Source organism: Pseudomonas mosselii, assembly GCF_003205295.1.
Taxonomy (GTDB): Bacteria; Pseudomonadota; Gammaproteobacteria; order Pseudomonadales; family Pseudomonadaceae; genus Aquipseudomonas; species Aquipseudomonas mosselii_B.
Genome location: NZ_QJRP01000006.1, coordinates 226,372 through 281,731, shown reverse-complemented (window position 1 = coordinate 281,731; position 55,360 = coordinate 226,372). Strand labels below are relative to the sequence as shown.

Annotated in this window: 52 protein-coding genes and 1 pseudogene (1 of these 53 cut by a window edge); 31 read left to right on the top strand and 22 right to left on the bottom strand. The window is 64.3% G+C overall.

What is annotated here, in order from left to right:
• Positions 1-17: 17 nt before the first annotated feature.
• Positions 18-1,238 carry a CaiB/BaiF CoA transferase family protein gene (locus DMX06_RS08990; RefSeq protein WP_110736304.1) on the bottom strand — a complete coding sequence of 407 codons (1,221 nt, stop codon included), beginning with the start codon at positions 1,236-1,238 and terminating at the stop codon, positions 18-20.
• A 15-nt stretch (positions 1,239-1,253) separates the two neighbouring features.
• Positions 1,254-2,435: an acyl-CoA dehydrogenase gene (locus tag DMX06_RS08985; RefSeq protein ID WP_110736302.1), complete on the bottom strand. Its 1,182-nt coding sequence runs from the start codon at positions 2,433-2,435 to the stop codon at positions 1,254-1,256.
• Positions 2,436-2,598: 163 nt separating this feature from the next.
• Between DMX06_RS08985 and DMX06_RS08980 the strand changes: the two genes are divergently transcribed.
• From DMX06_RS08980 to DMX06_RS08960, 5 genes are all read left to right on the top strand, one after another.
• On the top strand, positions 2,599-3,498 hold the full coding sequence (locus DMX06_RS08980) for a LysR family transcriptional regulator (protein ID WP_181427801.1): 900 nt from the start codon (positions 2,599-2,601) through the stop codon (positions 3,496-3,498).
• 441 nt (positions 3,499-3,939) lie between these two features.
• The gene (locus DMX06_RS08975) at positions 3,940-5,061 is read left to right on the top strand and encodes a Re/Si-specific NAD(P)(+) transhydrogenase subunit alpha (protein WP_110736298.1); all 1,122 of its coding nucleotides are present in this window, start codon (positions 3,940-3,942) and stop codon (positions 5,059-5,061) included.
• 11 nt (positions 5,062-5,072) lie between these two features.
• Positions 5,073-5,387 carry an NAD(P) transhydrogenase subunit alpha gene (locus tag DMX06_RS08970; RefSeq protein ID WP_023631272.1) on the top strand — a complete coding sequence of 105 codons (315 nt, stop codon included), beginning with the start codon at positions 5,073-5,075 and terminating at the stop codon, positions 5,385-5,387.
• Positions 5,388-5,389: 2 nt separating this feature from the next.
• Entirely contained in the window at positions 5,390-6,826 is a 1,437-nt protein-coding gene (locus DMX06_RS08965) for an NAD(P)(+) transhydrogenase (Re/Si-specific) subunit beta (protein ID WP_110736296.1), read from the top strand.
• Between the two features lie 187 nt (positions 6,827-7,013).
• Entirely contained in the window at positions 7,014-8,507 is a 1,494-nt protein-coding gene (locus DMX06_RS08960) for an acetyl-CoA hydrolase/transferase family protein (protein WP_050707507.1), read from the top strand.
• Positions 8,508-8,632: 125 nt separating this feature from the next.
• Here DMX06_RS08960 and DMX06_RS08955 read toward each other — a convergent pair whose 3' ends face one another.
• Positions 8,633-10,300, bottom strand: coding sequence for a putative bifunctional diguanylate cyclase/phosphodiesterase (locus tag DMX06_RS08955; protein ID WP_110736293.1), 1,668 nt, complete (start codon positions 10,298-10,300; stop codon positions 8,633-8,635).
• A 256-nt stretch (positions 10,301-10,556) separates the two neighbouring features.
• Between DMX06_RS08955 and rep the strand changes: the two genes are divergently transcribed.
• Together rep and xpt are read left to right on the top strand one after the other, a co-directional pair.
• Entirely contained in the window at positions 10,557-12,566 is a 2,010-nt protein-coding gene (gene rep, locus DMX06_RS08950; protein ID WP_050707509.1) for a DNA helicase Rep, read from the top strand.
• Between the two features lie 222 nt (positions 12,567-12,788).
• Positions 12,789-13,361: a xanthine phosphoribosyltransferase gene (gene xpt, locus DMX06_RS08945; protein WP_028689919.1), complete on the top strand. Its 573-nt coding sequence runs from the start codon at positions 12,789-12,791 to the stop codon at positions 13,359-13,361.
• 168 nt (positions 13,362-13,529) lie between these two features.
• Here the strand turns inward: xpt and DMX06_RS08940 are convergent, their stop codons facing one another.
• From DMX06_RS08940 to dadA, 6 genes are all read right to left on the bottom strand, one after another.
• Positions 13,530-15,389, bottom strand: coding sequence for an acetyl-CoA hydrolase/transferase C-terminal domain-containing protein (locus tag DMX06_RS08940; protein WP_110736291.1), 1,860 nt, complete (start codon positions 15,387-15,389; stop codon positions 13,530-13,532).
• Between the two features lie 114 nt (positions 15,390-15,503).
• Positions 15,504-16,550 (bottom strand): RHS repeat-associated core domain-containing protein, encoded by a 1,047-nt coding sequence (locus tag DMX06_RS08935; protein ID WP_110736289.1) that lies wholly within the window; start codon positions 16,548-16,550, stop codon positions 15,504-15,506.
• Positions 16,551-16,882: 332 nt separating this feature from the next.
• Complete coding sequence (locus tag DMX06_RS08930; RefSeq protein WP_036985953.1) at positions 16,883-17,287, bottom strand: c-type cytochrome; 405 nt, start codon at positions 17,285-17,287, stop codon at positions 16,883-16,885.
• 154 nt (positions 17,288-17,441) lie between these two features.
• Entirely contained in the window at positions 17,442-17,990 is a 549-nt protein-coding gene (locus tag DMX06_RS08925; protein ID WP_023629132.1) for a cupin domain-containing protein, read from the bottom strand.
• 108 nt (positions 17,991-18,098) lie between these two features.
• Positions 18,099-19,172: an alanine racemase gene (alr, locus tag DMX06_RS08920; protein ID WP_110736287.1), complete on the bottom strand. Its 1,074-nt coding sequence runs from the start codon at positions 19,170-19,172 to the stop codon at positions 18,099-18,101.
• A 194-nt stretch (positions 19,173-19,366) separates the two neighbouring features.
• Entirely contained in the window at positions 19,367-20,668 is a 1,302-nt protein-coding gene (dadA, locus tag DMX06_RS08915) for a D-amino acid dehydrogenase (protein ID WP_050707513.1), read from the bottom strand.
• Between the two features lie 156 nt (positions 20,669-20,824).
• Between dadA and dadR the strand changes: the two genes are divergently transcribed.
• Positions 20,825-21,313 (top strand): transcriptional regulator DadR, encoded by a 489-nt coding sequence (gene dadR, locus DMX06_RS08910; protein WP_003258963.1) that lies wholly within the window; start codon positions 20,825-20,827, stop codon positions 21,311-21,313.
• Positions 21,314-21,317: 4 nt separating this feature from the next.
• On the opposite strand, the gene DMX06_RS08905 is transcribed toward dadR, so the two are convergent.
• Entirely contained in the window at positions 21,318-21,671 is a 354-nt protein-coding gene (locus DMX06_RS08905) for a YkgJ family cysteine cluster protein (RefSeq protein WP_110736285.1), read from the bottom strand.
• Between the two features lie 154 nt (positions 21,672-21,825).
• Between DMX06_RS08905 and DMX06_RS08900 the strand changes: the two genes are divergently transcribed.
• Entirely contained in the window at positions 21,826-23,118 is a 1,293-nt protein-coding gene (locus DMX06_RS08900; RefSeq protein ID WP_110736283.1) for an NAD(P)/FAD-dependent oxidoreductase, read from the top strand.
• A gap of 111 nt (positions 23,119-23,229) precedes the next feature.
• Here the strand turns inward: DMX06_RS08900 and DMX06_RS08895 are convergent, their stop codons facing one another.
• Positions 23,230-23,460: a DUF1127 domain-containing protein gene (locus DMX06_RS08895; protein ID WP_110736281.1), complete on the bottom strand. Its 231-nt coding sequence runs from the start codon at positions 23,458-23,460 to the stop codon at positions 23,230-23,232.
• A gap of 178 nt (positions 23,461-23,638) precedes the next feature.
• Here DMX06_RS08895 and DMX06_RS08890 point away from each other — a divergent pair, with 178 nt between their 5' ends.
• Positions 23,639-25,069, top strand: coding sequence for an aminotransferase-like domain-containing protein (locus DMX06_RS08890; RefSeq protein ID WP_110736280.1), 1,431 nt, complete (start codon positions 23,639-23,641; stop codon positions 25,067-25,069).
• A gap of 61 nt (positions 25,070-25,130) precedes the next feature.
• Positions 25,131-26,681 (top strand): phospholipase D family protein, encoded by a 1,551-nt coding sequence (locus tag DMX06_RS08885; RefSeq protein ID WP_110736277.1) that lies wholly within the window; start codon positions 25,131-25,133, stop codon positions 26,679-26,681.
• A 122-nt stretch (positions 26,682-26,803) separates the two neighbouring features.
• On the opposite strand, the gene DMX06_RS08880 is transcribed toward DMX06_RS08885, so the two are convergent.
• Complete coding sequence (locus tag DMX06_RS08880) at positions 26,804-27,943, bottom strand: MFS transporter (protein WP_110736275.1); 1,140 nt, start codon at positions 27,941-27,943, stop codon at positions 26,804-26,806.
• A gap of 133 nt (positions 27,944-28,076) precedes the next feature.
• Complete coding sequence (locus DMX06_RS08875; protein ID WP_110736272.1) at positions 28,077-29,570, bottom strand: aldehyde dehydrogenase; 1,494 nt, start codon at positions 29,568-29,570, stop codon at positions 28,077-28,079.
• Between the two features lie 196 nt (positions 29,571-29,766).
• On the opposite strand from DMX06_RS08875, the gene DMX06_RS08870 reads away from it, so the two are divergent.
• Positions 29,767-30,126 (top strand): cupin domain-containing protein, encoded by a 360-nt coding sequence (locus DMX06_RS08870; protein ID WP_110736270.1) that lies wholly within the window; start codon positions 29,767-29,769, stop codon positions 30,124-30,126.
• An 85-nt stretch (positions 30,127-30,211) separates the two neighbouring features.
• Here DMX06_RS08870 and rpmG read toward each other — a convergent pair whose 3' ends face one another.
• Together rpmG and rpmB are read right to left on the bottom strand one after the other, a co-directional pair.
• Positions 30,212-30,367, bottom strand: coding sequence for a 50S ribosomal protein L33 (rpmG, locus tag DMX06_RS08865; RefSeq protein ID WP_003253507.1), 156 nt, complete (start codon positions 30,365-30,367; stop codon positions 30,212-30,214).
• Between the two features lie 10 nt (positions 30,368-30,377).
• Complete coding sequence (gene rpmB / locus DMX06_RS08860; RefSeq protein ID WP_003258972.1) at positions 30,378-30,614, bottom strand: 50S ribosomal protein L28; 237 nt, start codon at positions 30,612-30,614, stop codon at positions 30,378-30,380.
• Between the two features lie 371 nt (positions 30,615-30,985).
• Between rpmB and DMX06_RS08855 the strand changes: the two genes are divergently transcribed.
• Positions 30,986-32,575, top strand: a complete 1,590-nt coding sequence (locus DMX06_RS08855; RefSeq protein WP_110736267.1) for an ABC transporter substrate-binding protein — start codon at positions 30,986-30,988, stop codon at positions 32,573-32,575.
• Positions 32,576-32,669: 94 nt separating this feature from the next.
• On the opposite strand, the gene radC is transcribed toward DMX06_RS08855, so the two are convergent.
• Positions 32,670-33,350 (bottom strand): RadC family protein, encoded by a 681-nt coding sequence (radC, locus tag DMX06_RS08850; protein WP_110736266.1) that lies wholly within the window; start codon positions 33,348-33,350, stop codon positions 32,670-32,672.
• Positions 33,351-33,477: 127 nt separating this feature from the next.
• Between radC and coaBC the strand changes: the two genes are divergently transcribed.
• The 8 genes and pseudogenes from coaBC (at position 33,478) to DMX06_RS08810 (ending at position 39,880) form a co-directional block, all read left to right on the top strand.
• A complete protein-coding gene (gene coaBC / locus DMX06_RS08845) occupies positions 33,478-34,689 on the top strand; it encodes a bifunctional phosphopantothenoylcysteine decarboxylase/phosphopantothenate--cysteine ligase CoaBC (protein ID WP_110736264.1) in 1,212 nt (403 codons plus the stop codon).
• A gap of 5 nt (positions 34,690-34,694) precedes the next feature.
• The gene (dut, locus tag DMX06_RS08840) at positions 34,695-35,150 is read left to right on the top strand and encodes a dUTP diphosphatase (RefSeq protein ID WP_050707525.1); all 456 of its coding nucleotides are present in this window, start codon (positions 34,695-34,697) and stop codon (positions 35,148-35,150) included.
• A 134-nt stretch (positions 35,151-35,284) separates the two neighbouring features.
• Positions 35,285-36,658: pseudogene (locus DMX06_RS08835) on the top strand (phosphomannomutase/phosphoglucomutase); the annotation flags it as partial.
• A gap of 30 nt (positions 36,659-36,688) precedes the next feature.
• Positions 36,689-37,594 (top strand): acetylglutamate kinase, encoded by a 906-nt coding sequence (gene argB, locus DMX06_RS08830; RefSeq protein WP_028689938.1) that lies wholly within the window; start codon positions 36,689-36,691, stop codon positions 37,592-37,594.
• A 206-nt stretch (positions 37,595-37,800) separates the two neighbouring features.
• Positions 37,801-38,481 carry a CsgG/HfaB family protein gene (locus DMX06_RS08825; RefSeq protein WP_102684804.1) on the top strand — a complete coding sequence of 227 codons (681 nt, stop codon included), beginning with the start codon at positions 37,801-37,803 and terminating at the stop codon, positions 38,479-38,481.
• A gap of 30 nt (positions 38,482-38,511) precedes the next feature.
• A complete protein-coding gene (locus DMX06_RS08820) occupies positions 38,512-38,880 on the top strand; it encodes a DUF4810 domain-containing protein (protein WP_110736260.1) in 369 nt (122 codons plus the stop codon).
• Entirely contained in the window at positions 38,877-39,536 is a 660-nt protein-coding gene (locus DMX06_RS08815) for a DUF799 domain-containing protein (protein ID WP_028689941.1), read from the top strand. The genes DMX06_RS08820 and DMX06_RS08815 overlap by 4 nt, the downstream gene beginning before the upstream one ends.
• A 137-nt stretch (positions 39,537-39,673) precedes the next feature.
• Positions 39,674-39,880 carry a hypothetical protein gene (locus DMX06_RS08810; RefSeq protein ID WP_110696773.1) on the top strand — a complete coding sequence of 69 codons (207 nt, stop codon included), beginning with the start codon at positions 39,674-39,676 and terminating at the stop codon, positions 39,878-39,880.
• 52 nt (positions 39,881-39,932) lie between these two features.
• On the opposite strand, the gene pyrE is transcribed toward DMX06_RS08810, so the two are convergent.
• Positions 39,933-40,574: an orotate phosphoribosyltransferase gene (gene pyrE, locus DMX06_RS08805; RefSeq protein ID WP_110736257.1), complete on the bottom strand. Its 642-nt coding sequence runs from the start codon at positions 40,572-40,574 to the stop codon at positions 39,933-39,935.
• An 80-nt stretch (positions 40,575-40,654) separates the two neighbouring features.
• Here pyrE and DMX06_RS08800 point away from each other — a divergent pair, with 80 nt between their 5' ends.
• Complete coding sequence (locus tag DMX06_RS08800; protein WP_110736255.1) at positions 40,655-41,434, top strand: exodeoxyribonuclease III; 780 nt, start codon at positions 40,655-40,657, stop codon at positions 41,432-41,434.
• Between the two features lie 61 nt (positions 41,435-41,495).
• On the opposite strand, the gene rph is transcribed toward DMX06_RS08800, so the two are convergent.
• Positions 41,496-42,218, bottom strand: a complete 723-nt coding sequence (gene rph, locus DMX06_RS08795; RefSeq protein WP_009681991.1) for a ribonuclease PH — start codon at positions 42,216-42,218, stop codon at positions 41,496-41,498.
• A 223-nt stretch (positions 42,219-42,441) separates the two neighbouring features.
• On the opposite strand from rph, the gene DMX06_RS08790 reads away from it, so the two are divergent.
• Positions 42,442-43,305, top strand: coding sequence for a YicC/YloC family endoribonuclease (locus tag DMX06_RS08790; RefSeq protein WP_110736253.1), 864 nt, complete (start codon positions 42,442-42,444; stop codon positions 43,303-43,305).
• Between the two features lie 13 nt (positions 43,306-43,318).
• Positions 43,319-43,939 (top strand): guanylate kinase, encoded by a 621-nt coding sequence (gene gmk / locus DMX06_RS08785; RefSeq protein ID WP_110736251.1) that lies wholly within the window; start codon positions 43,319-43,321, stop codon positions 43,937-43,939.
• 136 nt (positions 43,940-44,075) lie between these two features.
• On the opposite strand, the gene DMX06_RS08780 is transcribed toward gmk, so the two are convergent.
• The 3 genes from DMX06_RS08780 to DMX06_RS08770 form a co-directional block, all read right to left on the bottom strand.
• Positions 44,076-45,617 (bottom strand): APC family permease, encoded by a 1,542-nt coding sequence (locus DMX06_RS08780; RefSeq protein WP_110736249.1) that lies wholly within the window; start codon positions 45,615-45,617, stop codon positions 44,076-44,078.
• A gap of 112 nt (positions 45,618-45,729) precedes the next feature.
• The gene (locus tag DMX06_RS08775) at positions 45,730-46,503 is read right to left on the bottom strand and encodes a gamma-glutamyl-gamma-aminobutyrate hydrolase family protein (protein WP_110736248.1); all 774 of its coding nucleotides are present in this window, start codon (positions 46,501-46,503) and stop codon (positions 45,730-45,732) included.
• A gap of 4 nt (positions 46,504-46,507) precedes the next feature.
• The gene (locus DMX06_RS08770) at positions 46,508-47,890 is read right to left on the bottom strand and encodes a glutamine synthetase family protein (protein WP_110736245.1); all 1,383 of its coding nucleotides are present in this window, start codon (positions 47,888-47,890) and stop codon (positions 46,508-46,510) included.
• Positions 47,891-48,098: 208 nt separating this feature from the next.
• Here DMX06_RS08770 and DMX06_RS08765 point away from each other — a divergent pair, with 208 nt between their 5' ends.
• The 5 genes from DMX06_RS08765 (at position 48,099) to DMX06_RS08745 (ending at position 52,874) form a co-directional block, all read left to right on the top strand.
• Positions 48,099-48,974, top strand: coding sequence for a LysR family transcriptional regulator (locus DMX06_RS08765; RefSeq protein ID WP_110736243.1), 876 nt, complete (start codon positions 48,099-48,101; stop codon positions 48,972-48,974).
• A gap of 279 nt (positions 48,975-49,253) precedes the next feature.
• Positions 49,254-49,517: a DNA-directed RNA polymerase subunit omega gene (rpoZ, locus tag DMX06_RS08760; protein WP_008091595.1), complete on the top strand. Its 264-nt coding sequence runs from the start codon at positions 49,254-49,256 to the stop codon at positions 49,515-49,517.
• Between the two features lie 59 nt (positions 49,518-49,576).
• Positions 49,577-51,685, top strand: a complete 2,109-nt coding sequence (gene spoT, locus DMX06_RS08755; RefSeq protein ID WP_028689950.1) for a bifunctional GTP diphosphokinase/guanosine-3',5'-bis pyrophosphate 3'-pyrophosphohydrolase — start codon at positions 49,577-49,579, stop codon at positions 51,683-51,685.
• Positions 51,686-51,708: 23 nt separating this feature from the next.
• Positions 51,709-52,089 (top strand): RidA family protein, encoded by a 381-nt coding sequence (locus tag DMX06_RS08750; protein ID WP_028689951.1) that lies wholly within the window; start codon positions 51,709-51,711, stop codon positions 52,087-52,089.
• Between the two features lie 59 nt (positions 52,090-52,148).
• The gene (locus DMX06_RS08745) at positions 52,149-52,874 is read left to right on the top strand and encodes a hypothetical protein (protein ID WP_110736241.1); all 726 of its coding nucleotides are present in this window, start codon (positions 52,149-52,151) and stop codon (positions 52,872-52,874) included.
• Between the two features lie 135 nt (positions 52,875-53,009).
• Here the strand turns inward: DMX06_RS08745 and DMX06_RS08740 are convergent, their stop codons facing one another.
• Entirely contained in the window at positions 53,010-53,867 is an 858-nt protein-coding gene (locus DMX06_RS08740; RefSeq protein WP_110736239.1) for an SDR family oxidoreductase, read from the bottom strand.
• Positions 53,868-54,059: 192 nt separating this feature from the next.
• Here DMX06_RS08740 and exbB point away from each other — a divergent pair, with 192 nt between their 5' ends.
• Both exbB and exbD read left to right on the top strand, forming a co-directional pair.
• Positions 54,060-55,046, top strand: coding sequence for a tonB-system energizer ExbB (exbB, locus tag DMX06_RS08735; RefSeq protein WP_110736237.1), 987 nt, complete (start codon positions 54,060-54,062; stop codon positions 55,044-55,046).
• A 3-nt stretch (positions 55,047-55,049) separates the two neighbouring features.
• Positions 55,050-55,360, top strand: partial view of a TonB system transport protein ExbD gene (gene exbD / locus DMX06_RS08730; RefSeq protein WP_023632733.1) — the 5' portion only. Its footprint extends 118 nt past the window's final position; the window shows 311 of its 429 coding nt (coding positions 1-311); it begins with the start codon at positions 55,050-55,052; its stop codon lies off the right edge, out of view.

Below are 55,360 nucleotides of genomic sequence, written 5' to 3'. Positions count from 1 at the left end.
TCTCTATATAGGTAACCTCAGAGCACCCCCGCCCCTCGCAACCGCTGAACCGCCTCGTCATCCAACCCCAACACATCCCCCAGCACCGCCTCGGTATGCTCCCCCAACAACGGCGGCGCGCTGCGATACTCCACCGGCGTCTCCGACAGGCGGATCGGACTTGCCACCTGCGGCACACTGCCCGCCAGCGGATGAGGGACATTCACCGCCAGCCCGCGGGCAAGCACCTGCGGATCCTGGAACATCTGCGCCAGGTCGTTGATAGGCCCGCACGGCACTCCCGCCTTCTCCAGCTCGCTCACCCACTGCGCCGTGGTCTTGAATACCGTCGCCTGACGAATCAGCGGGATCAGCTCCGCGCGGTTGGCCACTCGCTGCTTATTAGTAGAGAACCGCGGATCATCCGCCCACTGCGCCTGACCGGCCACTTCCGCGAACTTGCGGAACTGCCCGTCATTGCCCACGGTAAGAATGAAGTCGCCATCCGCCGTCGGGAAGTCCTGGTAAGGCACGATATTCGGGTGCGCATTGCCCAGCCTGCGCGGTGGCGTGCCGGTGGTGAGATAGTTCATTGCCTGGTTGGCCAGGCAGGCCACCTGTACATCCAGCAGGGCCATGTCGATGTGCTGGCCGACCCCAGCCTGGTCACGGTGCGCGAGGGCCGCCAGGATCGCCACGGTGGAATACAGCCCGGTAAGGATATCGGTCAGCGCCACCCCCACCTTCATCGGCCCGGCGCCCTCTTCCCCCTCCGGACGGCCGGTCAGGCTCATCAGCCCGCCCAGCCCCTGGATCATGAAGTCGTAGCCGGCACGCTTGGCATACGGCCCGGTCTGGCCGAAGCCGGTGATCGAGCAGTAGATGAGTTTGGGATTGACCGCCTTCAGGCTTTGATAGTCCAGCCCATAGGCCGCCAGCCCGCCTACCTTGAAGTTCTCGATGACGATATCCGACTTCGCCGCCAGCTCACGCACCAGGCGCTGACCCTCCGGCTGGGTGAAGTCGATGGTCACCGAGCGCTTGTTGCGGTTGGCCGACAGGTAGTAGGCCGCCTCACTGGTGTTCTCGCCTTGGGCGTCACGCAGGAAAGGCGGCCCCCAGGACCGCGTGTCGTCACCCGCCCCCGGACGTTCGACCTTGATCACATCGGCGCCAAGGTCGGCGAGGATCTGGCCGGACCAGGGGCCGGCCAATACCCGGGAAAGATCCAGCACCCGCAGATGGGAAAGCGCGCCCATGGCCTGGCTCCTCTATTAATAGAATGCCTGGATGCCGGTCTGCGCGCGCCCCAGGATCAGCGCATGCACGTCATGGGTCCCTTCGTAGGTGTTGACCACCTCGAGGTTGACCAGGTGGCGGGCCACGCCGAACTCGTCGGAGATGCCATTGCCGCCCAGCATGTCGCGGGCCAGACGGGCGATATCAAGGGCCTTGCCGCAGGAGTTGCGCTTCATGATCGAGGTGATCTCGACCGCTGCGGTGCCTTCGTCCTTCATCCGGCCCAGGCGCAGGCAGCCTTGCAGGGCCAGGGTGATCTCGGTCTGCATGTCGGCCAGCTTCTTCTGGATCAGCTGGTTGGCAGCCAGCGGGCGGCCGAACTGCTGGCGGTCCAGGGTGTACTGACGCGCGGTGTGCCAGCAGGCCTCGGCGGCGCCCAGGGCGCCCCAGGAGATGCCATAACGGGCCGAGTTCAGGCAGGTGAACGGGCCTTTGAGGCCACGCACGTCCGGGAAGATGTTCTCTTCCGGCACGAACACGTTGTCCATGACGATCTCACCGGTGATCGAGGCGCGCAGGCCGACCTTGCCATGGATGGTCGGCGCACTGAGGCCATCCCAGCCTTTCTCCAGCACGAAGCCGCGGATATCGCCGGCATCGTCCTTGGCCCAGACCACGAACACATCGGCGATCGGGCTGTTGGTGATCCACATCTTGCTGCCGGTCAGGCGATAACCGCCGTCGACCTTGCGGGCACGGGTGATCATCGAGCCCGGGTCGGAACCATGGTTGGGCTCGGTCAGGCCGAAACAGCCGATCCACTCGCCACTGGCCAGCTTCGGCAGGTACTTCTGTTTCTGCGCCTCGGTACCGAACTCGTTGATCGGCACCATCACCAGCGACGACTGCACGCTCATCATCGAGCGGTAGCCGGAGTCGATGCGTTCCACCTCGCGGGCGATCAGGCCGTAGCACACGTAGTTCAGGCCGCTGCCGCCGTACTGTTCGGGGATGGTCGCGCCGAGCAGGCCGACCTCTCCCATCTCGCGGAAGATCGCCGGGTCCGTCTGCTCGTGGCGGAACGCCTCCAGCACACGCGGTGCCAGCTTGTCCTGGGCGAACTGATAGGCGCTGTCGCGAACCATGCGCTCTTCTTCAGTGAGCTGCTGATCCAGCAGCAGCGGGTCGATCCAGTTGAAGCTTGCCTTGCCAGCCATGTGCGGATTCCTCGAAAGATGGGAACGAATTGTTGTGCTGGATTGATCCTAGGCCTGATCGGCCCGCGGGACAAACGAGGATTGCGCACGGTTTAGTGATATTTTCTCACTTCAAGATCATAGAAATACCCTGTTCAGCGCCATACAAGTGAGGATGACGTACATGCGCCGCAAGATCCCCAGCACCACCGCCCTGGTCTGCTTCGAGGCGGCCGCGCGTCACGAGAGCTTCACCAAGGCCGCCCAGGAGCTGGCCCTGACCCAGGGTGCCGTCTGTCGGCAGATCGGTGGCCTAGAGAGCTTTCTCAATGTCGAACTGTTCCGCCGCTCGCGCCGGGGCGTGAAACTCACTGAAGCGGGGCTGTCCTATAGCCGCCAGGTGGCCGCGCAGCTGGATGCGGTGGAACGCGACACGCTTTCGGTGATGCGCCAGCAAGGCGCCAACGTGATCGAACTGGCGGTGGTGCCGACCTTCGGCACCCAATGGCTACTGCCGCGCCTGAAGGACTTCCAGCAGCGCCATCCGGAAGTCACGGTCAACCTGACCAACCGCACCCGCCCCTTCCTGTTCGCCGACACCCCCTTCGACGCCGCCATCTACTTCGGCGATGCCGACTGGTCCGGTACCCAGTCCCACCGGTTGATGGGCGAGAACCCCATGCCGGTGTGCAGTCCTGCGCTACTGGAAGGGCAAGCCAGCCTCGACGCCCGGCGCATCGCCGAGCTGCCCCTGCTGCAGCAGACCACGCGCCCCTATGCCTGGCGGCAGTGGTTCGACGGCCTGGGCATGAGCGTCGAGCGCGACATGACCGGCCCGCGCTACGAACTGTTCTCGATGCTGGCCCAGGCCACCATGCACGACATGGGCATCGCGCTGATCCCGCCGTTCCTGATCCAGCGCGAGTTGCAGGAAGGTCGATTGGTAGTCGCTAACAGGCATGCCCTATCCAGCGACAAGGCCTACCATCTGATGATTCCCGAGCGAAAGGTGGAATCCGCTTCACTGCGGGCGTTTCGTGACTGGCTGGTGGCGCAGGCGCAGCAGTACACCGCCGCCGGCTGAAACTGAAAACGAAGAAGCTGACTTCGTAGTCAATTATTTTTAACGCCTACAGATATATTGATTTGTCGCAAATCCGTAATCTGTTCCGCTCCCACGAAAAAACGCAGCAACCCTAGTAGCTGCGCGGGTTTGCAGCTTATTTGGCGACATTCACAGAGCCGCGAACGAAATCAGCCAAAATTTTTTCATTTTTTCCCCTAAGCTGCGAATAGCGCGTGTTTGACGGTCTGGCTCGGAATCGTTGCGACATACGGTCACAGGGTGACTTGTAGTTTTAAGTTCGTTTCGCTTCAGAACCTGTTGAAGGCCCCTGGGTTCGTCTGCAAAATGCCTCTCCCGCCTCGAACCAGGCGGTGTCGTGCTCTACGGCCGCCCAGCCGCACCACCCGAAGTGCGCTGGTTCCCATAAAGACAATAAAGGTCACCGCAGGAGACATAGTCGTGCACATTGGTGTTCCTCTCGAGACGCAGACGGGTGAGACAAGGGTCGCCGCGACCCCGGAAACCATCAAGAAACTGGTTGGCCAGGGCCATCAGGTCACCGTGCAACGGGGGGCAGGGCTCAAAGCCAGCATTCCGGACAGTGCCTATGAGGCAGTGGGCGCAGCCCTGGGCGAGGCCGCCGATGCCTTCGGCGCGCAGCTGGTACTCAAGGTGGTCGCGCCCGATGACCAGGAACTGACGCTGATCAACAGCGGCAGCCTGTTGGCGGGCATGCTCAACCCCTTCAATAACGAACTGATCGGCAAGATGGCCGAACGCGGCATCACCGCCTTCGCCCTGGAAGCCGCGCCACGCACCTCGCGGGCCCAGAGCCTCGACGTGCTGTCTTCCCAGGCCAACATCGCCGGATACAAGGCCGTGCTGCTGGCGGCTCACCACTATCCGCGCTTCATGCCCATGCTGATGACCGCCGCAGGCACGGTGAAAGCCGCCCGCGTGCTGATCCTCGGCGCCGGCGTCGCCGGCCTGCAGGCCATCGCCACGGCCAAGCGCCTGGGCGCGGTGATCGAAGCGTCGGACGTGCGCCCGGCGGTGAAGGAGCAGATCGAGTCCCTCGGCGCCAAGTTCATCGACGTGCCCTACGAGACCGACGAGGAGCGCGAGTGCGCCGAAGGCGTCGGCGGCTATGCCCGGCCGATGCCGGCCAGCTGGATGCAGCGTCAGGCCCAGGCCGTGCACGAGCGCGCCAGGCAGGCCGACATCGTCATCACCACCGCGCTGATTCCCGGGCGCAAGGCGCCGACCCTGCTCAGCGCCGAAACCGTGGCGCAGATGAAACCCGGCTCGGTGGTCATCGACCTCGCTGCGGCCCAGGGCGGCAACTGCCCGCTGACCGTGGCCGATCAGGTCGTGATGCACAACGGCGTGACCATCGTCGGCCCGACCAACCTGCCGGCCCAGGTCGGCGCCGATGCCTCGGCGCTGTACGCGCGCAACCTGCTGGACTTCATGAAGCTGCTGTTCGACAAGGACGGCAACCTGGTCATCAACCTCGAAGACGACATCGTCGCCGCGTGCCTGATGTGCCGCGACGGCCAGGTCGTGCGCAAGAACGGCTGAGGAGCACGACAATGGAAGACATGCTGATTTCCCACGGCATCTACAACCTGATCATCTTCGTGCTGGCCATCTACGTGGGCTACCACGTGGTGTGGAACGTCACCCCGGCCCTGCACACGCCGCTGATGGCGGTCACCAACGCCATTTCCGCGATCGTCATCGTCGGTGCCATGCTGGCCGCGGCGCTGACCGTCACCCCGGCCGGCAAGGTCATGGGCACCCTGGCCGTGGCGCTGGCCGCGGTCAACGTGTTCGGTGGCTTCCTGGTCACCCGCCGCATGCTGGAAATGTTCAAGAAGAAAACCAAGAACGAGGGGCAGAAGTAAGCATGAGCATGAATCTGGTAACGCTTCTGTACCTGGTCGCCTCGGTCTGCTTCATCCAGGCACTCAAGGGTCTCTCGCACCCGACCACCTCGCGTCGCGGCAACCTGTTCGGCATGATCGGCATGGGCATCGCGATCCTCACCACGGTCGGCCTGATCTACAAGCTTGGCGCGGAGCTGGCGACTGCGGGCATCGGCTACGTGATCGTCGGCCTGCTGGTCGGCGGCAGCGCCGGCTCGATCATGGCCAAACGCGTCGAGATGACCAAGATGCCTGAGCTGGTCGCCTTCATGCACAGCATGATCGGCCTGGCGGCGGTATTCATCGCCATCGCCGCCGTGCTCGAGCCGCAATCGCTGGGCATCGTCGCCAGCATCAGCGACCCGATCCCCACCGGCAACCGCCTGGAGCTGTTCCTTGGCGCGGCCATCGGTGCCGTCACCTTCTCGGGCTCGGTGATCGCCTTCGGCAAGCTGTCGGGCAAGTACAAGTTCCGCCTGTTCCAGGGCGCACCGGTACAGTTCGCCGGCCAGCACAAGCTGAACCTGATCCTGGGCCTGGCGACCATCGCCCTGGGGCTGCTGTTCACCTTCACCGGCCACTACAGCGCCTTCACCCTGATGCTGGCCCTGGCCTTCGTCATGGGCGTGTTGATCATCATCCCGATCGGCGGCGCCGACATGCCGGTGGTGGTGTCGATGCTCAACAGCTACTCGGGCTGGGCGGCGGCGGGTATCGGCTTCTCGCTGAACAACTCGATGCTGATCATCGCCGGCTCCTTGGTCGGCTCAAGTGGTGCGATCCTTTCGTACATCATGTGCAAGGCGATGAACCGTTCGTTCTTCAACGTCATCCTCGGCGGCTTCGGCGGCGACACCGATGTCGGCGCGGCGCAGGGCTCGAAGGAGCAGCGCCCGGTGAAGTCCGGCTCGGCCGACGACGCCACCTTCCTGCTGAGCAACGCCGACAGCGTGATCATCGTCCCAGGCTACGGCCTGGCGGTAGCCCGCGCCCAGCACGCGCTCAAGGAGCTGACCGAGAAGCTGACCCACAATGGGGTGACCGTGAAGTACGCGATCCACCCGGTGGCGGGGCGCATGCCCGGGCACATGAACGTGCTGCTGGCCGAGGCCGAGGTGCCCTACGACCAGGTGTTCGAGATGGAGGACATCAACGCCGAGTTCGGCCAGGCCGACGTGGTGCTGGTGCTGGGCGCCAACGACGTGGTCAACCCGGCGGCGAAGAACGATCCGAAGTCGCCGATTGCCGGCATGCCGATCCTCGAAGCCTTCAAGGCCAAGACCATCATCGTCAACAAGCGCTCCATGGCGAGCGGCTACGCAGGCCTGGACAATGAACTGTTCTACCTGGACAAGACCATGATGGTGTTCGGTGACGCCAAGAAAGTCATCGAGGACATGGTCAAGGCCGTGGACTGACCCGGTATTGCCCCTATAGAAGCGCATAAGGCCCCTGGGGAGATATTCCCAGGGGCCTTTTCATTTGCTTGATCCAGATCAACGGCTCTACTTCCGGCCTTCGCCTACGACCATGGTCGCGGGACGGTTCCGGGTGAAATCTCTAGACTGCGCTTCCAGTAGCTTCAGTAGCCTGAGATAACAATCCATGTACCGTGATCGTATCCGCTTGTCCTCCCTGCACAGCAAGGTTATGAGTGCGGCTGACGCCGCTGGCCTGATCCAGGACGGCATGACCGTCGGCATGAGCGGTTTCACCCGCGCCGGCGAAGCCAAGGCCGTGCCTCACGCACTGGCCGAGCGTGCAAAACAGTCGCCGCTGAAGATCAGCCTGATGACCGGCGCCAGCCTGGGCAACGACCTGGACAAGCAACTGACCGAGGCCGGCGTGCTGGCCCGCCGCATGCCGTTCCAGGTCGACAGCACCCTGCGCAAGGCCATCAACGACGGCAAGGTGATGTTCATCGACCAGCACCTGTCGGAAACCGTCGAACAGCTGCGCAACAAACAGCTCACCCTGCCGGACATCGCGGTCATCGAGGCGGTGGCGATCACCGAGCAAGGCCATATCGTGCCGACCACCTCCGTCGGCAACTCGGCCAGCTTCGCGATCTTCGCCAAGCAGGTCATCGTCGAGATCAACCTGTCGCACCACGCCAACCTCGAAGGCCTGCACGACATCTACATCCCGACCTACCGCCCGACCCGCACGCCGATCCCGCTGGTGAAGGTCGACGACCGCATCGGCAGCACCGCGATCCCGATCGACCCGGCCAAGATCGTCGGCATCGTCATCAGCGACCAGCCAGACTCGCCGTCCACCGTGCTGCCGCCCGACCACGAGACCCAGGGCATCGCCGACCATTTGATCGCCTTCCTCAAGGGTGAAGTGGACGCCGGGCGCATGAGCAACAACCTCGGCCCACTGCAGGCCGGCATCGGCAGCATCGCCAACGCGGTGATGTGCGGCCTGATCGAGTCGCCGTTCGAAAACCTGACCATGTACTCCGAAGTGCTGCAGGACTCGACCTTCGACCTGATCGACGCCGGCAAGCTGAGCTTCGCCTCGGGCAGCTCGATCACCCTGTCGAGCCGCCGCAACGCCGACGTGTTCGGCAACCTGGAGCGCTACAAGGACAAGCTGGTGCTGCGTCCGCAGGAGATCTCCAACCACCCTGAAGTGGTGCGTCGCCTGGGAATCATCGGCATCAACACGGCGCTGGAGTTCGACATCTATGGCAACGTCAACTCCACCCACGTCTGCGGCACGAAGATGATGAACGGCATCGGTGGCTCGGGCGACTTCGCCCGCAACGCGCACCTGGCGATCTTCGTCACCAAGTCGATCGCCAAGGGCGGCGCGATTTCCAGCGTGGTGCCGATGGTCAGCCACGTCGACCACACCGAGCACGACGTGGACATCCTGGTGACCGAGGTGGGCCTGGCCGACCTGCGTGGCCTGGCTCCGCGCGAGCGCGCCCGGGTGATCATCGACAACTGCGTGCACCCGGACTACCGCGCCGCGCTGAACGATTACTTCGAGCGCGCCTGCCAGCGTGGCGGGCATACCCCGCATATCCTGCGCGAAGCCTTGAGCTGGCATGAGAACCTGGAAGAAACCGGGCGGATGTTGGTCGGTTGATCATCTTCACGGTTTGAAATTGCCGGGGGCGCTTTGCGCCCCTTTTCGCGGCACAAGGCCGCTCCTACAGAAGACCGCGATCACCTGTAGGAGCGGCCTTGTGCCGCGAAAATGCTGCATGGGATCTACAAGGTCTGCACCAGACCCGGACTCGGCACCTGCAACAGGTACTCGATCAACGCCTTCACCGGCAACGGCCGGCTCACCAGGAACCCCTGCACCTGGTCGCAACCGAACGCCCGCAGCAGCGCCAGTTGCTCCTCGCTCTCCACCCCTTCGGCCACCACCTCCAGGTTGAGGTTGTGCGCCAGGTTGATCATCGCGTGCACCAGCTTGGCGTTCTCCTCGCGCTGCTCCATGCCGCCGACGAAGCTGCGGTCGACCTTGAGCAGGGTGATCGGCAGGCTGTTCAGGTGCACGAACGACGAGAAACCGGTCCCGAAATCGTCCAGCGAAAAACGCACCCCCAGGCGCCCCAAGGCGTCCATGGTCTGGCGCACCAGCTCGTTGCGCCGCATCACGGCGGTCTCGGTCAGCTCGAACTCCAGCCAGCGGGCATCGACGCCGTGCTCGACGATCAGCCGGCTCAGGGTGGCGAGCAACTGGCTGTCCTGGAACTGGCGGAAGCTCAGGTTCACCGCCATGTGCAGCGGCGCCAGGCCGCGCTCGCGCAGGGCCTGCATGTCGCTCAGGGCCCGGGAGATCACCCAGTAGCCCAACGGCACGATCAACCCGCTCTGTTCGGCCAGCGGCACGAATTCGCTCGGCGCCAGCAGACCGCGCTCTGGATGGTTCCAGCGCACCAGCGCTTCCAGACCGACGATACGGCCGTCGGCGAGATTGAGCCGCGGTTGATAGTGCAACTCCAGCTCGTCGCGGCGCAGGGCGCGACGCAGCTCGCTTTCTAGGTCGGCCAGGCTGCGGGCGTTGCGGTTGATGCGCTCGTTGAACACATGGAAGGTGCAGCCCTGGCTGCTCTTGGCCTGGCGCATGGCGATGTGCGCGTGCCACATCAGCGGGTCGGCGCCGGCCTGGGCGCGGGCATGGGCGATTCCCAGGCTGCAGCCGAGCAGCAAGCTCTCGCCGTCGATCCAGTAGGGCTCGGTCAGCGCCTCGGTGATGCGTTCGGCCATCCACTCGGCGCGATTGGGGTCGCGCCGGGTGTCGATCAGCAGGGCGAACTCATCGCTGCCCAGGCGCGCCAGCTGGTCGCTCGCCTCCAGCTGGTGCTTGAGCCGGGCGACCACCTGCAAGATCAGGCGGTCGCCGCCCTGGTGGCCGAGGGCGTCGTTGACGTGGCGGAAGTTGTCCAGGTCGAGGTGGCCGAGCGCCAGGCCGCGGCCTTCGTTCTCGGCCAGGCGCGCGGTCAGCAGGGCCTGGAAGCCCTGGCGGTTGGCGATACCGGTCAGCGGATCCTGTTCGGCCAGGCGCTGCAGGGTGGCCACCAGCACGCCACGCTCGCGCACATGACGCAGCGAGCGACGCAGGGTGTCAGTGGTCAGCTGCGCCAGCACCAGCCAGTCGCTGACGCCCAACGGCGCGCTGGCCGGCTCCTGCTCCAGCAACAGGATGGTCGGCAGCTCGCAACGCCCCGGCGCCGGCTGCAGCTCGGGCGTGGCCAGCACCACGGCCTGGCGATCATTGGCGAACAGGCTGTCCACCGCCGCCCAGTTGGGCGCGGTCAGCAGCACGACGCTACCGTCCATCGGCTGCAGGCACTCGCGCAGGTGCACGGCCCACTCCGGCTCATCAGCCAACAGCAGCAAACGCAGGGGTTCGACAGGCGTGGACAAGCGGGCTCCTTAGACGTGGGCGGTGGAACGGCGAGCGCGGGCAATCCTACCCGATTAATTGGAAATGATTTTCACTTTTAGTCGTTGCCCTTCCCTGGCCGCCATCCCGACGCAATCTGACGTGCATCCTGCGCGAAAGTAGCAGATGCGGCAAATCCGATTCGCGCCCTGCATCACAACGTCAGACGGTCGCGCATTAACGGCCCCATGCCTGCTAGAATGCGCGGCTATTTTCTGGTTACCCCCGGTTTCTAGCATGTCCCGACTCAATCCCCGGCAACAGGAAGCCCGAGACTACGTCGGCGGCCCTCTTTTGGTGCTCGCCGGTGCAGGCTCCGGCAAGACCAGCGTGATCACGCGCAAGATTGCCCACCTGATCCAGAACTGCGGCATCCGCGCCCAGTACATCGTGGCGATGACCTTCACCAACAAGGCCGCGCGCGAGATGAAGGAGCGGGTCGGCACCCTGCTGCGCCCGGGGGAAGGCCGGGGCCTGACGGTATGCACCTTCCACAACCTGGGCTTGAACATCATCCGCAAGGAGCACGAGCGCCTGGGCTACAAGCCGGGCTTCTCGATCTTTGACGAATCCGACATCAAGGCGTTGCTGTCGGACATCATGCAAAAGGAATACTCCGGCGACGACGGCATCGACGAGATCAAGAACATGATCGGTGCCTGGAAGAACGACCTGATCCTGCCGCCCGAAGCCCTGGAAAAGGCGCGCAACCCGCGCGAGCAGACGGCGGCCATCGTCTACACCCACTACCAGCGCACGCTCAAGGCGTTCAACGCGGTGGACTTCGACGACCTGATCCTGCAACCGGTCAAGCTGTTCCAGGAGCACCCCGACGTGCTCGAACGCTGGCAGAACCGCGTGCGCTACCTGCTGGTGGACGAATACCAGGACACCAACGCCAGCCAGTACCTGCTGGTGAAGATGCTGATCGGCATGCGCAACCAGTTCACCGTGGTCGGCGACGACGACCAGTCGATCTACGCCTGGCGCGGCGCCCGCCCCGAGAACCTGATGCTGCTCAAGGAGGACTACCCCTCCCTGAAGATCGTCATGCTCGAGCAGAACTACCGCTCCACCAGCCGCATCCTGCGCTGCGCCAACGTGCTGATCGCCAACAACCCCCACGCCTTCGAGAAGGAACTGTGGAGCGAGATGGGCGTGGGCGACGAGATCCGCGTGATCCGCTGCAAGAACGAGGAAGCCGAGGCCGAGCGCGTGGCCATGGAAATTCTCACCCTGCACCTGCGCACCAACCGCCCGTACAGCGACTTCGCCATCCTCTACCGGGGCAACTACCAGGCCAAGCTGATCGAACTGAAGCTGCAGCACCACCAGGTGCCGTACCGCCTCTCCGGCGGCAACAGCTTCTTCGGCCGCCAGGAGGTCAAGGACCTGATGGCCTACCTGCGCCTGCTGGTGAACCCGGACGACGACAACGCCTACCTGCGGGTGATCAACGTGCCGCGCCGCGAAATCGGCTCGACCACCCTGGAAAAGCTCGGTAACTATTCCACCGAGCGCGGCATCTCGATGTACGCCGCCAGCGAGGAACTGGGCCTGGGCGAGCACCTGGATGCCCGCTACACCGAGCGCCTGCAGCGCTTCAAGCACTGGCTCGACGGGGTGCGCCACAAGGTCGCCCTGGAAGATCCGATCGCCGCGTTGCACGAGATGATCCGCGACATCGACTACGAGAACTGGATCCGCCAGCAGACCGCCAGCGACAAGGCCGCGGAGTTCCGCATCAGCAACGTCTGGTTCCTGGTCGAAGCGCTGAAGAACACCCTCGAGAAGGATGAAGAGGGTGACATGACCATCGAGGACGCCATCGGCAAGCTGGTGCTGCGCGACATGCTCGAGCGCCAGCAGGAAGAGGAAGAGAACGCCGAAGGCGTGCAGATGATGACCCTGCACGCCTCCAAGGGCCTGGAGTTCCCCTACGTGTTCATCATGGGCATGGAGGAGGAGATCCTCCCCCACCGCTCGAGCATCGAGGCCGACACCATCGAAGAAGAACGCCGCCTGGCCTACGTGGGCATCACCCGCGCGCGCCAGACCCTGGCCTTCACCTTCGCCGCCAAGCGCAAGCAGTACGGCGAAATCATCGACTGCACCCCGAGCCGGTTCCTCGACGAACTGCCGCCGGATGACCTGGCCTGGGAAGGCCTGGACGATGCGCCCGTGGAAGTGAAAGCCGCGCGCGGCAACAACGCCCTGGCCGATATCCGGGCGATGCTCAAACGCTGATCAACCATTACTCTTAAACTTTGCCGCTTCTTGCGGCCACGGTGGCTTGTATGGCCGATTTGTGAGCTCAAATTCGAGTGCCAGGGTTCGGCACACAAGGCGCCGCGACGAGTCGTAGCCCAGCTACGGCGAGGAGCGGCAACGCAGTGTGACGAAGGCTGGCGCCGAAGTTGGGCTTACAAATCGGCCATACAGGCCACTATCTACATCGAGGAAAAAAAAGTGGAAGCACTGCATCAGAAGATTCGCGAAGAAGGCATCGTGCTTTCCGACCAGGTTCTCAAAGTCGACGCGTTTCTCAACCACCAGATCGACCCGGCGCTGATGCAGCTGATCGGTGACGAGTTCGCCCGCCTGTTCGCCGATTCGGGCGTGACCAAGATCGTCACCATCGAAGCCTCCGGCATTGCCCCGGCGGTGATGACCGGCCTGAAGCTCGGCGTGCCGGTGATCTTCGCCCGCAAGCACCAGTCGCTGACCCTGACCGAGAACCTGCTGACTGCCTCGGTGTACTCCTTCACCAAGCAGACCGAGAACACCGTGGCCATCTCGCCGCGTCACCTCAACAGCAGCGACCGCGTACTGGTGATCGACGACTTCCTGGCCAACGGCAAGGCGTCGCAGGCGCTGATCTCGATCATCAAGCAGGCCGGCGCCACCGTGGCGGGCCTGGGCATCGTCATCGAAAAATCCTTCCAGGGCGGCCGCGCCGAGCTGGACAGCCAGGGCTATCGCGTCGAATCGCTGGCCCGGGTGAAGTCGCTGGAAGGTGGCGTGGTCACCTTCATCGAGTAAAGCCTTGCTCGTACCCTGTAGGAGCGGCCTTGTGTCGCGAAAGGGCCGCAAAGCGGCCCCGGCGATCTGTGCATGAACGCTGAAATCCTGGGGCCGCTACGCGCCCCTTTCCGACCGGTCCGACGCCTCGGCAAGGCCGCTCCTACAGGGGTCCGGGAATGCCCGGCATCATCGCGTCGCCTGAAGCGCCGCCAGCAGCAACCGCTGATACAACTCCTCCTTCAAACCCTGCGGGTCATCCAGCTTCATCCGCGCCAACTGTGCCGCATACCCCTCGGGCGCCGGCGCATCCAACGCCGCCTTGCCCAGCTCCAAGACCTCGCTCAGCTTGAACTTGCTCTTCAACCAGTTCAGCGCCCGCAACAGATCCCGCTCTTGCGCCGTGAAATCAGTCCCCAGCGGATACTCAGGGAACAGCCGTGCATGCCGTGCCCGAATGGCCTCGAGCCGCTCAGGCGTATTGTCCATGAACCGCGCGTCCAGCTCGAAGTCCTTGGCCAGCTTGCCCACCGCCTTGGCCTGCTCCATCAGCTCGCGCTGAAAACGTGAGTCACTGATCGCCAGCAACCGTGCGATCACCTCGCTGTCGGTCTGCCCACGCAAATCGGCGATGCCGTACTCGGTGATCACGATGTCCCGAAGGTGCCGGGGGATGGTGCAATGGCCGTAGGTCCAGTAAAGGTTCGAGGTCACTTCGCCACCGGCCTCGCGCCAGCTGCGCAGCAACAGGATCGAGCGACCGCCCTCCAGCGCATGCCCCTGGGCGACGAAGTTGTACTGCCCACCCACGCCGCTGAGCACCCGGCCATCCTCGAGCTGGTCGGCAACCCCCGCGCCCAGCAGGGTCATGCCGAACACCGTGTTGACGAAGCGCGCATCCCGACGCTGGCGACGCTTGCGCTCCTCCTGGCCATAGAGTTCGTTGATGTAGCTGATGGCGCTCATGGCGAACCGTGCGCGCTGTTCCAACGGCATCTCGCGCAGGCGCTGGTAGAACGCCCGTGGCCCGAGGAAGAACCCGCCATGGATCAGCACCCCCTGCTCGTCGGCAGGGCGGCGCACCACCCCGGCGTCGGCCAGTGCCAGCAAGCCGTTAACGAACATCTCGCTGCAGCCGTACAGCCCCTGGCCGAAGGTATCCAGCCCCCCTTCCCGCTCGATCAGGGCCTGCCATGGGCCGATGTCCAGCTCATCGAGCAGCGCACGATAGCCCTCGTTGTCGCCCTGGCGCGCCAGCAGCGCCGCCGTTATCGCATCGCCCATGGCACCGATGCCGATCTGCAGGGTGCCGCCGTCGCGTACCAGGGCGCTGGCATGCAGGCCGATGCAATGGTCCTGGGTGTTCACCGGCATGTTCGGGGTGGAGAACAGCCGACGTCGCTCGGGCTGGTCGATCAGCAGGTCGAACTGCGTCAGTTCCAGCTCCGCGTCCCCGGGCATGTAGGGCAGTTCGTCGTGGACCTGGCCGAGCACCAGGATGGTCTCGCCGGCGGCGCGGCGCCGGGCGATCATCGGCAACAGGTCGAGGGTGATGTCGGGATTGCAGGCCAGGCTCAGGTGGTCGGGCCGTTCAGGCGTGGCCGCCACCAGTTGCGCAACCAGGTTCAGGCCTTTGGCGTTGATGTCGCGGGCGGCATGGCTGTAGTTGCTGCTGACGTAGCCCTGCTGCGCCGCCTCGCTGTGCAGCAGGCTGCCGGGCTGCATGAAGAACTGCTCGACACGGATGTTTGGCGGCAGCCGATCGGCACGCAGGTCGGCCAGGTAGGTGAGCTCCTCGTAGTCGGAGAACACACGCTCGACGAAGGGCTCGAGGAAACGACGCTGCAGACCCTCGCCCAGCGCGGGGCGGCCAAGGGACAGAGCGGTGTAGATCGTCAGCCGACGCTCGGGGAGATCGCGAACCCGCGCGTACAGCGCGTTGACGAAGGCATTGGGTTTGCCCAGGCCGAGCGGCAGGCCCATGTGGATGTGAGCGGGCAGGCAGGCAAGGACCTGATCGACAGCCTGGTCGATCGAACAGAGCTGCATGGGAGACTCCTGAGTCCATGGATTCAGGCGTTAGACAGGAAGCCATGCGAGTTGGTTGCTTGAGCCCATTGCGCCTCCAAGAACGCAGCACACAGCCGTTGGTTTCTCCTAGTATCACTGACGCCTAGGCTGCCGGTAGGGTCGCCTAGGCTTTTCGCCCTCACTGTATGGCCTCACGCCTGGTGTGCTGGAGTCAAGGACTCGAATGGGCATTCTGATCTCCTCTCTTATTTTAACTTTTTCAAACGCAGGCTCGAGAATCATAAGCCAGCCGGTTCTCGAGTACTTGTAATCTCTACCTTCTACCCAATCTTGCACATCCCTTCCATAGACCCCGAATAATCGCGCGCCCTTTTTGTGCTCATGACTGAAGTAAGCAGCGACTCTGTAATCTGGCGAGGCGTAGAAAGCTGCACCATACTTTCCACGGACTGCGAAGCGCTTATCTATACCCATTTCCAACGACTGCTTGTGGATATCACCACTGCCGTGAAGAGCTAACAACTGATGATCGCTCGATACGTCACGCGGAGGGTGAGTAACGATGTTCATATTTGCTCTGCGTACACTCTTGTAACTGATGAAATTCTCCACCTTTACTACAGACTGGTGAGAAAAGACTCGATCAGGCAAGGAAAGTTCTTTTATCGGTCGAGATGGCATATGACCACTAGCGTCCTGCCAATTCACGGGGTCTCCCAAACAATAAACGTAGGAATTCATGCCCCCCGCTTCGAATGGGCTCATGCTGTCCGGGCTATTGAATCGCATCAATGAGGGAATGAACATTCGGTACCCGTTGCCTAACGGATAGTATCCCGTCGCTGAATCCGCGTGCTGCCCATTGAAACCGAGGATACTTGGAAAAAATGAGCGATACCCATAGGGCGAATATTGGAGACAATTCAGTGAGCCCGTGGCGTCGAGCAAACCCACTACCGAACTGTTTTTATCTATGGTAATAAATGAGACACCCCCTCCATTCTTTTCTTTATCCGTTAAATAGTTAGCCGGTTGCAGGCTAGGTACATACGCCTCGCCCTTCACCTCGTTCGCCGGAGGCTCTGGTGCTGAGGGCGGAACCTGCTGATGCTGGTCGCCTTGACCAAGATGAGACGAGCCGTTACTCCCACAGCTGTCACGCTCGATATCTGCAGTCATTTTGAGAAATCTTCCAACGCTATTGGAAGCCTCATTATTGTCCCGTCCCCCCCCCCGAAAAAACTGACAAAAATGCTAGTTTCTATCATACGGCCAGCAAAATGACCCTTCATCGCGTACACACAGAGTGCGCAGTTGAACTTGAGTCAAGTTCGGCAGCGGCGAGGCGGGAACACTACCGAGCAGCCGCAAAGACGTCTGGCGGATGCGATAGAAACGCAGGGTTTGAGTGGGTTGGCGTCGACGCCGGCCTTATCGCCGGGCAAGCCTGCTCCACGCAGGAAAAACAAAGCCCGCCTTGACCGGCGGGCCTTGTACAATTCAGTTTTGGCTCACAGCCCCGACATCTTCTTGATCGCACCTTTCAGGTCTTCATCCGAGCAATCGGCGCAGGTGCCCTTCGGCGGCATGGCGTTGATACCGGTAATAGCCTTGGCCAGGATGCCATCGAGACCGCCCTGGTGATCGGCGCGCTCTTTCCACGCCGCGGTGTCGCCGATCTTCGGCGCATTCAGCAGGCCGGTGCCATGGCAGGCGTTGCAGTGCTTGGCGATGATTTCGTCGGGCGTCTTGGCACCGCCGCCGCCGGCAGTGGCGGCCACTTCCATGCCCTTGCATTCCTGGCCCTGGACGCACACCTGGCCGACCGGCTCGAGGCGCTTGGCAATGTCGTCGTTGGTTGCAGCGGTTGCGCTCATTGCCCAAAGGGCGAATACGGCTGCTGGTACGGCCAGCATCTTCTTGATTTGGTTCACGCGAACACCCTCATGGTGGCTAATCACGCCCGCGGCCACGGAATTGCGAGCGTTGAAAAGTATAGCGGGAACCCGGAAGGCGTGAAACGACCACACTCAGGGAAAGGGTATTGGCGAATCAATGCACTGCGCTGGATCAAAAGTTCGACGGGGTCGCCGCACTGATCAGCCGCGCCGGTTCCTCGAACGGGTTGCGAAAGCGGTGTGGACGGGTGCTTTCGAAGTAATAGCTGTCGCCGGCTTCGAGAATGAAGATCTCGGTACCGACCACCAGCTCCAGGCGGCCTTCAAGCAGGATGCCGGTCTCTTCGCCGTCATGGGTGAGCATTTCCGCGCCAGTGTCGGCACCCGGCGGGTAGACCTCGGTGAGGAAGGCGATGGCCCGGTTGGGATGCGACTTGCCGACCAGCTTCATGGTCACCGCGCCGTCGGAGATGTCGATCAGCTCGTGGGCCTTGTAGACGATCTGGGTCGGGCTTTCCGGCGCCAGCTCCACCGAGAAGAACTCGACCATGGACATGGGGATACCGCTGAGCACCTTGCGCAGGGAGCTGATTGACGGGCTCACGCTGTTCTTCTCGATCATCGAGATGGTGCTGTTGGTCACCCCCGCGCGCTTGGCGAGTTCGCGCTGGGACAGGCCCTTGAGCTTGCGGATGGCTTGCAGTCGTTCACCGACGTCCAAAGCTGGAGCCTCCTGAATCGGTCGAGATGGGGGTAGTGTGAACGATATGATGGCAATGCCGTTCAGTATTTACAACACACAGCCCCGCAGCCTGTCCGCTTCAGCGCCTTATTCGCCGATATAGTCCAGTGGCACGCGTTTGAGATTGCAGAAGATCTGGTACGGAATGGTCCCGGCCTGCATCGCCACGTCGCTGGCCAGGACCTGCTTGCCCCACAGCTCCACCGGGCTGCCGACGGTGGCCTCGGGCACCTCGGTGAGGTCGACGCAGAGCATGTCCATCGACACCCGGCCAATCAGCTGGGTGCGCTTGCCGGCCACCACCACCGGGGTGCCGGTGGGTGCCTGACGCGGGTAGCCGTCGGCATAGCCCATGGCGACCACACCGACCCGGGTCGGGCGCGGGCTGACGAACTTGGCGCCGTAGCCCACCGGTTCGCCGGCCGGCAGCTCGCGCACGCTGATGATCCGCGACTGCAGGGTCATCACCGGCTGCAGGCGTGCCGCTTCGGCCTGCGCCACCTCGAACGGCGTGGCGCCGTAGAGCATGATGCCCGGGCGTACCCAGTCGCTCTTGATGCTCGGCCACCCCAGCACCGCCGGGGAGTTGCGCAGGCTGCACTCGGCGGCCAAGCCCTGGCGCGCGGCCTCGAACACGGCGACCTGCTGCTCGGTGGCGGCGGCATCGAGTTCATCGGCGCGGGCGAAGTGGCTCATCAGCACGATGCGCGACACCTTGCCGCTGGCCAGGAGGCGCTGGTAGGCGTCGTGGTAATCCTTGGGGTGCACGCCGACGCGGTGCATGCCGGTGTCCATCTTCAGCCAGATGGTCAGCGGCTTGCGTACCGAAGTCTGCTCGAGCGCCTCCAGCTGCCACAACGAATGCACCACGCACCACAGGTCATGCTCGGCGATCAGCGCCAGCTCGCTGGCCTCGAAGAAACCTTCGAGCAGCAACAGCGGTGCCTTGATGCCCGCAGCGCGCAGCTCCAGGGCCTCCTCGATGCAGGCCACGGCAAAACCGTCGGCCTCGGGCTCGAGCGCCAGGGCGCAACGCACCGCGCCGTGGCCGTAGGCGTCGGCCTTGACCACAGCCAGGGCCTTGGCGCCGGTCAGCTCACGGGCCAGGCGGTAGTTGTGACGGAGGGCTTGGAGGTCGATCAGGGCACGGGCGGGACGCATGGCGGCAGCCTTCTGGCAGTTCTGGTTATCGATAAAGCCCCGGCGCGGCAGATGGGGGTAGGTACCCACCGCGCCGGGGTGAGGGAACAAGTGAATCGGTGTGAACTCTTCGCGGGTAAACCCGCTCCCACAGGGGGCAACACAAATCCTGTGGGAGCGGGTTTACCCGCGAAAGGGCCCGCGCAGACGCCCGCTTACTGGTGCGCAGGCGCCGGCTGGCCATGCTTGGCGATCTCGCGGCTGTTGCCATAACGCGAGATGTCCAGGCCTTCGGCACTGATCTGGGGCTTCTTGCGCGCGATCAGGTCTGCCAGCAGGCGACCAGAACCGCATGCCATGGTCCAGCCCAGGGTGCCGTGACCGGTGTTGAGGAACAGGTTACGGAACTTGGTCGCCCCGACGATCGGGGTGCCATCCGGGGTGGCCGGGCGCAGGCCGGTCCAGAAGCTCGCCTGGCTCAGGTCGCCGCCGCGAGGATAAAGGTCGTTGACGATCATCTCCAGCGTTTCACGCCGACGCGGGTTCAGCGACAGGTCAAAACCGGCGATCTCGGCCATGCCGCCAACGCGGATGCGATCGTCGAAACGGGTGATGGCAACCTTGTAGGTCTCGTCCAGGATGGTCGAGGTCGGTGCCATGTCGCCGTTGGTGATCGGCACGGTCAGCGAGTAGCCCTTGAGCGGATAGACCGGGGCCTTGATGCCCAGCGGCTTGAGCAGCTGCGGCGAGTAGCTGCCCAGGGCCAGCACGTAGCGGTCAGCGGTTTCCAGCTTGCCGTCGATCCACACGCCGTTGATGCGATCACCAGCGACGTCCAGGCGCTGGATGTCCTGGCCGAAGCGGAACTCGACGCCCAGCTTGATGGCCATGTCGGCGAGCTTGGTGGTGAACAGCTGGCAGTCGCCGGTCTGGTCGTTGGGCAGGCGCAGGGCGCCGGCGAGGATATCCTTCACCCCGGCCAGGGCCGGTTCGACGCGGGCGATGCCGTCGCGGTCGAGCAGCTCGTAGGGAACGCCGGACTGTTCCAGCACGGCGATGTCCTTGGCCGCGGCGTCCACCTGGGCCTGGGTGCGGAACAGCTGGGTGGTGCCCAGGCTGCGGTTTTCGTAGGCGATGCCGGTTTCGGCGCGCAGCTCGTCGAGGCAGTCGCGGCTGTACTCGGACAGGCGCACCATGCGCTCCTTGTTCACCGCATAACGGCTGGCGGTGCAGTTGCGCAGCATCTGCGCCATCCACAGGTACTGGTCGACGTCGCCGGTCAGCTTGATGGCCAGGGGCGCGTGGCGCTCCAGCAGCCACTTGATGGCCTTGAGCGGCACGCCCGGGGCGGCCCAGGGCGAGGCATAGCCGGGCGAGATCTGGCCTGCGTTGGCGAAGCTGGTTTCCATGGCCACCGCCGGCTGGCGATCGACCACCGTGACCTCGAAACCTTGCCGGGCCAGATAGTAGGCACTGGCGGTACCGATCACACCGCTACCAAGTACCAGAACTCGCATTGTTGTATCCCTCGCACGCGGCTCGCCGCAGTCTTTTGTTGAAATGGCATGGATGCGCGCAGTATATGAATCTCAAGCCAGTGCTATTCACTATATAAGCAGCTATATTTGGCGAGAATTCTCGGCAAAATCGCCTTTCACGGAGGGGCATCCCCTATGAGAACCCAGCACCAGAGCAAACGTGAACTGGACAAGATCGACCGCAACATCCTGCGGATCCTGCAGAATGACGGACGTATCTCCTTCACCGAACTGGGCGAGAAGGTCGGGCTGTCCACCACCCCCTGCACCGAGCGCGTGCGACGCCTGGAGCGCGAGGGGATCATCATGGGCTACAACGCCCGGCTCAATCCGCAGCACCTGAAGGGCAGCCTGCTGGTGTTCGTCGAGATCAGCCTGGACTACAAGTCCGGCGACACCTTCGAAGAGTTCCGCCGCGCCGTGCTCAAGCTGCCCCATGTACTGGAGTGCCACCTGGTGTCGGGCGACTTCGACTACCTGGTGAAGGCGCGGATCTCGGAGATGGCCTCGTACCGCAAGCTGCTCGGCGACATCCTGCTCAAGCTGCCCCATGTGCGCGAGTCGAAGAGCTACATCGTGATGGAAGAGGTGAAAGAGAGCCTGTGCCTGCCAATCCCGGACTGAGGCCTCAGACCAGCACCTGACGGGTCGTGGCGATGAACTGGTGGACCAGTTGTTCGGCCGCAGGCTCGATGGGCTGCGCCGGTCCTCGGCCACGGGGGCAGGCCAGGCGCGGGGTGGTACCGAACAGGCGGCAGATCATCGGGCGTTCTTCATAGACCGTGCAGCCGTTCTGGCCCAGGTGCACACAGTCCAGGCGCTCCAGGGCGGCGTCCTGCTCGGCCTGGGTCTTGCGCGGCAAGCGGGCCATTTCTTCGGCGGACGTGGTGACCGGGCCGCAGCAGTCGTGGCAGCCGGGCTCGCACTCGAACGAGGGAATGAGTTCGCGCAGGAAGTGGATCTTGTGGCGGTTGCAGGACATGGGGCGGGGTATCTGGAGAATGTTTGCCGAATTATAGGACCAATCGCCGGCAATCCGGCTCCCACAGGTCCGCTTTAACTGTGGGAGCCGGCTTGCCGGCGATGGGGCCGGATGCCTATCCTCCCCCTTTGGCCTCAGACCCAGGAATCGATAGATGATCCACAGCGCGCAGCACGCCGCCTCCTACTACGCCGCCAGCAGCGCGCCACACCCAGACCATCCGTTCCTGCAAGGCGAGCACAGCGCCGACGTATGCATCGTCGGCGGCGGCTACTCAGGGCTGAACACGGCCATCGAACTGGCCGAGCGCGGTTTCTCGGTGATCCTCCTGGAAGCCCGCAAGCTCGGCTGGGGCGCCAGCGGCCGTAACGGTGGCCAGCTCATCCGCGGCGTCGGCCACGGCCTGGAGCAGTTTCTCCCGGTGATCGGTGAAGAAGGGGTTCGCAGCATGAAGCTCATGGGCCTGGAGGCCGTGGAGATCGTCCGCGACCGCGTCGAGCGCCATGGCATCGACTGCGACCTGACCTGGGGCTACTGCGACCTGGCCAACAAGCCCGCCGAACTGGAAGGTTTCGCCGAGGACGCCGAGGAACTGCGCAGCCTGGGCTATCGCCACGAACTGCGCCTGGTGCAGCCCGGCGACATGCACTCGGTGGTGGGCTCCGACCGCTATGTCGGTGGCCTGGTCGACATGGGTTCGGGCCACCTGCACCCGCTCAACCTGGCACTCGGCGAAGCCGCCGTGGCCAGCCGCCTGGGCGTCGGCCTGTACGAGCAGTCGGAGGTGACCCGCATCGAGTATGGCCCCGAGGTGAAGGTGCACACCGCCCAGGGCCGGGTGCGCGCCAAGACCCTGGTGCTGTGCTGCAATGCCTACCACAACGATCTCAACCGCGAGCTGGGCGGCAAGGTGCTGCCCGCCGGCAGCTACATCATCGCCACCGAGCCCCTGGGCGAAGAGCGCGCCCGCCAACTGCTGCCGCAGAACATGGCGGTGTGCGACCAGCGCGTGGCGCTGGACTACTATCGCCTGTCCGCCGACCAGCGCCTGCTGTTCGGCGGCGCCTGCCACTACTCCGGACGCGACCCGCAGGACATCGCCGCCTACATGCGGCCAAAGATGCTCAAGGTGTTCCCGCAACTGGCCGATGTGCGCATCGACTACCAGTGGGGCGGCATGATCGGCATCGGCGCCAACCGCCTGCCACAGATCGGTCGCCTGGCCAGCCAGCCCAACGTCTACTATGCCCAGGCCTATTCCGGCCATGGGGTCAACGCCACCCACCTGGCCGGGCGCCTGCTCGGCGAGGCCATCAGCGGCCAGCAGGGCGGTCGTTTCGACCTGTTCGCCAAGGTGCCGCACACCACGTTCCCCGGCGGCAAGCTGCTACGCTCACCGCTTCTCGCACTGGGCATGCTCTGGTACCGGCTCAAGGAACTGGTCTGATACCTGACTGAACCCGGATCCTCTGCAGGCGCGGCCTTGCCGAGGCGTCGGACCGGTCGGAAAGGGCCGCAGAGCGGCCCCAGCAATTTCAACAATAACCAGAAATCCAGCTCAGTCCTTCCAGAAGGGTTTGCGCCCTTCCCGCCATGCCTGCTCCCAGGTCAGCCCGATATCGCGCAACTGGCGGTCATCCAGCTGCAACAGCGCCCTGCGGGTACGCCAGCGATGCAGCATCAGGCCCCACCGGCCCAGACCGGCCGGCGCATCGAAGACCTGAGGCCGCTGACCTGCCTCGAGTTCACCGGCCAACAGTTGCAAGCGCACATCGCTCAAGCCACCCATCACTGCGTTCTCCCATCAGTTGATACCGTGGAGAAAGCATGCGCGCTCGTGCCCTCGACAATACAGACTCAACAGGGTCTTATTATTCCCATACAGAATTGGCGAAAAGTTGGCTGAATGAAGTATTTTCCAGCCATCTGTATCGGTAATCGACCCGCAAAACACGTAGGAGTATGCCGTGACGCTCTACCTCAACCTCGCCGAACTGCTCGGTTCGCGTATCGAGCAAGGTCTCTACCGCCCCGGCCAGCGCCTGCCCTCGGTTCGCGCCCTGAGCGTCGAGCACGGCGTCAGCCTGAGCACCGTACAGCAGGCCTATCGCCTGCTGGAGGACAACGGCCTGGTGTCGCCACGGCCCAAGTCCGGCTATTTCGTCACCGAGGATCGCCAGCTTCCGGCCCTGCCCGATATCAGTCGCCCCGCCCAGCGGCCTGTGGATATCTCCCAGTGGGAACAGGTGCTGGAGCTGGTTCGCGCCACCCCGCGCCCGGACGTGATCCAGCTCGGTCGCGGCATGCCCGACGTCGACAGTCCCACGCTCAAGCCACTGCTGCGCAGCCTGGCGCAGATCAGCCGGCGCATGGACATGCCCGGCCTGTACTACGACAACATCCACGGCAACGCCCAGCTGCGCGAGCAGATCGCCCGCCTGATGCTCGACTCCGGCTGCCGTCTGGGCCCGGCCGACCTGGTGGTGACCACCGGCTGCCACGAAGCGCTGTCGTGCAGCATTCGAGCGGTGTGCCAGCCCGGCGACATCGTCGCGGTCGATTCGCCCAGCTTCCACGGCGCCATGCAGACGCTGAAGGGCCTGGGCATGAAAGCCCTGGAGATCCCCACCGACCCGATCACCGGCATCAGCCTGGAGGCCCTGGAACTGGCCCTGGAACAGTGGCCGATCAAGCTCATCCAGATCACCCCCAGCTGCAACAACCCGATGGGCTACATCATGCCCGAGGCGCGCAAGAAGGCCCTGCTGACCCTCGCCCAGCGCTATGACGTGGCGATCCTCGAAGACGATGTGTATGGCGACCTGGCCTACACCTATCCACGTCCGCGCACCATCAAGTCGTTCGACGACGATGGCCGCGTGCTGCTCTGCAGTTCGTTCTCCAAGACCCTGGCCCCGGGCCTGCGGGTCGGCTGGGTGGCCCCGGGACGCTACCTGGAGCGGGTGCTGCACATGAAGTACATCAGCACCGGCAGCACCGCCTGCCAGCCACAGCTGGCAATCGCCGACTTCATCGCCGAAGGCCACTACCAGCCCCACCTGCGCCGTATGCGCAGCCAGTACCAGCGCGGCCGCGACCAGATGTGCGACTGGGTGACCCGCTACTTCCCGCAGGGCACCCGCGCCAGCAGGCCCCAAGGGGGCTTCATGCTGTGGATTGAATTGCCGGAAAGTTTCGATACGCTGCGGCTGAACCGCGCTTTACTGGAACAAGGCGTGCAGATCGCCGTCGGCAGCATCTTCTCGGCCTCGGGCAAGTACCGGAACTGCCTGCGCATGAACTTCGCCGCCCGGCCCACGGCGCAGATCGAAGCCGCCGTGCGCAAGGTCGGTGAAACCGCCCTTCGTCTACTGGAGGCCGAGCACGGCGACGGGTAACTTTGCCCAGCCTGCCATTGTCCAACCCCCATAAGCCCTTGCTGCACAGGATGATCCACCCTTGAGACTCCAGCGAGCCTTGCCTCTGCTGTTGGTGATGCTGCTCGGCCTGACGGGCTGTGCCAGCGTCGGTACACCCCGTGAAGTCAGCCAGGCGCTGCCGGCCGGCGACTCGGCGTTCGGTCGCTCGGTACAGCGCCAGGCCGCGCCCTACGAGGGGCGTTCGGGCTTTCGTCTACTGCCCAACAGCAACGAGGCATTCCGCGCCCGCGCCGAGCTGATCCGCAACGCCCAGACGAGCATCGACCTGCAGTACTACATCGTCCACGACGGCCTCAGTACCCGCGCCCTGGTCCACGAACTGCTGCGCGCCGCCGACCGCGGCGTGCGTGTGCGCATCCTCCTCGACGACACCACCAGCGACGGCCTGGACAGCCTGATGGGTACCCTCGCCGCCCACCCGAACATCCACATCCGCGTGTTCAACCCACTGCACCTGGGGCGCAGCACCGGCGTCACCCGCGCCGTGGGGCGGCTGTTCAACCTGTCGCGCCAGCACCGGCGCATGCACAACAAGCTGTTCCTGGTGGACAACAGCATGGCCATCGTCGGCGGTCGCAACCTGGGCGACGAGTACTTCGACGCCGAGCCCAACCTCAACTTCACCGACATCGACCTGCTGGGCGTGGGCCCGGTAGCCGAGCAGCTCGGCCACAGTTTCGACCAGTACTGGAACAGCGCCCTGAGCCGCCCCATCGGCGATTTCCTCTGGCGCCAGCCCGATGCCGACGACCTGTTCGCCAGCCGCCAGCGCCTGGAAGTGTCGCTGGCCGAGGCACGGGTCAAACGCAAGGCACTGTACGACCGCCTGATGGCCTATCAGTCGCAACCGCGCCTGGACGTGTGGCGCAACGAACTGATCTGGGCCCACAGCCAGGCGTTATGGGATGCGCCGAGCAAGGTGCTGGCGGACAACGAGCCAGATCCACGATTGCTGATGAGTCGGCAGTTGGCCCCGGAACTGAACGGTGTGCACAAGGAACTGATCCTGGTGTCCGCCTATTTCGTGCCCGGCGAGCCAGGGCTGCTGTACCTGACCAGCCGCGCCGACGCCGGCACCTCGGTCAAGCTGCTGACCAACGCCCTCGAAGCCACCGACGTACCGGCCGTGCACGGTGGCTACGCGCCCTACCGCCGCGCCCTGCTCGAACATGGCGTGCAACTCTACGAGCTACGCCGCCAGCCCGGCGCACCACGGCCGCGACTGGGCTTGCATGGCAGCTCCGATTCGAGCCTGCACAGCAAGGCCATGGTGTTCGACCGACGCAAGACCTTCATCGGTTCGTTCAACTTCGACCCGCGTTCGGTGCTTTGGAACACCGAGGTCGGGGTGCTGGTGGACAGCCCGGAACTGGCCGAATACACCCGTGACCTGGCCGTGCAGGGCATGGCGCCGGCGCTGAGCTACGAGGTGAAGCTGGTGGACGGGAAACTGGCCTGGGCAACTGAAGACAATGGCCAGCGGCATGTGCTGGTGACCGAGCCCGGGGGGATATGGCGACGCTTCAATGCCTGGATCAGCAAGGCGGTCGGGCTGGAGAAGATGTTGTAGCTGGGATTTCCGGGGGCGCTTTGCGCCCCTTTCGCGACACAAGGCCGCTCCTACAGGGGACCGCGATCTTCTGTAGGAGCGGCCTTGTGCCGCGATGGGCTGCGCAGCAGCCCCAGGATGGCTCAGGCCGACGCCGGCTCGAAAGCGTCCCGCCGCCGGGTCAACACCACCAACCCCGCCGCACCCACCGCCATCAGCAACGGCAGCGCGTGCCCGCTGATCCACTGGCTCCCTGCCCCGGCCAGCAACGGCCCGAGCAGGCAACCGATGCCCCACAGCTGCGCCACATGGGCATTGGCCCGCACCAGTTCGTCATCCCGGTAGCGCTCGCCGATGAGCACCAGCGACAGGGTGAACAAGCCACCCGCGCTGGCCCCGAACAGCACCCACAGCGGCCAGATCACCGGTGTGTGCAACAGCAAGGGAATCGCCAGGCTGGAAACCAGCAAGGTCAGCGCGCAACCACTGAACAGCGTGCGCCGCGACATGCGATCGGCCAGGGCACCGATCGGCAATTGCAACACCGCATCACCCACCACCACGGTGCTGACCATGAACAACGCCACCTCCGTGGTGAACCCTTGCTGCAGGCAGTACACCGGCAGCAACGTCAGGATCATCGCCTCGAACGCCGCGAACAGCGCGATGGCCCAGGCGATCACCGGTAGGCGTCGGCAGAAGCCGAACAGGTCGCTGAAGGTCACGCTGCACGCCTCGGTGGTCGGCGCCCCTCCCCGGCCCAGCAGGATCAACGGCGCAACCAGCAGCAGGGCGGTCGCCGCCCAGAAACCGAAGTCGTCGTCCGAGCCGAGGAAGCCCAGCACCAGCGGCCCGGCCAGCTGGCTCAGGGCATAGCTGCTGCCATACAGCGCCACCAGCCGCCCGCGCCACTGCTCGACCACCAGTTGGTTGATCCAGCTTTCGCCGAGGATGAACACCACGGTCAGTGACATGCCGATCATCAGGCGCAGCAGCAGCCACAAGGGGTAGCTGGGCAGCAGCGCCACCAGGGCGATGGATACCGCGCCGCCCCACAAGCACAGGCGCATCGCTGCAGGCACACCGACCCAACCGGCCAGGCGGCTGGCCACCGCAGCCCCCACCAGCACGCCCAGCGCCGGCATCGCCGCCATCACGCCGATGGCGAACCCGCCGTAGCCCCAGCCCTCCAGGCGCAAGGACACCAGCGGCATGCTCACGCCGAGCGCGAGCCCAACACTGAGCACCGACGCCAGCACGGCAAAGTAGGTTCCCCAACGCATCACAGCCTCCTTTCAGCGCAAATCGTGTATGACAGAGACGACAAAGCCGGGACGGCGTGAACCGGCCCGGCTGTCTGCGGCTCATCGCGGGGCAAGCCCGCTCCCACGAGCCCCGCGATGAGACGTTACTGGATCACAGCTTGATCCAGGTCGCCTTCAGCTCGGTGTACTTCTCCAGCGCGTGCAGCGACTTGTCACGGCCGTTGCCCGACTGCTTGAAGCCACCGAACGGCGCGGTCATGTCGCCACCGTCGTACTGGTTGACCCAGACGCTGCCGGCGCGTACGGCGCGGGCGGTCTTGTGGGCCTTGGAGATGTCCGCGGTCCAGATGCCGGCGGCCAGGCCATACGGCGTATCGTTGGCGATGGCGATGGCTTCCTCGGCGGTGTCGAAGGTGATCACCGACAGCACCGGGCCGAAGATCTCTTCCTTGGCGATCTTCATGGCGTTGGTCACGCCGTCGAAGATGGTCGGCTCGACATAAGTGCCACCGGTCTCTTCGAGGATACGCTTGCCACCGGCCAGCAGCTTGGCGCCGTCCTGGTGACCGGCGTCGATGTACGACAGCACGGTGTTCATCTGCTGGGTGTCGACCAGCGCGCCGACAGTGGTCGCCGGATCCAGCGGGTTGCCCGGCTTCCAGGCCTTGAGGGCCTCGACCACCATGGGCAGGAACTTGTCCTTGATCGAGCGCTCGACCAGCAGGCGCGAACCTGCGGTGCAGACCTCGCCCTGGTTGAAGGCGATGGCGCTGGCGGCGGCCTCGGCGGCGGCCTGCAGGTCAGGGGCGTCGGCGAAGACGATGTTCGGGCTCTTGCCGCCGGCTTCCAGCCAGACGCGCTTCATGTTCGACTCGCCCGCGTAGACCATCAGCTGCTTGGCGATCTTGGTGGAGCCGGTGAACACCAGGGTGTCCACGTCCATGTGCAGGGCCAGGGCCTTGCCCACGGTGTGGCCGTAGCCTGGCAGCACGTTCAGCACGCCCGCCGGGATACCGGCCTCGATGGCCAGCTGGGCGATGCGGATGGCGGTCAGCGGCGATTTTTCCGACGGTTTCAGGACGATGGAGTTACCGGTGGCCAGGGCCGGGCCCAGCTTCCAGCAGGCCATCAGCAGCGGGAAGTTCCACGGTACGATGGCACCGACCACGCCTACTGGCTCACGGGTCACCAGGCCCAACTGATCGTGCGGGGTCGGGGCGACTTCGTCGTAGACTTTGTCGATGGCTTCGGCAGTCCAGTGGATGGCCTGGGCCGCGCCCGGAATGTCGATGGAGGAGGAGTCACCGATCGGCTTGCCCATGTCGAGGGTTTCGAGCAGGGCCAGTTCCTCGACGTGCTTGCGCAGCAGGTCGGCGAAACGGATCAGCTTGGCCTTGCGCTTGGCCGGGGCCAGGCGCGACCAGATGCCGGATTCGAACACGGCGCGGGCGTTGTCGACGGCGCGGTTGGCGTCAGCCAGGTCGCAGCTGGCGACCTTGGCCAGGAAGCGTCCGTCCACCGGGCTCAGGCAGTCGAAGGTTTCACCGGATGCGGCATCGGTGTATTCGCCGTTGATGAAGGCGCGGCCTTCGATCTTCAGTTGCTGGGCACGCTGTTCCCAGTCCGCACGAGTCAGGGTGGTCATAGGAAACTCCTCTCTTGTTAAGGTGCAACGCCGCACTGAGGACTCACGGGCGCTGTCAGAAATTCTGGCCGGGCGACGAACGCACACCGGCATCCGACACCCTAAACCAGGGCGGACAAACTATCAATATATTTGACACGAATGGCCTAAAAGCCTACTGATGTGCATTTTATTAAACAACAACAGGGTAACCACCATGAGTATCGCCAGTATTGTCGACTTCGCCCAGGTCCTGACCGAGGCCGAACGCTACCGCCCGGCGGCGGAAAAAATCCTCAAGGGCGAGCCTGACCAGGCTGTCTACAACCACTACTCCAGCCCCTGCGGCCAGTTCGCCGCTGGCGTCTGGGAGGGCGAGGTGGGCCAGTGGAAGGTGGGCTATACCGAGCACGAGTACTGCGAGATCGTCCAGGGCGTGTCGGTGCTGCGCGACCAGGAAGGCAACGCCAAGACCCTGCGTACCGGTGATCGGTTCGTCATCCCGGCCGGCTTCAAGGGCACCTGGGAAGTGCTGGAGCCGTGCCGCAAGATCTATGTGCTGTTCGAGCAGAAGTAAGCCCGATCGCGGGGCAAGCCGCTTTCAAACAGGCATAAAAAAACCCGCCACCTTGCGGTAGCGGGTTTTTCAGGTTGCCGATCAATTACTTGATCTTGGCTTCCTTGTACACCACGTGCTTGCGGACGACCGGATCGTATTTCTTGATCTCGATCTTGTCCGGAGTGGTGCGCTTGTTCTTGTCGGTGGTGTAGAAGTGGCCGGTGCCGGCACTCGAAACCAGACGGATCAATTCACGCATGACGTTCTCCTTAGAACTTTTCGCCGCGAGCACGCAGCTCGGCCAGCACTACGTCGATACCACGCTTGTCAATGACGCGCATGCCTTTGGCGGATACGCGCAGACGCACGAAACGCTTCTCGGACTCAACCCAGAAACGGTGGTGCTGCAGGTTCGGCAGGAAACGACGACGGGTTTTGTTGTTTGCGTGGGAAATGTTGTTCCCGGTTACTGGACCCTTACCAGTAACTTGACAGACTCTCGACATGACTCAGCCCTCTAAAACCACATGCCCAACCCGGCATGGGTTGGCCGCTTAATCTCTCAGTCTTTGGCGCCAGGCGCCGTGATTCTGGAGGTCTTATCGACCGTATTCGCAGATGCGACAGGCCGAGCCCCTAGAAAAGAGCGCTGCTTTATACCAGAAAGACTCTGCCACAACAACAGAAGATGAGTATTCCGGTCGGGCCGAGCGCGCCCGGGCAGCATAACGACTGGGGCGGGAAGCTGTCGACCGCCCGTCGCCGAATTAATGCGAAAGAGTGTGGTCATTTGCCCATGTCCGCACTAGGGTAGGACATTTCCTGAATTTTCCAGACTGCACCGGCAGATGGGCCACCGACCAGCCAAGGAGTCACCATGCGTGCCGCCGCCCTATCCCTCCTGTTCACCACCCTGTGCGCCGCAGGCCTGGCCCAGGCTGCACCGCTGTCGGTGTGCACCGAAGCCAGCCCGGAGGGCTTCGACGTGGTGCAGTACAACTCGCTGACCACCACCAATGCCTCGGCCGACGTGCTGATGAACCGCCTGGTCGAATTCGACGCAGGGCCTGGCAAGGTGGTGCCGAGCCTGGCCGAAAGCTGGACGGTGTCGCCCGATGGCCTGATCTACGATTTCAAGCTGCGCCAGGGCGTGCAGTTCCACACCACGGCGTACTTCAAGCCGAGCCGCGAGCTGGACGCCGATGATGTGCTGTTCAGCTTCCAGCGCATGCTCTACCCCGCCCACGCCTGGCACAAGACCGCCCCGGGCGGCTACCCGCACGCCCAGTCGCTGCAGTTGGGCAGCCTGATCAAGGCGATCGACGCACCCGATCGGCACACCGTGCGCTTCACCCTGACCCACGCCGACGCCACCTTCCTGGCCACCCTGAGCATGGGCTTCGCCTCGATCTACTCCGCCGAGTACGCCGACAAGCTGCTCAAGGCCGGCACACCGGACAAGCTCAACAGCCAGCCGGTGGGTACCGGGCCGTTCGTCTTCCAGCGCTTCCAGAAGGATGCCGTGGTGCGCTACCGCGCCAACCCCGACTACTTCGCCGGCAAACCTTCCGTCGACCCGCTGATCTACGCCATCACGCCGGACGCCAACGTGCGCCTGCAGAAGCTCAAGCGCGGCGAGTGCCAGGTGGCCCTGTCGCCCAAGCCGCTGGACATCGCCGAGGCCGGCAAGGACGGTAATCTCGAGGTGGTGACCACGCCGGCGTTCATGACCGCCTTCGTCGCCCTCAACAGCCAGCATCCGCCGCTGGACAAACCCGAGGTACGCCAGGCGATCAACCTGGCCTTCGACAAGGCCGCCTACCTGAAGGCGGTGTTCGAAGGCACCGCCACCGCCGCCAACGGCCCCTATCCGCCAAATACCTGGAGCTACGCCAAGGACCTGCCCGGCTATGCCCTGGACCAGAAGAAGGCCAAGGCGCTGCTGGCCAAGGCCGGCCTGGCCAAGGGCTTCGAGACCACGATCTGGACCCGCCCGGCGGGCAGCCTGCTCAATCCCAACCCCAGCCTCGGCGCGCAGATGCTCCAGGCGGACCTGGCCAAGGTCGGTATCAAGGCCGAGATCCGCACCATCGAATGGGGCGAGCTGATCCGCCGCGCCAAGGCCGGCGAGCACGACCTGCTGTTCATGGGCTGGGCCGGTGATAATGGCGACCCGGACAACTTCCTCAGCCCGCAGTTTGCCTGCGCAGCGGTCAAGTCCGGGACCAACTTCGCGCGTTTCTGCGACAGCCGACTGGACCAGCTGATCAACGCCGGGCGCACCACCAACGACCAGAGCGTGCGCAGTCGCCTGTACCAGCAGGCGCAGACGCTGATCCAGCAGCAGGCGCTGTGGCTGCCGCTGGCGCATCCGACGGCGGCGGCGCTGCTGCACAAAGGGGTCGAGGGTTATCAGGTGAGCCCGTTCGGGCGGCAGGACTTCAGCAAGGTCTCCGTCAGCCGTTGAGGCCTTTTCGCGGGTAAACCCGCTCCCACAGGTTACGCGCAAATCCTGTGGGAGCGGGTTTACCCGCGAAGAGGCCGGTGCAGCTTGCCCACGACTAACCCGCCAACCACCCATGTTCGAGCATCGACAGCGGCTCGCCATCACCGACGATGACATGATCCATCACCCGCACATCGATCAGCGCCAGCGATCGCTTGAGCATCAGCGTCAGATGCACGTCATCCTGGCTCGGCTCGCAATTGCCCGACGGATGGTTGTGGCAGAGGATCAGCGCCGCCGCGTTGTGCAGCAATGACCGGCGCACGACCTCGCGGGGATAGATGCTCGCGCGGTCGATGGTGCCGCGGAACAGTATCTCGAACGCCAGCGGTCGGTGCTTGGTGTCCAGAAACAAGCAGCCGAACACCTCGCTGGACTCGTGCCGCAGCATGGACTTGAGATAACGTCTCACCGAGGCCGGACTCTCCAGGACCGACGCGCGCTCGATATGCTCGTCCAAGTAGCGCCTGCCAATCTCCAGTAATGCCTGCATCTGCGCATACCTCACCGGCCCCAGGCCTGGCTCGCGCAGCACCTTGGTCCGATCCGCCTCGAGGAACGGCCGAAGCCCGCCGAACTTCGTCAACAGGCCACGGGCCAGATCGAGCACATTGCGCCCGGCAACCCCAGACCCCAGCAGCACGGCCAGCAACTCCGCGTCCGAAAGGATCGCCGCCCCGCGCTGCAACAACTTCTCCCTCGGCCGCTCTTCAGCCGGCCACTCCCTGATGTTCATTTCCCCTCCTCGCCTGCCACTACGGCCCATTTGGGCGCTGTGTTAATCTAGTTCGCTTCGAAAATGCGACGATCTGCCGCAGGCAGCTATCGTCGCCACCCGCTTTCACTGGAATAAGGCAAGGCCTATGCAGCGGTTGTATCGCAAGCGCATCGTTCTCGGCGTCGGTGGCGGCATCGCCGCCTACAAGAGCGCCGAGCTGATTCGCCGACTCCTGGAACACGGCGCGCAGGTGCGCGTGGTCATGACCCGGGGTGGCGCCGAGTTCATCACCCCGCTCACGCTGCAGGCGCTATCCGGCCACCCGGTGCACATGGACCTGCTCGACCCCGCCGCCGAAGCGGCCATGGGCCATATCGAGCTGGCCAAGTGGGCCGACCTGGTGCTGATCGCCCCGGCCACCGCCGACCTGATGGCGCGCATGGCCCAGGGCATGGCAGACGACCTGCTGACCACCCTGGTGCTGGCCACCGACGCCACCGTGGCCGTCGCTCCGGCGATGAACCAGGCGATGTGGCGCGATCCGGCCACGCAGGCCAACCTCGAGCTGCTCAAGAGTCGCGGCATCCAGGTGTTCGGCCCGGCCTCCGGCAGCCAGGCCTGTGGCGACGTCGGCCTGGGCCGCATGCTGGAAGCCACGGACCTGGCCTGGTGCGCCGCCGAGAGCTTCAAGCGCCAGGCCCTTACCGGCAAGCACGTGCTGATCACCGCCGGGCCGACCCAAGAGAACATCGACCCGGTGCGCTACATCACCAACCATAGTTCAGGGAAGATGGGCTTCGCCCTGGCCGAGGCCGCCGCCGAAGCCGGGGCCCGGGTGACCCTCGTCACCGGCCCCGTGCACCTGCAGACGCCCGACCGGGTCAGCCGCATCGACGTGGTCAGCGCGCGGGACATGCTCGCGGCCTGCGAGTCAGCCATGCCCTGCGACCTGTTCATCGCCTCGGCCGCGGTGGCGGACTACCGTCCGGAAGTCGTCGCCCCACAGAAGCTCAAGAAGGATCCCACCACAGGCGACGGCATGCTGCTGCAGATGGTGCGCAATCCCGATATCCTTGCGACCATTGCCGGCCGGCCTGATCGCCCGTTCAGCGTGGGCTTCGCCGCCGAGACCGAGCACCTGCTCGACTACGCCACGCGCAAGCTCAAGGACAAGAACCTCGACCTGATCGTCGCCAATGATGTGGCCAACCCCAGCATCGGCTTCAACAGCGAGGAGAACGCCCTGACCGTGATCGACCGCCAGCAGCACCAGACCCTCTTCGCGCAGACCAGCAAGGGCAAGATCGCCCGCCAGCTGGTTGCCTTCATCGCCGAACGGCTCAACCAGGTTCAATAAGTTACATGCACGCTCTTCAAGCCAAGATCCTCGACCCACGCCTGGGCACCGAATTCCCCCTGCCGCAGTACGCCACTCCCGGCTCCGCCGGCCTGGACCTGCGCGCCCTGCTCAAGGAGGACACCGTCCTCGAGCCAGGCCAGACCCTGCTGATTCCCACCGGCCTGTCGGTGTACATCGGCGACCCGGGCCTGGCGGCCATGATCCTGCCGCGTTCGGGCCTGGGCCATAAGCACGGCATCGTGCTGGGCAACCTGGTCGGCCTGATCGACTCGGACTACCAGGGCGAGCTGATGGTCTCCTGCTGGAACCGCGGCAACACGCCGTTCACCATCACCGTCGGCGAGCGCATCGCCCAGCTGATCCTAGTGCCGGTGGTGCAGGCGCACTTCGACATCGTCGAGCAGTTCGACGAGACCCAGCGCGGTGCCGGCGGCTTCGGTCACTCCGGCACCCGCTGAGCCGACAGCAGACCGCTCGGGCCATGGATGGCGAACTCTCTGGCGAAACCGTCGTCCTACCGTTCAGTTTGCGCTTGCCCAAAAGCCTTTGACTTATGGAGTCCCCAGAGATGAACGACATGGCCCAGCTGGTCCCCGCACTGCCCGACAGCATCTTCCGCGCCTATGACATCCGTGGCGTGGTCGGCAAGACCCTGCATGCCGAGACCGCCTACTGGATCGGTCGCGCCATCGGCGCCCAGACCCTCGCCCAGGGCGAGCCGCAGATCTCGGTCGGCCGCGATGGCCGCCTGTCCGGCCCGATGCTGGTCGAGCAACTGATCAAAGGCCTGGCCGACGCCGGTTGCCAGGTCAGCGATGTCGGCCTGGTGCCGACCCCGGCGCTGTACTACGCCGCCAACGTGCTGGCCGGCAAGTCGGGGGTGATGCTCACCGGCAGCCACAACCCGTCGGACTACAACGGATTCAAGATCGTCATCGCCGGCGACACCCTGGCCAACGAACAGATCCAGGCCCTGCTGACGCGCCTGAAGACCAACGACCTGACCCGCGGCGAAGGCCACGTGGAAAAGGTCGAGATCCTCGACCGCTACTTCCAGCAGATCACCGCCGACGTGAAACTGGCCAAGCGCCTGAAGGTGGTGGTCGACTGCGGCAACGGCGCCGCCGGCGTGGTCGCCCCGCAACTGATCGAGGCCCTGGGCTGCGACGTCATCCCGCTGTTCTGCGAGGTCGACGGTAACTTCCCCAACCATCACCCGGACCCGGGCAAGCCCGAGAACCTGGAAGACCTGATCGCCAAGGTGAAAGAGACCGGTGCCGACATCGGCCTGGCCTTCGACGGCGACGGCGACCGCGTCGGCGTGGTGACCAACACCGGCAGCATCGTCTACCCCGACCGCCTGCTGATGCTGTTCGCCCAGGACGTGCTGTCGCGCAACCCGGGCGCCGAGATCATCTTCGACGTCAAATGCACCCGCCGCCTGACCCCGCTGATCGAGCAGCACGGTGGCCGTGCGCTGATGTGGAAGACCGGCCACTCGCTGATCAAGAAGAAGATGAAGCAGACCGGCTCGCTTCTGGCCGGCGAGATGAGCGGACACATCTTCATCAAGGAACGCTGGTACGGTTTCGACGACGGCATCTACAGCGCCGCGCGCCTGCTGGAGATCCTCAGCAAGGCCGGGCAGGATGCCGAAAGCCTGTTCGCCGCGTTCCCCAATGATATTTCCACGCCGGAAATCAACATTGATGTGACCGACGAGGGTAAATTCAGCATCATTGATGCACTGCAACGCGACGCCGACTGGGGCGAAGCCAACCTGACCACCATCGATGGTGTGCGGGTCGACTATCCCCACGGCTGGGGCCTGGTCCGCGCCTCCAACACCACGCCGGTGCTGGTGCTGCGCTTCGAGGCCGACAGCGCGGCAGAGCTCGACCGAATCAAGGCTGTATTCCGCACGCAGTTGCTGCGGGTCCAACCCGGCCTGCAACTGCCGTTCTGACGACTTTACGTTCCTTACCTGGAGCCCTGCATGACCCTCGATCGCGATGCCGCTTCCCATGTAGCCGAGGTTTTGTCCGAAGCACTGCCTTACATCCGCCGCTTCGTCGGCAAGACCCTGGTGATCAAGTACGGCGGCAACGCGATGGAGAGCGAGGAGCTCAAGACCGGCTTCGCCCGTGACATCGTGCTGATGAAGGCCGTGGGCATCAACCCGGTGGTGGTGCACGGTGGCGGGCCGCAGATCGGCGACCTGCTCAAGCGCCTGTCGATCGACAGCCACTTCATCGACGGCATGCGCGTCACCGACGCGGCGACCATGGATGTGGTGGAGATGGTCCTGGGCGGCCAGGTGAACAAGGACATCGTCAACCTGATCAACCGCCACGGTGGCAGCGCCATCGGCCTGACCGGCAAGGACGCGGAGCTGATCCGCGCCAAGAAGCTGACCGTCACCCGCCAGACCCCGGAGATGACCACCCCGGAAATCATCGACATCGGCCATGTCGGCGAGGTCGTGAGCGTCAATACCGACCTGCTGAACATGCTGGTCAAGGGCGACTTCATTCCGGTGATCGCACCGATCGGCGTGGGCGCCAACGGCGAGTCGTACAACATCAACGCCGACCTGGTGGCCGGCAAGGTGGCCGAGGCGCTGAAGGCCGAGAAGCTGATGCTGCTGACCAACATCGCCGGCCTGATGGACAAGCAGGGCGAGGTCCTCACCGGGCTGACCACCGAGCAAGTCAACGAGCTGATCGCCGACGGCACCATCTACGGCGGCATGCTGCCGAAGATCAAATGCGCGCTGGACGCGGTCCAGGGTGGCGTCAACAGCTCGCACATCATCGACGGCCGCGTGCCGAATGCCGTGCTGCTGGAGATCTTCACCGACAGCGGCGTGGGCACGCTGATCACCAACCGCAAGCCACGCTGATCCAGCTGTAATCCTATCGCGGGGCAGGCCCGCTCCCACCTGGGAGCAGGCCTGCCCCGCGATGCGTCCCCCCCTCGCCACCCAGGAAGATGGCTCATGGCCATCAACCTTCATGTTTGACCATCAAGAATCCCGGTAGACTGCCGAAACAACGTGACAGCAAGCTCACTCGTTGCGAATAGTTTCTATTTACCTGGAGAACACGCGTGAAATACGCATCACAAGGACTCGTGCTGGCAGCCGCCCTGGCTGTCGGGTCCATCGCCGGCTGTGCCACCGAAACCTCCACCGCTGTTGCCGTGCAACAGGTCGAAAGCGTCAGCCGCCCCTACAGCGGCGTGCGCACGCCGATCGCCGTGGGCAAGTTCGACAACCGCTCCAGCTATATGCGCGGCATCTTCTCCGACGGCGTCGACCGCCTCGGCGGCCAGGCCAAGACCATCCTGATTACCCACCTGCAGCAGACCAACCGCTTCAACGTGCTGGACCGCGACAACATGGGCGAAATCCAGCAGGAAGCGGCCATCAAGGGTCAGGCCCAGCGCCTGAAGGGCGCCGACTTCGTGGTGACCGGCGACGTTACCGAGTTCGGCCGCAAAGAGGTCGGCGATCACCAGCTGTTCGGCATCCTCGGCCGCGGCAAGACCCAGATCGCCTACGCCAAGGTCGCCCTGAACATCGTCAACATCAGCACCTCCGAAGTGGTCTATTCGAGCCAGGGCGCCGGTGAATACGCCCTGTCCAACCGTGAAGTCATCGGCTTCGGCGGCACCGCCAGCTACGACTCGACCCTCAACGGCAAAGTGCTCGACCTGGCCATGCGCGAAGCCGTCAACAAACTGGTGGGCGCAGTCGAAAGCGGCCAGTGGAAACCACAAGCGCAATAACAAGCACAACACGACAAGGAAGACCGTTCGATGAGCATCACCTACACGGCCTGGCGCACCGTCGCCGGGTTACTGCTGGGCAGCGTCCTGCTGGCCGGCTGCAATTCGCCCAAGACCCTGTACCAGTGGGAAAGCTACCAGCCCCAGGTATACGGCTACCTCAAGGGTGACGCCAAGGAAGAACAGGCCACCGCCCTGGAGCGCGACCTGGAGAAGATCAAGGCCAAGAACGGCGCCGTGCCGCCGGGCTACCACGCGCAGCTGGGCCTGCTGTACTCCAGCCTGGGCAAGGATGACCAGATGATCCAGCAGTTCCGTACCGAAAAAGCGCTGTTCCCCGAATCGGCGGCCTACATGGACTTCCTGATGAGCAATGCCAGCAAGGGAGCCAAGCAATGATCAAGCGCCTGACCCAACTGATCGTCGGCGCCTGCGTGCTGGCCCTGTTCGCCGGCTGCGCCGAACGCAAGAGCATCGACTATTCGGCCTACAAGCAGAGCCGACCGAAGTCGATCCTGATCCTGCCGCCGCTGAACGAGTCGCCCGACGTCAAGGCCACCTACAGCATGCTGTCCCAGGTCACCTATCCGCTGGCCGAGGCCGGCTACTACGTGATGCCGGTGGCGCTGGTGGATGAAACCTTCCGCCAGAACGGCCTGACCACGCCGGCCGATATCCACCAGCTGCCCACGGCCAAGCTGAACGAGATCTTCGGCGCCGACGCCGGCCTGTACGTGACCGTCAGCGACTACGGCACCCGTTACATGGTGCTGAGCAGCGCGACCATCGTTACCGCGAGCGCCAAACTGGTCGACCTGAAGACCGGTGCCACCTTGTGGACAGGCAGCGCCACGGCCTCCAGCGAGGAAGGCAAGCAGAACCAGGGTGGTCTGATCGGCATGCTGGTGGCGGCGGCCATCAACCAGATCATCAGCAGCGTGCAGGATGACGCCGGCTACCCGATCGCCGGGATGACCAGCGCACGCCTGCTGACACCCTACCCGAATGGCGGGATCCTCTACGGGCCACGTTCGCCGAAGTACGGCACAGACTGACACGACGCGCAGGCGGCCCTAGGGCCGCCTTTTTTTTGCCGTTCGGAAATATCCTACCGCCAGCACGGACAGGCACTACAACACGCATCTCTGCCAGCCGACTAGCATTCCAACTCCACCCCATCGGAGATACAGCGATGCAGAAAGAACTGGTCAAATATGGCAGCGATGTTTCCGCAGGCAGCTACGAATGCGCCGACTGCGGGCGCAAGTACTCCAACCAGGGCAAGACCTCGATGCCGCCCTGCCCTGACTTTACCCCCGGCACCCACCCCAAGCGTGGCTGGAAGATCCTCACCGGCGTCGGTGATGCCGTGCAGGACCCTTACCCGAACCGCCGCTGAACCGCAGGCATGAAAAAGGCGACCTTCGGGTCGCCTTTTTCATGCGGGCCGGTCAGATACCGTACTGCGCGCGGTAGGCCTCGACCGCCGGCAGGTGCTGCTTGAGCTGCGGATCGTCGGCCAGGAACTCCAGCACCTGGGTCAGCGAGACGATGCTGACCACCGGAATGCCGAAGTCACGTTCGACTTCCTGGATCGCCGACAGCTCGCCATTGCCGCGCTCTTCGCGGTTCAGCGCGATCAGCACGCCGGCAGCCTTGGCCTGCTGGGCGTTGATGATTTGCATGACCTCGCGGATCGCGGTACCGGCGGTGATCACGTCGTCGATGATCAGCACGTCACCGGCCAGCGGGGCGCCGACCAGGCTGCCGCCCTCGCCGTGATCCTTGGCCTCCTTGCGGTTGAAGCACCACGGCACGTCGAGCTGGTGCTGTTCGGCCAGGGCCACGGCGGTGGCCGCCGCCAGGGGAATGCCCTTGTAGGCCGGGCCGAACAGCACATCGAAGGGGATCTCGCTGTCGACGATGGCCGCCGCGTAGCAACGCCCCAGCTGGGCCAGCGCGGAACCTGTGTTGAACAGGCCGGCATTGAAGAAGTACGGGCTGGTACGCCCCGATTTCAGGGTGAACTCACCGAAGCGCAGAACGCCGCGATCGATGGCAAAACGGATGAAGTCGCGCTGATACGGCTGCATGAAAGGTCCCGGACACCACGGATTTAGCTAAATGTGTTGAGCTCGGGTATCATACACGCACGAGATTTTTGGGGCCATTTATGCGGATCATCAGTGTGAACGTAAATGGCATTCAGGCTGCGGCCGAGCGTGGATTGCTCAGCTGGTTGCAAGCCCAGAATGCCGACGTCATCTGCCTTCAGGATACCCGCGCCTCGGCCTTTGAACTCGACGACCCAGCTTTCCAGCTCGATGGCTATTTCCTTTACGCCTGCGACGCGGAGGTGCCCACCCAAGGTGGCGTGGCACTGTACTCGCGCATGCAGCCCAAGGCAGTCATCACCGGCCTGGGCTTCGAGACAGCCGATCGCTACGGGCGTTATCTGCAAGCAGATTTCGACAAAGTCAGTATTGCCAGCCTGCTGCTGCCTTCGGGCATGAGCGGCGACGAAGACTTGAACCAGAAGTTCAAGTTGATGGACGATTTCGCCAAGTACCTGGACAAGCAGCGCCGCAAGCGCCGCGAGTACATCTACTGTGGCTCGTTCTACGTGGCGCAGCAGAAGCTCGACATCAAGAACTGGCGCGACAGCCAGCAGTCAGTCGGCTTCCTGCCGCCGGAACGCGCCTGGATGGACGCCATCGTCGGCGACATGGGCTATGTCGACGCCCTGCGCGAAGTCAGCCGCGAAGGCGACCAGTACAGCTGGTGGCCGGACAACGAGCAGGCCGAGATGCTCAACCTGGGCTACCGGTTCGACTACCAGATCCTCACCCCAGGCCTGCGCCGCTTTGTGCGCAATGCCCGCCTGCCACGCCAGCCGCGCTTCTCCCAGCATGCGCCACTGATCGTGGACTACGACTGGACGCTGACCATCTGAGTGCTGTTCAGACACGAAAAAGCCGACATTCATGTCGGCTTTTTCGTGTCTACAGGAACAGTCAGTCAGCCAATGCGGCCTGCTGCAGTTCGAAGATCTCGGTCATGCCCTTCTGCGCCAGCGCCAGCATGGCGTTGAAGTCTTCTGGCTGGAACGGCGCGCCTTCAGCGGTGCCCTGCACTTCGATGAAACCACCGGCGCTGGTCATGACCACGTTCAGGTCAGTCTCGGCGGCGGAGTCCTCGAGGTAGTCGAGGTCGAGCACAGCCTCGCCCTGGTACATGCCCACCGACACCGCGGCGATCATGTGCTTGAGCGGGTTGCCACCCTTGAGGCCGCCACGCTTCTTGATCACCGCCAGCGCGTCGCACAGGGCGACCATGGCGCCGGTGATCGAGGCGGTACGGGTACCGCCGTCAGCCTGGATCACGTCGCAGTCGACGTACAGGGTGATGTCGCCGAGCTTGCTCATGTCCAGCGCGGCGCGCAGGGAGCGGCCGATCAGACGCTGGATTTCGAGGGTGCGGCCACCTTGCTTGCCGCGGCTGGCTTCGCGCTGGTTACGCTCGCCGGTCGAACGCGGCAGCATGCCGTATTCGGCGGTCAGCCAGCCTTGGCCCTGACCTTTGAGGAAGCGGGGAACACCATTCTCGACGCTGACCGTGCAGATGACCTTGGTGTCACCGAACTCGACCAGTACCGATCCCTCGGCGTGCTTGGTGTAGTTGCGGGTAATGCGGATCGAGCGGAGCTGATCGGCGGCGCGACCACTTGGACGTTTCATCTGGGATACCTGTACCGGGACTTTGAATCTGCCGAGCATTATAGAGCCCGTCGCCCGCCGAAGGCACGCCTGTCGTCGCGCCCGCGCAGCCTGTCGCCTTTTCCGACAGGCCCGAGGAGGGTCGGTAGCATGGTGGATTGGGCGTCCGGGGCGCACTGCGCTACAATCCTGCGCCTTGCAGCCGACAGGCTCCCCGTTCACCTGAATACGCGAGGTACTCCCCATGGTGCATAGCATGACCGCTTTTGCTCGAGTCGAGCGCGCTGGCAGCCAAGGCACCCTGGTGTGGGAGCTGCGCTCGGTCAACCACCGCTATCTCGAACCCCACCTGCGCCTGCCCGAAGCGCTGCGCGACCTCGAAGGCGCGGTACGCGAGGGCCTGCGCCAGGGCCTGTCCCGCGGCAAGGTCGAGTGCACCCTGCGCCTGAGCGAGGACAACGCCGGCAAGCCGTTGCAGGTCGACCGCGAGCGCGCCGCGCAGCTGGTCGCCGCCGCCGAGACCGTCGCCGGCCTGATCAAGCAGCCGGCGCCGCTCAACCCACTGGAAGTGCTGGCCTGGCCCGGCGTGCTGGTGGCCGACGCCAGCGATCCGCAGGCCCTCAATGCCGAGGCCATCGCCCTGTTCGACGAGGCGCTGGCCGAACTCAAGGCGGGCCGTCAGCGCGAAGGCGCCGAGCTGGCCCGGCTGATCAACGAGCGCCTGGACAGCATGGCCGGCGAAGTCGCCACCCTGCGCACCCTGGTGCCGCAGATGCTGGCCGCGCAACGGCAGAAGGTCCTCGATCGCTTCGGCGACATGAAGGCCGAGCTCGACCCGCAGCGCCTGGAGCAGGAAATGGTCCTGCTGGCGCAGAAGAGCGACGTCGCCGAGGAGCTGGACCGCCTCAGCACCCACGTCACCGAGGTGCGCCGGGTGCTCAAGTCCGGCGGCGCCGCCGGCCGGCGCCTGGACTTCCTGATGCAGGAGCTCAACCGCGAAGCCAACACCCTCGGCTCCAAGGCCTTCGACCCGCGCAGCACGCAGGCAGCGGTCAACCTGAAGGTGCTGATCGAACAGATGCGTGAACAAGTACAGAATATCGAGTAAGGCCACCCCTACCATGAATCACAGCAGCGGCACCCTCTACATCGTTTCGGCCCCGTCCGGCGCCGGCAAGACCAGCCTGGTCACGGCCCTGATCAAGGACGACACCAACGTGCGCGTCTCGGTCTCCCACACCACCCGCGCCATGCGTCCGGGCGAGGAGCACGGGGTGAACTACCACTTCGTCGTCCACGAGGAGTTCAAGGCGCTGATTGCCAAGGGCGATTTCCTCGAGCACGCCGAGGTGTTCGGCAACTTCTACGGCACGTCGCGCAGCGCGTTGCAGGAAACCCTGGACCAGGGCTTCGACCTGATCCTGGAAATCGACTGGCAAGGCGCCCAGCAGGTGCGCAAGCTGATGCCCGAGGCGCGCTCGATCTTCATCCTGCCGCCAAGCCAGGAGGCCTTGCGCCAACGGCTGGATGGTCGTGGCCAGGACAGCGAGGAGATCATTGCCGGGCGCATGAAGGAAGCGGTCAGCGAGATGGTGCACTACGACGAGTACGAGTACGTCATCATCAATGATGACTTCGGCGTGGCGCTGGAAGAAATGAAGGCGGTATTCGCCTCAAATCGCCTGTTGCTGAAGAAACAGCAGGCGCGGCATGGTGAGTTGCTCAAGCAGCTGATCGGCTGAAGACCGCCGGGGCCTCTTCGAGGCCCTATCGCGACACAAGGCCGCTCCCACAAGCGATCGCGTCAATATGGACTGACGCGATCGCTTGTGGGAGCGGCCTTGTGTCGCGATAGGGGCGCAAAGCGCCCCCCGTGCTTTAGTCCTGCAACTGAATGGTCGCCTGCTGACGCAGGGTAGCCCCCAGGAAATACGCCGGCGCCCGCAGCCGCGACAGCATCATCAGCACGATCCCCAATGCCGAGATGATCGCCGCGATCACGAACACCAGCCCCAGCCCGCCCACATGCGAGCCGCTGCCGAAGTCCGGCGAAGCGCTGTCGATCGCCGTGCGCACGAAGATCACCGACAGGATCACCCCACCCACCAGCGGGCAGACGCCGCGCATGAAGAAGTGACGCACGCTGCCGAACAGACTGTGACGGAAGTACCACACGCAGGCGAACGCGGTCAGCGAGTAGTAGAAACAGATCATCATGCCCAAGGCGGTGATGGTGTCGGCCAGCACGTTCTCGCTCAGGGTACGCATGGTCACGTAGAACAACCCCGCGGCAATGCCGGCGCAGATGGTCGCGTAACGCGGCGTCTGCGAACGCGGGCAGACCTTGGCGAAGCGCTGCGGCACGGCGCCGTAGTAACCCATGGCGAGCAGGGTCCGCGCTGGCGAGACGAAGGTCGACTGCAGCGAAGCAGCGGTGCTGGCCAGCACCGCGATGGACATCAGGATCGCCAGCGGCCCCATGACCGGGCCGGCCAGGTGGGCGAAGACATTCTCCTGGATGCGTGGATTGCCCAGACCCAGGCCATGTTCGCTGATCCCGGCGAACTGCAGGGTGGCGATGGCGGTGAGCAGGTACAGGCCGAGGATCAGCAGCACGGTCCAGGTGGCGGCCTTGCCCGGAACTTCTTCACTGCCGACCGATTCTTCGCTGACGGTCAGGCACACGTCCCAACCCCAGAAGATGAAGATCGACAACGACAGGCCGGCGGCAAATGCCGAGAACGACTCGACGCCGAACGGGTTGAACCAGGCAAGATCGAATGCCAGCGGTGGCGGCGCCGTGGTCTCGCCGAAGGCGGCGAAGGCGAAGCCAATCAACACCAACAGTTGCAAGGCCACCAGGCCGTACTGCACGGTCATGGTAGTGGCCATGCCACGGCAACAGATCCACACCGCCAGGGCGATGAACACGCAACAGGTGGTGACGTTGACCAACAGGTTGTCCGCCAGTGCCGCCAGTTCCTGATTACCGGTGATCTGGGCCAGGAACAGGTAGAAGAAGTCCACCGCCACACCCGCCAGGTTGGACAGCACGATGGTGGTGGCGACCACCAGCCCCCAGCCGCCGATCCAGCCGATCATCGGGCCAAAAGCCCGGGCCGACCAGGTGAAGGAGGTGCCGCTGTCGGGCTCCGCCGAGTTCAGCTCGCGGTAACCCAGGGCCACCAGAAGCATCGGCAGGAAGCCGACAATGAATACCGCCGGCAGGTGGGCGCCGACTTCGCGCACGGTCGGACCAAGCGCGCCGGTCAGGGTGTAGACCGGGGCGATGGTGGAAATGCCCAGCACGACGCTGGCCAGCAGGCCGAGGCGGCCCTTGGCCAGGCCCTTGCCGCGCTGGGTGTTGCCCGAGTCGGACGCCACGTCGGGTGGGCGTCCGGCTTCTGTGTAATCGCTCATGAGTATTTGCCGTAACTATTGGAATTGTTGTCACAGGCCCGCCGTAGAGGGCCCGCTTCCACTCATTGAAAGCTCGCTTTGGGGGTGAGTCATCCGAGACTTTCGGGTGACGTCAGAATCGCTCCTGGCGCGCACCCTCCCGTGCAGCATGGGCAATGCAGGCCTCGCGGAACGCCTCGAACAGGCGCAGCGAAACCGGGTTTTCGGCGAAACGCCATTCAGGGTGCCACTGCACGCCGACAACAAAGCCCGGCGCATCAGGCATCGACACCGCTTCGATCAGGCCATCCGGGGCCCGTGCTTCGACACGCAGGCCCGGGGCCAGGCGGTCGATGCCCTGGCTGTGCAGCGAGTTGACCTCGAACCGCGCAGCCAGACCCAGGCGCTCGAACACCCCACCCGGCTCGATGCCGACAGGGTGACGAGGGCCGTATTGCACCTCCAGGGGTGCGTCCTCAGGTTCACGGTGGTCCAGGTAGCCGGGCAACTCCTGCACCCGCTGGTGCAGGCTGCCGCCAAGGGCCACGTTCAGTTCCTGGAAACCACGGCAGATGCAGAACACCGGCACACCGGCGGCAATGGCCGCCTGCAGCAGCGGCAAGGTCAGACGGTCACGTGCAAGATCGTGCCGGGTACCTTCCGCGCTGGGGGCGCCATTGTAATGATGCGGCTCGACATTTGAAGGCGAACCGGTAAAAAGAATGCCATCGAGCCGGGCCAGCAGCGCCTGGGTGTCGCTGCCACCATCACGCGCCGGCAGGATCAGCGGCAGCCCGGCAAAGCCCGCGGCCTCGACATACTTGTCGCCCACCGTGTGCGACGAGTTCTTCCCCACCTGCTGGCGGCAGGCGCTGACACCGATCAAGGGGACCGCAATTGCGCTCATGGGCTTACACCGTGTGCAGGTACCAGTTGTACTCGAGGTCGGAGATCGACACTTCGAATTCGGCCAGCTCGCTCTCCTTGCAGGCCACGAAGATATCGATGTAGTCCGGGCTGATGTATTGGTTGAGGACTTCACTGTCGTCCAGCGCGCGCAAGGCGTCGCGCAGGTTGTTCGGCAGGCTCTGTTCCAGTTGCTCGTACGAGTTGCCTTCGATCGGCGCGTCCGGTTCGACCTTGTTGGTCAGACCGTGGTGGATGCCGGCGAGGATCGCCGCGAGCATCAGGTACGGGTTGGCGTCGGCGCCGGCCACGCGGTGCTCGATGCGCACGTTCTCGCTGCTGTCGGTCGGTACGCGGACCGCCACGGTGCGGTTGTCCAGGCCCCAGCTCGGCGCGTTGGGCACGTAGAACTGGGCGCCGAAACGACGGTAGGAGTTGATGTTCGGGCACAGGAAAGCCATCGACGCCGGCATGGTCTCCAGCACGCCGCCGATGGCGTGGCGCAGGGTGTCGCTCTGCAGCGGGTCGTCGTTGGTAAAGATGTTCTTGCCGGTCTTCTTGTCCAGCAGCGAGATGTGCACATGCAGGCCGTTGCCCGCCTGGCCCGGATAGGGCTTGGCCATGAAGGTGGAGTCCATCTCATGGTCGTAGGCGACGTTCTTGATCAGGCGCTTGAGCAGGATCGCGTAGTCGCAGGCCTTCATCGGGTCGGCGACGTGGTGCAGGTTGACCTCGAACTGCGCCGGGGCACTTTCCTTGACGATGGCATCGGCAGGCAGGCCTTGCTCCTTGGCCGCTTCGAGCATGTCCTGCAGGCAGTCGGCGTATTCGTCGAGGTCGTCGATCAGGTACACCTGGGTCGACTGCGGACGCTTGCCAGAGATCGGCGAGCGTGGCGGCTGCGGGCGGCCGTTGAGGTTGTCCTGGTCGATCAGGTAGAACTCCAGCTCGAACGCGGCGCAGATATCCAGGCCCAGGTCGTCGAACCGGCTCACCACCTGGCGCAGCACCTCGCGCGGGTCGGCGAAGAACGGCGCGCCGTCCAGTTCGTGCATGGTCATCAGCAACTGCGCGGTCGGGCGCTTCTGCCACGGCTCGTCGCAGAGCGTGCCGGGAATCGGGAAACAGATACGGTCGGCGTCGCCGATGTCCAGGCCCAGGCCGGTGCTTTCGACAGTCGAACCGTTGATATCCAGGGCGAACAGCGAGGCCGGCAGGTTGATGCCCTTCTCGTACACCTTGTGCAGGCTGGCGCGCTCGATGCGCTTGCCGCGCACCACCCCGTTCATGTCGGAGATCAGCAGGTCGACGTACTGGGTATCCGGATGGGCATCCAGGAACTCATTCATCTCGCGGGAAGAACTGGCGCACGGGGAGACCGACGTCATGGCTGTACATCCTTCGATTTGGAGCGGCGATGTGGGGAACTGCGGATGACGCCTTGGCAGGCGACGATGGTGCTGCTGTTGTTCTTTTAACTGGCCCATCGTGGGGGGCTTGTTGCCGACCGGCTGCATTGATTCCCGGGGGCCGTTCCACTATAAAATGGCCTCAACGCAACAGACATTGGCATTTTGGCAAGCAGAGCGTGCACCGATGCAATATCAGATCAACCATGCAGACCTCTCACTGGTCCTGGCGCTGGAGCGCGGCCGCTCCCTGGCCAAGGCCGCCGAACTGCTCAAGGTCGACGTTTCCACGGTCTTCCGCTCGATCCGCCGGCTAGAATCGGCGCTGGGTACCGCGCTGTTCGTCAAGAGCCGCAAGGGCTACCTGCCCACCGATACCGCCCAGGCCCTGGCCGAGCAGGCCGAACGCGCCGAGCAGGCGCTGGACGCGGCGCGCATCGCCCTGACCAGCGGCGAGCAGGTGGTCAGCGGCACCGTGCGCCTGACCTGTACCGAAGCCGTGCTGCATAGCCTGCTGCTGCCGGCGCTGGCCGAGTTCATGCCCAACTACCCGGCGCTGTCGCTGGAAATGGGCACCTCCAACACCTTTGCCAACCTCAGCCGCCGCGATGCCGACATCGCCCTGCGCCTGACCAACACGCCGCCGGAACACCTGGTGGGCCGCTGCCTGGGTTCGACCTCCTACGTGGTCTGCGGCCTGCCGGTGCTGCGCGAGCGACTGCAGGAATCCGCCGCCAGCGTGCCATGGATCGCTCCCGACGACTCCATGCAGGACCACGCCACGGTGGTCTGGCGCAACCAGCATCACCCGGGACTGATTCCGCGCTACCAGTGCAGCGGCATGTCGACCATCGCCCAACTGGTGACCACCGGCCTGGGCGTCGCGGCACTGCCCGACTACATGGTCCACGACCTGCCCGGCGTCGAGGCGCTGAGCGGCCCGCTGCCCGGCTGTGATACCCAGTTGTGGCTGCTGACCCGACCCGATTGCCGCGCGCTGCGCTCGGTGCAGACGCTGTTCGAGGAACTGACCCCGCGCCTGCGCGACGCAATGTTGCGTTAACGCGTCAGGGGCGGTTGTGTCGGCGATGGACGGCACGCTATTGTCGGGCATCGGCGGTTGGCTCCAGTTGTCTGGATCGGCCCTATCGCGGGGCAAGCCCGCTCCCACGTTGCCCCGTTTCGGCAACACATTCGTGGGAGCGGGCTTGCCCCGCGATAGAGGCGAAACAGGCACACCCGACAAAACAACCCTTCCCTATTGGCTGGTGATTTTTTAAACTATCGAGTCCGCCTGCCCATTCTGGGCGCACGCCTACCGCATTTGCTACTGAGGAAGACCATGGCCCGCGTAACTGTTGAAGACTGCCTGGAACACGTGGATAACCGCTTCGAGCTGGTCATGCTCTCGACCAAGCGCGCCCGCCAGCTGGCTACCGGCGGCAAAGAGCCACGCGTTGCGTGGGAAAACGACAAGCCGACCGTCGTCGCCCTGCGTGAAATCGCCGAAGGCATCGTCACGCCAGAGTTCATCGCCGCCGAAGAGATCGTCACCGAGGATCCGGTATTCGCCGCGTTCGAGGACGAGAACAACGAGGCCGTCTGATTGATGCCCAGTCGACACCGTGCGGCGCAAGGCCCTCTTCTTCAGCAAGAGGTGAAACCATGCCGGGTATAGAAGCCCTCGCCGAACGGCTGTCGACGTACCTGGGCCCCGAACAGGTCAACCTGGTTCGCCGGGCCTACTTCTACGCAGAGCAGGCCCACGATGGCCAGCGCCGCCGCAGCGGCGAACCCTACGTGACCCATCCGCTGGCGGTCGCCAGCATCCTTGCCGACATGCACATGGACCATCAGAGCCTGATGGCGGCCATGCTGCACGATGTGATCGAAGACACCGGCATCGCCAAGGAAGCCTTGAGCCAGCAATTCGGCGAGACCGTCGCCGAGCTGGTCGACGGGGTCAGCAAGCTGACCCAGATGAACTTCGAGACCAAGGCCGAAGCACAGGCCGAGAACTTCCAGAAGATGGCCATGGCCATGGCCCGCGATATCCGCGTGATCCTGGTCAAGCTGGCCGACCGCCTGCACAACATGCGCACCCTGGAAGTGCTGTCCGGCGAAAAACGCCGACGCATCGCCAAGGAAACCCTCGAGATCTACGCCCCCATCGCCAACCGCCTGGGGATGCACACCGTGCGCGTCGAGTTCGAGGACCTCGGCTTCAAGGCCATGCACCCGATGCGTTCGTCGCTGATCCACCGGGCGGTCAAGAGCGCGCGGGGCAACCGCAAGGAAATCGTCGCCAAGATCGAGACCTCGCTGGCCAACTGCCTGGCCGCCGACGGCATCCAGGGCGAGGTCAGCGGCCGGCAGAAACACCTCTATGGCATCTACAAGAAGATGCGCGGCAAGCGCCGCGCCTTCACCGAGATCATGGACGTGTACGCCTTCCGCATCATCGTCGACAAGGTCGACACCTGCTACCGCGTGCTCGGCGCCGTGCACAACCTGTACAAGCCGCTGCCGGGCCGGTTCAAGGACTACATCGCGATCCCCAAGGCCAACGGCTACCAGTCGTTGCACACCACGCTGTTCGGCATGCACGGCGTGCCCATCGAAATCCAGATCCGCACCCGCGAAATGGAAGAGATGGCCAACAACGGCATCGCCGCGCACTGGCTGTACAAGTCCAACGAGGAAGAGCAGCCCAAGGGCAGCCACGCCCGCGCCCGCCAGTGGGTCAAGGGCATCCTCGAGCTGCAGCAGCGCGCCGGCAACTCGCTGGAATTCATCGAGAGCGTAAAGATCGACCTGTTCCCGGACGAGGTCTACGTCTTCACCCCCAAAGGCCGGATCATGGAGCTGCCCAAGGGCTCCACCGCCGTCGACTTCGCCTACGCGGTGCACACCGACGTCGGCAACAGCTGCATCGCCTGTCGCATCAACCGCCGCCTGGCGCCGCTGTCCGAGCCGCTGCAGAGCGGCTCCACCGTCGAGATCGTCAGCGCTCCGGGCGCCCGGCCGAACCCGGCCTGGCTCAACTTCGTGGTCACCGGCAAGGCGCGCACGCACATCCGCCACGCCCTCAAGCAGCAGCGTCGCTCCGAGTCCATCAGCCTTGGCGAGCGCCTGTTGAACAAGGTGCTGACCGGTTTCGACAGCAGCCTGGAGAAGATCCCCCAGGAGCGCATCCAGTCGATCCTCGCCGAGTACCGCCTGGAACTGCTCGAGGACCTGCTCGAAGACATCGGCCTGGGCAACCGCATGGCCTACGTGGTCGCCCGCCGCCTGTTGTCCGCCGAAGGCGAGCAACTGCCGGCGCCGGAAGGCCCGCTGGCGATCCGCGGCACCGAGGGCCTGGTGCTCAGCTACGCCAAGTGCTGCACTCCGATCCCGGGCGACCCTATCGTCGGCCACCTGTCGGCCGGCAAGGGCATGGTCGTGCACCTGGAAGACTGCCGCAACATCAGTGAAGTCCGCCACAATCCGGAGAAATGCCTGCAGCTCTCCTGGGCCAAGGACATCACCGGCGAGTTCAACGTCGAACTGCGCGTCGAGCTGGAACACCAGCGCGGCCTGATCGCGCTGCTGGCCAGCAGCGTCAACGCCGCCGACGGCAACATCGAGAAAATCAGCATGGACGAACGCGACGGCCGTATCAGCGTGGTCCAACTGGTGGTCAGCGTGCACGACCGCGTGCACCTGGCCCGTGTGATCAAGAAGCTGCGCACCTTGACCGGCGTGGTCCGCATCACCCGGATGCGTGCGTAGTCCGCCAACCGCAAGGAGTCATCATGAGCAAGACCGTCATCACCAGCGACAAGGCCCCTGCCGCCATCGGCACCTACTCGCAAGCGATCAAGGCTGGCAACACCGTGTACATGTCGGGCCAGATCCCGCTCGATCCGAAGACCATGGAGCTGGTTGAAGGCTTCGAAGCCCAGACCGTCCAGGTGTTCGAGAACCTGAAGTCGGTGGCCGAAGCCGCTGGCGGTTCGTTCAAGGACATCGTCAAGCTGAACATCTTCCTCACCGACCTGAGCCACTTCGCCAAGGTCAACGAGATCATGGGCCGTTACTTCGAACAGCCTTATCCGGCCCGCGCCGCCATCGGCGTGGCCGCGCTGCCGAAGGGTGCCCAGGTCGAGATGGACGCGATCCTGGTCCTCGAGTAATGCCCCGGTGACGGGCGCCCACGCCCGTCACCACCCTCCCCTGCCCCAAGGTTTCCCCCATGCGCCACGCATTGCCTCTCGCGCTGGCAGCCCTGCTCCTGGGCGGCTGCGCCAGCCACAAACCCGAAGACTTCAACGGCACCTGGATCAACCAGGCCGCCATCGACGCCGCCCGCAAAGGCACCAGCCTGCGCCAGGCCCTCGACGCCCAGGGCCCGGTGTTCGAATGGAAGATCGACGTCAAGAACCAGCAGGCCAGCTTCAGCAATGGCTTCGAGGCGGCCGACGGGCGTCTGAGCGCCAACGAGAAGGACTGGCAGGTCAGCTTCGAAGGCGGCCTGGTCGAACAGCTCAAGCTCGACGGCGACGAGTTGCTGGCCATCGACCCGTCCGGTCACCAGCAGACCTTCGTGCGCAGCGAAGGCCCACAGAATCTGCCGCTGGGCGGCAGTTTCGAGAGAGCGCTGTACCAGCAGTACCTGGACGGCGACTGGAAGATCGTCGAAGGCCAGGGCAAGGGCGCCGTGGTGCGCTTCAGTGACACCGGCAACGTCACCGGCCTGCCCGGCCCCGACCGCTTCGCCCTGTGCCTGGCGGGCGACTGCGCGACCATGGGCGATGGCAACGACAGCCTGTGGCTGGAGCGCAACCAGCGCGGCGCGCCGTGGATCTTCAAGCGCGACGGCGACACCCTGGAGATCTTCCAGGCAGTGAACCGCGCCCAACCGGATGAAATGCCGCAACTGACCGCCGGTGCGCGGCAGTGGGTGTTGGAAAAGGATTAACCAGAGACTGCAGGGGGCGCTTTGCGCCCCTTTCGCGACACAAGGCCGCTCCCACAGGTAATGCACACCCCTTGTGGGAGCGGCCTTGTGTCGCGAAAGGGTTGCGAAGCAGCCCCAGGGTCGATAAGCAGCGCTTTAGCTACGCCCCTGCAGAATCGCCGCATAGCCTTCTTTATAGCTCGGATACATCGGCACCCACCCCAACGCCCGCGCCCGCGCATTGCTGCAACGCTTGCTGCCGGTACGCCGTACCCGCTGCTCATCCGACCACTGGGTAACGCCCAGGTACTCGCGCAGCCAGGCCACCACCTCGGCCAGCGGCGCCGGATCGTCATCGACACCGATATAGCAGTCGTCCAGCGCAACGCCCCGGGCATCGGCCCGCAGCAGGTGCGCCATCAGCCCGGCGGCATCCTCGGCATGGATGCGATTGCCGTACAACGGCGGCTCCTCGGCCACGCGATAACCCTGGCGCACCTGGCTCAGCAACCACTCGCGCCCCGGGCCATAGATGCCGGTCAAGCGCACGATCGTCGCGGGAATACCGCTGTCCAGCGCCAGCCGCTCGGCCTCGAGCATCACCTTGCCGGAATAGCCCTCGGGCTGCGTGGCTGCCGCTTCGGCAATCCACTCACCGTCCTGCTGCGCATACACGCTGCTACTGGACACGAACACCAGGCGTCGCGGCCGCTGCCCTTTCGCCGCCAGCCATCCCAGTACATGGCGCAAACCTTCGACGTAGGCCGCCTGGTAGCCGGCTTCATCGTGCTGGTTGGCCGCCACGCAATACACCAGGTAATCAGGTCCCTGCTCAGGCCAGGCGCTCGGCATCTGCGACTCGGACAGATCGGCGGCGATCGGCCGAACCCCGTCGGGCAGCTGATCGACCGAGCGCCGCAAGCCGCTGACCTGCCAGCCTTGAGCAAGCAGCTGGCGGGCCAGGCGGCTGCCCACATCACCGCAACCCACGATCAAAGCTGAAACGTCTGACATACCAAACCTCCTAATGCGAAAGGCACAGGCTATCGGGTTAGCGCGATAAACGGCTATACCAAGGTCAAAAAAAGCAACAGTATTACTTTTGTTAACAAGAATTACTTGCAATAATGGCGACCCTGTCTGTTCTCGGCCTGCATCGAGGCCTTGAAGAACTCAACCCATTTCTCTTCATCAGGTCCGGCCAGCATGACACGTACTCAACCTTCCGCTTCGCCAACCCCGTCGCGCGCCTGGCGCGCCATTGCCGCGCTGATGTTCAGCCTGGTACTGGCCCCGGCAGCCATGGCCGATGAGCCTGTCGCCGCTACCCCGGCACCCGCCGCGGCCGCCGCCCCAGCCACGCCTGCCGCCGAAGGCCAGGCGCCGGTTGCCGCGCCAATCGCCGCGCCTGCTGACGCGAATGCTCCGGTGGAAGGTCAGGCTCCGGCGGACGAGAACGTGCAGGCGATGGTCGAAGACACCTCGCTGGGCATGGCCCACGACCTGTCCCCATGGGGCATGTACAAGAACGCCGACGTGGTGGTGAAGGCCGTGATGATCGGCCTGGCCATCGCCTCGATCATCACTTGGACCATCTGGATCGCCAAGGGCTTCGAGCTGATGGGCGCCAAGCGCCGCCTGCGTGGCGAGATCGCCGCCCTGAAGCGCTCGGTGAGCCTGAAAGAGGCCAGCGAAGTGTCGAACAAGGAAGGCACCCTGGCCCACACCTTGGTGCATGACGCCCTCGAAGAGATGCGCCTGTCGGCCAACGCCCGCGAGAAGGAAGGCATCAAGGAACGCGTCAGCTTCCGTCTGGAGCGCCTGGTGGCAGCCAGCGGCCGGACCATGAGCAGTGGTACCGGCGTACTGGCCACCATCGGTTCCACCGCACCGTTCGTCGGTCTGTTCGGCACCGTGTGGGGCATCATGAACAGCTTCATCGGCATCGCCAAGACCCAGACCACCAACCTCGCCGTGGTCGCCCCAGGCATCGCCGAGGCGCTGCTGGCCACCGCCCTTGGCCTGGTCGCCGCGATCCCGGCCGTGGTCATCTACAACGTCTTCGCTCGCTCCATCGCCGGCTACAAGGCACAGGTGTCCGACGCCTCCGCCCAGGTGCTGCTGCTGGTCAGCCGCGACCTGGACCATCAGGGTGGCGAGCGCGCCGCCCCGCACATGGTGAAAGTGGGGTAAGCCATGGGCCTGCATCTCAACGAAGGTGGCGACGACCTCGCCGAGAACCACGAAATCAACGTCACGCCGTTCATCGACGTGATGCTGGTGCTGCTGATCATCTTCATGGTCGCGGCGCCCCTGGCCACGGTCGACATCAAGGTCGACCTGCCCGCCTCGACCGCGAAGCCCGCGCCGAGGCCCGAGAAGCCGGTGTTCGTCAGCGTCAAGGCCGACAAGAAGCTCTACCTCGGCGACGACGAGGTGGCCCAGCGCGACCAGCTTGGCGCCATGCTCGACGCCAAGACCAAGGGCGACAAGGAAACCACCATCTT

Coding starts and splice junctions, on each gene's coding strand:
- DMX06_RS08990 (WP_110736304.1), bottom strand. CDS start 1,238: ATGGGCGCGCTTTCCCATCTGCGGGTGCTGGATCTTTCCCGGGTATTG.
- DMX06_RS08985 (WP_110736302.1), bottom strand. CDS start 2,435: ATGGCTGGCAAGGCAAGCTTCAACTGGATCGACCCGCTGCTGCTGGAT.
- DMX06_RS08980 (WP_181427801.1), top strand. CDS start 2,599: ATGCGCCGCAAGATCCCCAGCACCACCGCCCTGGTCTGCTTCGAGGCG.
- DMX06_RS08970 (WP_023631272.1), top strand. CDS start 5,073: ATGGAAGACATGCTGATTTCCCACGGCATCTACAACCTGATCATCTTC.
- DMX06_RS08965 (WP_110736296.1), top strand. CDS start 5,390: ATGAGCATGAATCTGGTAACGCTTCTGTACCTGGTCGCCTCGGTCTGC.
- DMX06_RS08960 (WP_050707507.1), top strand. CDS start 7,014: ATGTACCGTGATCGTATCCGCTTGTCCTCCCTGCACAGCAAGGTTATG.
- rep (WP_050707509.1), top strand. CDS start 10,557: ATGTCCCGACTCAATCCCCGGCAACAGGAAGCCCGAGACTACGTCGGC.
- DMX06_RS08940 (WP_110736291.1), bottom strand. CDS start 15,389: ATGCAGCTCTGTTCGATCGACCAGGCTGTCGATCAGGTCCTTGCCTGC.
- DMX06_RS08935 (WP_110736289.1), bottom strand. CDS start 16,550: ATGACTGCAGATATCGAGCGTGACAGCTGTGGGAGTAACGGCTCGTCT.
- DMX06_RS08930 (WP_036985953.1), bottom strand. CDS start 17,287: ATGCTGGCCGTACCAGCAGCCGTATTCGCCCTTTGGGCAATGAGCGCA.
- alr (WP_110736287.1), bottom strand. CDS start 19,172: ATGCGTCCCGCCCGTGCCCTGATCGACCTCCAAGCCCTCCGTCACAAC.
- dadA (WP_050707513.1), bottom strand. CDS start 20,668: ATGCGAGTTCTGGTACTTGGTAGCGGTGTGATCGGTACCGCCAGTGCC.
- dadR (WP_003258963.1), top strand. CDS start 20,825: ATGAGAACCCAGCACCAGAGCAAACGTGAACTGGACAAGATCGACCGC.
- DMX06_RS08905 (WP_110736285.1), bottom strand. CDS start 21,671: ATGTCCTGCAACCGCCACAAGATCCACTTCCTGCGCGAACTCATTCCC.
- DMX06_RS08900 (WP_110736283.1), top strand. CDS start 21,826: ATGATCCACAGCGCGCAGCACGCCGCCTCCTACTACGCCGCCAGCAGC.
- DMX06_RS08895 (WP_110736281.1), bottom strand. CDS start 23,460: ATGGGTGGCTTGAGCGATGTGCGCTTGCAACTGTTGGCCGGTGAACTC.
- DMX06_RS08880 (WP_110736275.1), bottom strand. CDS start 27,943: ATGCGTTGGGGAACCTACTTTGCCGTGCTGGCGTCGGTGCTCAGTGTT.
- DMX06_RS08875 (WP_110736272.1), bottom strand. CDS start 29,570: ATGACCACCCTGACTCGTGCGGACTGGGAACAGCGTGCCCAGCAACTG.
- DMX06_RS08870 (WP_110736270.1), top strand. CDS start 29,767: ATGAGTATCGCCAGTATTGTCGACTTCGCCCAGGTCCTGACCGAGGCC.
- rpmG (WP_003253507.1), bottom strand. CDS start 30,367: ATGCGTGAATTGATCCGTCTGGTTTCGAGTGCCGGCACCGGCCACTTC.
- rpmB (WP_003258972.1), bottom strand. CDS start 30,614: ATGTCGAGAGTCTGTCAAGTTACTGGTAAGGGTCCAGTAACCGGGAAC.
- DMX06_RS08855 (WP_110736267.1), top strand. CDS start 30,986: ATGCGTGCCGCCGCCCTATCCCTCCTGTTCACCACCCTGTGCGCCGCA.
- radC (WP_110736266.1), bottom strand. CDS start 33,350: ATGAACATCAGGGAGTGGCCGGCTGAAGAGCGGCCGAGGGAGAAGTTG.
- coaBC (WP_110736264.1), top strand. CDS start 33,478: ATGCAGCGGTTGTATCGCAAGCGCATCGTTCTCGGCGTCGGTGGCGGC.
- dut (WP_050707525.1), top strand. CDS start 34,695: ATGCACGCTCTTCAAGCCAAGATCCTCGACCCACGCCTGGGCACCGAA.
- argB (WP_028689938.1), top strand. CDS start 36,689: ATGACCCTCGATCGCGATGCCGCTTCCCATGTAGCCGAGGTTTTGTCC.
- DMX06_RS08820 (WP_110736260.1), top strand. CDS start 38,512: ATGAGCATCACCTACACGGCCTGGCGCACCGTCGCCGGGTTACTGCTG.
- DMX06_RS08815 (WP_028689941.1), top strand. CDS start 38,877: ATGATCAAGCGCCTGACCCAACTGATCGTCGGCGCCTGCGTGCTGGCC.
- DMX06_RS08810 (WP_110696773.1), top strand. CDS start 39,674: ATGCAGAAAGAACTGGTCAAATATGGCAGCGATGTTTCCGCAGGCAGC.
- pyrE (WP_110736257.1), bottom strand. CDS start 40,574: ATGCAGCCGTATCAGCGCGACTTCATCCGTTTTGCCATCGATCGCGGC.
- DMX06_RS08800 (WP_110736255.1), top strand. CDS start 40,655: ATGCGGATCATCAGTGTGAACGTAAATGGCATTCAGGCTGCGGCCGAG.
- rph (WP_009681991.1), bottom strand. CDS start 42,218: ATGAAACGTCCAAGTGGTCGCGCCGCCGATCAGCTCCGCTCGATCCGC.
- DMX06_RS08790 (WP_110736253.1), top strand. CDS start 42,442: ATGGTGCATAGCATGACCGCTTTTGCTCGAGTCGAGCGCGCTGGCAGC.
- gmk (WP_110736251.1), top strand. CDS start 43,319: ATGAATCACAGCAGCGGCACCCTCTACATCGTTTCGGCCCCGTCCGGC.
- DMX06_RS08780 (WP_110736249.1), bottom strand. CDS start 45,617: ATGAGCGATTACACAGAAGCCGGACGCCCACCCGACGTGGCGTCCGAC.
- DMX06_RS08775 (WP_110736248.1), bottom strand. CDS start 46,503: ATGAGCGCAATTGCGGTCCCCTTGATCGGTGTCAGCGCCTGCCGCCAG.
- DMX06_RS08770 (WP_110736245.1), bottom strand. CDS start 47,890: ATGACGTCGGTCTCCCCGTGCGCCAGTTCTTCCCGCGAGATGAATGAG.
- DMX06_RS08765 (WP_110736243.1), top strand. CDS start 48,099: ATGCAATATCAGATCAACCATGCAGACCTCTCACTGGTCCTGGCGCTG.
- rpoZ (WP_008091595.1), top strand. CDS start 49,254: ATGGCCCGCGTAACTGTTGAAGACTGCCTGGAACACGTGGATAACCGC.
- spoT (WP_028689950.1), top strand. CDS start 49,577: ATGCCGGGTATAGAAGCCCTCGCCGAACGGCTGTCGACGTACCTGGGC.
- DMX06_RS08750 (WP_028689951.1), top strand. CDS start 51,709: ATGAGCAAGACCGTCATCACCAGCGACAAGGCCCCTGCCGCCATCGGC.
- DMX06_RS08745 (WP_110736241.1), top strand. CDS start 52,149: ATGCGCCACGCATTGCCTCTCGCGCTGGCAGCCCTGCTCCTGGGCGGC.
- DMX06_RS08740 (WP_110736239.1), bottom strand. CDS start 53,867: ATGTCAGACGTTTCAGCTTTGATCGTGGGTTGCGGTGATGTGGGCAGC.
- exbB (WP_110736237.1), top strand. CDS start 54,060: ATGACACGTACTCAACCTTCCGCTTCGCCAACCCCGTCGCGCGCCTGG.